We start from the raw sequence: 56,445 nt of genomic DNA on the forward strand, positions 1-56,445 counted from the left end.
CGCCGCAGAGCGGGTGTTTTTGTCGCAGTCCACCGTCAGCCAGCAGGTGCGCCGGCTGGAAGAGATGCTGGGCAAGCCGCTGTTTGAGCGCTCCTCGCATCAGGTGCTGCTGACCGAAGAAGGCGTGAAGCTGTTGAGCTACGCGCGCCGCATCATCGCGCTGAATGAAGAAGCCCACGACGCGCTGACCGGCATCTGGCGCGACGGCGTGCTGCGGATCGGCATGCCGGAGGATTTCGCCGTACCCACCACCGAGCTGCTGGCCGACTTCAGCCGTGAGCACCCGCACCTGCGGCTGGACGTCGCCAGCGGCCTGAGCGCCGATCTGCACAGCGCCTACGCGCGTGAAGAGCTGGATCTGATCCTGGTGAAGCAGCGCCGCCGGCAACCGCCGCGCGCCGCGCGGCCGGAACCGCTGCTGTGGCTGGACAGCCTGGCCTTCCCGGCCATTGAGCAATCGCCGGTGCCGCTGGCGGTATTTCCGCTCAGCGGCCTGTACCGCGACGAGCTGTGCCAGGCGCTGGACACCCTCGGCAAACGCTGGCGCATCGGTTACAGCAGCGCCAGCCTGGCGGCGCTGACCGCCGCTTCCGCCGCCGGGCTGGGCGTCACCCTGCTGCCGGCCGGCTGCCGCCTGCCCACGCATCGGGTGCTGGGCGAAGCCGAAGGATTACCGCCGATAGACAGCTTCGAACTGGCGCTCTATTACCGCGATGGCGCCCCCGCCGCCACGCTGGCGCTGGCCCAGCGGCTGGCGGTGTTTTGCGGGTTGAAGTGAGGCCACTTATGCCACTATCTGCGGATATTCGCGCTGCAGCCAGTCGATAAGCCGCCCCCACAGCGCCTCTGTCTGCTCAAGGCAAGCCTGTACCGCCGCGTCCGTCACCAAATCGCCGGAGTAATCCGCCACGTTGCGCTGCTTTCGCAATGCGTCCAGGCAGATCATTGCCTCGCGCGGCAGCCCTACGGTGAGCGGCAACGATTGGATCATGATCTGGTGATGGCCGGGTTTGCTGGTCAGCGTGCGGTATCCCTTGGCTTGTAAAGCGGCATTAGCCATTTGCATGACCGCCTTATATGCCGTGTCGAAACGGCTCTCATTGCTGAGCTGAGTGATACCCGCATCGCGTCGGTTGCGAGCGGCGGCGGCCAGCAATTTTTTAATCGCCCCCGCGTCAGGCGTTATCACCTCCAGTCCCAGCCCAACCAGATTGTCCAGCGTCATCCTTGTCTCCCACAATCCAGAGTTGGGGTTTATCCATAATGTCCTGAATAAACGCGGAGTTCTCGGCCAAAGCCGCTCGCCACTCTTCCGGCGAGTACAGTTTGGGGTTAATTTCCCGACCCAGCGTTGCCTGCAGCGGATAAACCGCCTGAATCACATCCGCAAAAGACAGTTTACCGACGATCAGAACATCGATATCACTGGCCGCCGTCGCTTTGCCACTGGCGACGGAACCAAAGATGAAAGCCCGTTCGATGTCTTCCCCAAATCCTGTCAAGACCTGCCGTAAGCGTGCAGCCGGCCCGCAGGCCTTGCGGAAAATCGCCGCCAGCTCGGGAAAAATCAGGCAATCGGCGTTGGCCTGATAGCAAATTTGGTTGCCCTGCCGCTGCCTGAGCAAAATGCCGGCTTCAGCCAGCCTGCTCAACTCTTTGTGTAAAGTCCCGGCCTGAGTTGCGGTGCGCCGCGCAATTTCTCGCACATGAAACGCCTGCCCGGCCTCAATAAACAGCAGGCTTAGCACTTTTCTACGGTATTCGCTGAACAGCAATTCGAGCATCGGATCGTGCATCACGCTGACCTCAATGTAGCTTTAATGACTACAAATGTAGCCATTAAAGCTGCGAAAGAGCAAGCCAAGAGCCCCCTTCCGCCAGCAGACGCCGATCATTACCAAATCGAATAGTCACCAGTGGCAAATGTCGCTGCCAACCGGCCGGTTCCTCTCCTAAATTGGGGGATGTTTCACCCCTCACCTCTGGATTAAGGAACCGAACGTGGAAAACCCTCAACAACCGGGCCGCAGAGCCTTCCTCAGCCAAACCGGCAAACTCACCACCGCCTGCGCGGTGATCGGCCTGACGGGCGGCATGGCGCAGGCCGCGTCACCGGGCGGCGGGCAGTGCGCACCGGCACCGATGACCCTGACCGATCGCCACTACTACCTAAGTGAGGTGCGGCTGGAAGACGGCTTTGAATACGACGGCGAAACGGTGATCGGCACCCGCACCGCGCTGTACACACTGGAGATCAAAGACGGCAAGATCGCCGCCATTCACGCCGCCAACGCCTCCCTGCCCGCCGGCGTGCCCCGCTATCAGGCGCAGGGCCAGCTGCTGCTGCCAGCGTTCCGCGACATGCACATCCACCTGGACAAAACCTTCTACAGCGGCCCGTGGCAGGCGCCGCGCCCGCGCCAGGGCAAGACCATCATGGACATGATCGCGCTGGAGCAGACGCTGATACCGAAACTGCTGCCCACCTCGCAGCAGCGGGCGGAAAACCTGATCGCCCTGCTGCAGTCCAAAGGCAGCACCGTGGCGCGCAGCCACTGCAATATCGATCCGGTCAGCGGCCTGAAAAGCCTGGAGCACCTGCAGCGCGCGCTGGAAAACCACCGGGCGGATTTCAGCTGTGAAATCGTCGCCTTCCCGCAGCACGGCCTGCTGCACTCCAGGGTCGATGCGCTGATGCGCGAAGCGATGCAGATGGGCGTGCAGTACGTCGGCGGGCTCGATCCGACCAACGTCGACGGCGCGATGGAGAAATCGCTGGACGCCATGTTCCAGATCGCCCTCGATACCGGCAAAGGCGTGGATATCCACCTGCATGAGACCAGCCCGGCCGGGGTCGCCGCCATTAACTACATGATCGCCACCGTGGAGAAAAACCCGGCGCTGCGCGGCAAGGTCACCATCAGCCACGCGTTCGCCCTGACTACGCTGACGCCGGGCGAACTGGCGGAAACCGCCACCCGGCTGGCGGCGCAGCAGATCACCATCGCCTCCACGGTGCCGATCGGCGGCCTGATGATGCCGTTGCCGCAGCTCAGCGAGAAAGGGGTGTTCGTGATGACCGGCACCGACAGCGTGATCGACCACTGGTCGCCGTTCGGCACCGGCGACATTCTGGAGAAGGCTAACCTGTATGCCCAGCTGTACCGCGGCTCCGACGAGTATCACCTGTCGCGCGCCATGGCCATCTCCACCGGCGGCGTGCTGCCGCTGGACGATAAGGGCCAGCGCGCCTGGCCGAAAGCCGGCGACGCCGCCGAGTTCGTGCTGGTCAACGCCAGCTGTTCCGCCGAGGCGGTCGCCCGCCTGCCGGCGCGCAGCGCCACCTTCCATCAGGGGCGTCTGGTGGCCGGCCAGGTGAGCAAAACCTAAGGTCGGTCCGCTGTTGTCATCATGATGGCCGTTTTTGGCCTTCTGCCAGAGTAAGGTGCAGCGCAAGATGGTCGCTACACACACTGGCGGAGGGCCGAAAATGTCACAGAGCGCGTTATTGATCATCGATGTCCAACAATCATTCCAGCACCGTCCATTCTGGCAGGAGGACGATCTGCCGGCATTTCAGCAGGCGCTGACCCGCCTGATCGCGGGCTGCCAACAACGCGGCGCGGCGCTGGTCGACGTGCTGCACGTTTCGCCACAGGGGCCGTTCTCGCTGGCATCAGGCCACGTGCAGCGCCTGCCGTTCCTCACCCACCAGGCGGATATCACCGTGCATAAGCATGTGCACAATGCGCTGACCGAATCCGGCCTCGACGCCTGGCTGCGCGAGCGGGATATCAACCACCTGATCGTCTCCGGCATCCGTACCGAGCAGTGCTGCGAAACCACCACCCGGGTGGCGTCCGATCTCGGTTATCGGGTGACCTTCGTCACCGAGGCGACGCTGACCTTCCCGATGCGCCATCCCGACGGTGAAGTCTTTACCCCCGCGCAGCTGAAGCGGCATACTGAAACCGTACTAGTCGATCGTTTCGCCCGCATCGCCAGCGTGGATGAGGCGCTGGCGCAACTCGCACAGGAGTAACCATGTCGCAGGCCGTCTATTTTCTGCTGTTGCCCAATGTGCTGTCGCTGGACGTCAGCGGCCCGGCGGAAACCCTGCGCCTCGCGGGGCAGTTCAGCCTGCGTTATCTCAGCCCGGCGCCACAGATCGTCTGCTCCATCGGCATGACGCTGAGCGGCCTGCGGCCGTTGCCCGAACGCCTGGAAGACGGCGCCATCCTGGTGCTGCCGGGAGTCGGCGATTCGCAGCGCTATTTCGCCGGGGAAGAGGCCGAGCAGGCGCGTCGCTGGCTGGCGACGCTGCGGCCCGATCTGCAGCGGCAGCGCATCACCCTGGTGTGCATCTGCTCCGGCGCGCTGCTGGCGGCGCAGGCCGGGCTGCTCGACGGCTATCAGTGCACCACCCACCACGACGTTATCGAGCGTATCCGCCGGCAGGCGCCGGCGGCGCAGGTGAAAGAGAACCGTATCTTCGTCGAAGATCGCGGCGTCTACACCAGCGCGGGCATCACCACCGGCATCGATTTGGCGCTGCACCTGGTGCACCGCCACTGCGGCTCCGGCCGGGCGCGCGACGTCGCCCGCGATATGGTGGTCTATTTCCGCCGCGCGGGGGACGATCCGCAGCTGTCGCCCTGGCTGCGCTACCGCAACCACCTGCACCCGGCGGTGCACCGCGCGCAGGACGTGATGGCCGCCGAGCCGGAGGCCGACTGGTCGGTACCGCAGGTAGCGGAAAAAGCGCACGTCAGCAGCCGCCACCTGGCGCGGCTGTTTCGCAGCCACGTCGGCATCAGCGTGCGGGAATATCATGAGCAGCTGCGGCTGGCGGTGGCGCAACAGCGCCTGCAGCAAGGATATGGGTTGGAGAAGGCCGCGCTGGCGGCCGGCTTTTCTTCCGGGCGGCAGCTGCGCCGCGCCCAGCAGCGCCAGCGTTCGCCGCTATGACACCAGCCGGCGGGTATCCAGCCGCTGCAGGCCGACAGACAGCAGCAGGCTGAGCCCCAGCGCCACGCCGAACACCCAGAAGATATCCAGCAGCGGGTGGCCGGTGAAGTCCAGGTGCCGGCTGCGCATCACGTTGACGATAAGGGCGTGAAAACCGTAGATCGCCAGCGAATGGCGGGAGAACGCGCTCAGCCAGCCGATCGGCTGCGGCAGACAGTGTTTCACCCACACCAGCAGCGCCACCGCCGCCATAAACACCAGCGGGCCGCTGTAGATGTAGTAGGTATCGGCGAAGTTGCCGTTGATGAACAGCTGGTGCTTGGTGCCGCGCGCGATCAGCGCCACGCACAGCGCAAATCCCAGCGCCGCCAGCCAGCCCACGGCGCGCCCGCGCGCCTCCATCATGCCAATCGCCCGCCCGGCCAGCGCATACAGCAGGTAGTAGAAAGTATCGCCGTAGATATACAGGTTAACCGGCAGCAGGTGCACGTTGCCGAAGGTCAGCTTGTCGGTATTCGGGTTGGCGATCGCCGCCAACACCACCAGCGCGGCGGCCAGGTAACGGCGCGACACCGGCTTGACGCTGATCAGCGGCGACAGCAGGTAAATCACCGCAATGGCATAGAAAAACCACAGATGATAGAACACCGGCTTTTGCAGGATGGCGCGCAGCGACGGCCAGAAGCCGATCTTGGTAAAGGCCGCGATATAGATCAGCGCGATGGCACTGTAGAACAGAATGCAGCAGGCGATACGGGTGAAATGCCGCCGGCCGGCGCTCTTGTCGCCGAAAAACAGGTAGCCGGAAATCATGAAAAACAGCGGCACCGACACGCGCGACAGCGAGTTCAGCACGTTGGCGATATCCCAGTTGTGCAGCCCTATCGCCGCGCCGTTGGTGACGTAATAGGTGGTGGCGTGGATCATCACCACCATCATGCACGCCATCGCCCGCAGGTTGTCTATCCAGCCGATTTTCTCGCTCAAACGCTCGCCCGATCTTGTGTCATATTGATATGTTAAGAAGAGGTTATCGGGCACGGCGTTCGGCGACAACCCAAAAGCGAAATATCAGAATGCACTTAAACAACACCTTATTATTGCGAAGGTGAACAATTGGCGGCAAAATAGCCGCCACAACTCGCTCAGTTTGCGCTTCCCGCCCTGGCAGTTCCTTTTTCTCTTTTACTATCAGTACAATAATATGAAAACGACATTACCACCTGCGGCACGTTTGGGCCGACAGGCGCTTTTATTCCCTCTTTGTCTGGTGCTGTTCGAGTTCGCCACCTATATCGGCAACGATATGATTCAGCCGGGCATGCTGGCCGTCGTGGCGGATTTCAACGCCGGCGAAGAGTGGGTACCCACCTCGATGACCGCCTATCTGGCCGGCGGCATCTTCCTGCAGTGGCTGCTCGGGCCGCTGTCGGATCGCCGCGGCCGTCGCCCGGTGATGCTGGCCGGGGTGGCGTTCTTTATCGTCGCCTGCCTGGCGATCCTGCTGGTCACCACCATCGAACAGTTCATCGCCATGCGTTTCCTGCAAGGCATCGGCCTGTGCTTTATCGGTGCCGTCGGCTACGCCACCATTCAGGAGTCGTTTGAAGAATCGGTGTGCATCAAAATCACCGCGCTGATGGCCAACGTGGCGCTGATCGCCCCGCTGCTCGGGCCGCTGGCCGGCGCGGCGCTGATCCACGTCGCGCCGTGGCAGAGCATGTTCGTGCTGTTCGCCGCGCTGGCGGCCATCGCCTTCTACGGCCTGTGGAAAGCGATGCCGGAAACCGCCACGCTGCAGGGCGAGGCGTTTTCCGCCGCCAACCTGTGGCGCGACTACCGCCAGGTGTTAGGCAACCGCCGCTTCCTGTGCGGCGCGCTGGCGATCGGTTTCGCCAGCCTGCCGCTGCTGGCCTGGATCGCCCAGTCGCCGGTGATCCTGATCAGCGGTGAGTCGCTGTCGACGCTGGACTACGGCCTGCTGCAAATCCCGGTGTTCGGCGCGCTGATCCTCGGCAACCTGACGCTGGCGCGCCTGACCGGCAAAAACAGCGTAGAGCGTTTGATTAAGCTGGGCGCAGGCCCAATGCTGTTGGGGCTGCTGATCGCCGCGCTGGCGACCCAGTTCTCCAGCCACGCCTACCTGTGGATGACCGCCGGCCTGAGCCTGTACGCCTTCGGCATTGGCCTCGCCAACGCCGGGCTGTACCGCCTGACGCTGTTCTCCAGCAACGTCAGCAAGGGCACGGTGTCAGCCACCATGGGCATGCTGAGCATGATGGTGTTCACCGTCGGCATCGAGCTGGCCAAGGTCGCCTACGTCTGGGGCGGCAGCGGGCTGTTCAACCTGTTCAACCTCATCAGCGGCCTGTGCTGGCTGACGCTGGTGGCGCTGTTCCTCGGCAAACGCCGCAACGGCGACCCCACGCCGCAGCCGACCGGCGCGGCTTAAATGCCACGATAAAACGCCGGTCCGGTTTCCCGACCGGCGTTTTTTATGCGGCTTCAGCCGAGCAGCCCCCACAACGCATACCCCGCTCCCACTACCGCCACCCCCAACAGCAGCGACGCCGACAGGACAGAGATCGCCCGCCGCGCGTGCTGCAGCGCCATTCCCGACAGCAGGGTGATATAGGTCAGCAAGATGGCGAAGTCCGCCAGCACCCACAGCGCGGTCAGCAGCGTCAGGCTGGTGCCGATCGAGGGGGTGACGGCGATGAACTGCGGGAAAAAGGCGACGAAGAAGACAATGTCTTTGGGGTTGGCGATGCCCACCAGAAAACCGTTCAGGATCGCCGAGCGTTTTTGCGGCGGCGCAACGGGCTGCGCATCGGGGGGGCGCGCGGATAAATCCTCATACAGCGAGACGATCGCCATGCGGCCGATAAACAGGCAACCCAGCAGGCCTACCCACTGCAGCATGCGCATATCCACGACGAACAGCCCGGTGATAATCAGCGCGGCGATGCCGATCAGCAACAAGGAGGCCCCGTTGCTGCCCAGCGCGGTCAACAGCGCACGCCGGGCGCCAAAGCGCGCGGCGGTGTTGGCCACCATCGCCACCACCGGCCCCGGCGTGGCGATCAGCAACAAAATGGCGGCGAAATACGCCGCCAGTAACGACAGGTTCATCTTTATTTCACTCACATTCAGTCAGTTGGCATCGCGCCATTATCATGCCGCCGCCACCGCCTTGAAAAAGGAGTAATCCTGTCGTTTACTGTGAATCAGACTCATTATTAGAGACGCCGCGATGGCCAGTTCCCTTCCGCCGCTTTACGCCCTGCGCGCCTTCGAAAGCGCCGCCCGCACCGGCTCGTTCACGCTGGCCGCCGAGGAGCTGCATCTCACCCCGAGCGCGGTCAGCAAGCACATCAAAACGCTGGAGCAGCACTTCGGCTGCCGGCTGTTCCAGCGCAACGGCCCGCGTATCGAGGTCACGCCGCAGGGGAAAATCTTCGCCGCCGAGTTGCAGCAAGGGTTTGGCCGCATCGAGCAAGCCTGCGAGCTGTTCAGAAGCCACCGCGATCTACTGCGGCTGAAGGCACCCTCCACCCTGACCATGCGCTGGCTGCTGGACTGCCTGAGCCGGTTCCGGCAAACGGCGCAGGCGTTCGACGTGCAGGCAGCCAGCGTCTGGATGGACATCGACAGCGTGGATTTTTTCAGCGAACCCTACGACTGCGCCATCCTGCTCGGCAACGGCCATTTCGGCGCCAACACCGCCGCCGCCAAGCTGTTCGACGAATGGCTGATCCCGATTTGCGCCCCCGCGCTGCTCGCCGACGGGCAGCGCGATCTCGCCGCCTGCCCGCTGATCCACCCTTCACCCGATCGGCGCGACTGGCGGCGCTGGCTGCAAAAAAGCGGCATAGCGGCCCCGTTCGATCTTGCACGCGGCCAGGTATTTGATTCGCTGGAACAGGGCAACGCTGCAGCCATCGCCGGGCACGGCATCTCGATCGGGGATCTGGCGCTGAGCCTGCGAACCATTGAGGAGGGGTTATTGGCGCTGCCTTGTGACGCCGCCGTGCGCACCGGCGACTGTTACTATCTGGTTTGGCCGGCGGAGTCGGCGAAACGGCCGCTGATCGAACGCTTACAGGCGTTTCTCACCGCCCAAACGCCCGACGTCAGCCAGGCCGCCGTCAGGTTTATCGGCTAGGGGACTCGCTGCCGAACAACCCGCCGTCGCGCAGCAAATGCTCGTTACCCTTGCGGCGGGTAAAACCGCTGCGATCGAAGAACTCCAGCACCTGGATCGCCAGCTTGCGCCCGACGCCGAGCCGATCGCGGAAGTCGGCGGCGTTGGCGCCGCTCCGCTCCGCATCCAGCTCGCGGATCAGCGCCGCGAACTGATCGATGCGTCGGCTGAGGTAGTAGCGATCCACCACCACCGCCGTCACATGGCCCAGCTGAGCTGCCTTACGCAGCAGCGCCCGTACCCGGCTCTCTTCCTCGCCCAACTCGCTCGCCAGATCGCGCACCCACCACGGCTCGTCGCCGAACAGCGGTTCGATGCGTGCCCACAGCGGCGCCTCTTCGGCGCTGAATGCCAGACCGTGTTCCGGCAGATGCAGCCAGCCGCGCGTGTTGCGCAGCGCACCGGCTTTCAGCAGCCGATCGATCATCATAAACACCAACGCTTCCGGCTGCTGAGGCAGCGCCATACGCCGCAGGCGGGCGCGCCCTAACCCCAGCTGGTCGGCGTGCTTTTGGTGGTACTCCGCCAGCACCTGCAGCAGCCGGCTCTCCGCCTGTTGCACCTGATCCTGCGCGAGCGCCCGGTCACCGACGATCAGCAGATCGCGGTCCGCCAGCAGTGCCGCCAGGCCGTCGTCGGTCAACTGACGCGCCCAGGCAAACGCCGCCAGCGACAGCGCGCCCTGCGGCAGCTCAAGCGCCAGCACCTGCGCATCGTCTTGCGCCTGCGCCAGAGCCTGCAGCCATGCCAGGTAGTCCGGCTGGCGCTTGCCGCGCTTGGGCGCGCTCAGCCTGAGCACCCGGGCCGCGCCCAGCGTTTGCCGTGCGCCGATGTCGCGCAGCACCAGACGATCGTTTTCCGCCAGCCACAGCGGGCGATCGAGGATCAGTTCCGCCAACCCGTCGTTCAGCAGCGAAATGCGCCCGGTGATGTGGCTGGCGGCATGGTGCAGATGCAGCGGCTGCCAATGGCGGATCGGCCGATCCGCTTCCAGCGCCACCAGAATGCGTTCCGCCGCCTCCGGCGGACGCTGCGCCAGCAGCCAGTCGCCGCGCGCGATCCGGTCTTTATCGACATCGCCGCTGATGTTCAACGCAATGCGTTGCCCGGCCTGCGCCTGCTCCACGGTCTGATTTTGGGCGTGCAGGCCACGCACCCGCACCGGCGCGTCGGCGCCGGTCAGCCACAGCGAATCCCCCACCTGCACCCGGCCACCGAGCGCGGTGCCGGTCACCACCAGCCCCGCCCCTTTGACGCTGAACGCACGGTCTACCGCCAGGCGAAAACGGCGCGTCAGCGCGTGCTCGCCGGAGGGCAGCGCCAGCAAATGCGCGCGCAGCGCCTCGATGCCTTCCCCCGCCGCCGCCGCGGTAACAAACAGCGGCGCATCGGGCCAGCCCTGGCGCACCAGTTCGTCGCGCACCTGACGGCGTACCTCGTCGACACGCGCCGCGTCCACCCGGTCGGCCTTGGTCAACGCCACCGTCAGCGCCGGGCGCCCGCTCAGGCGCAGGATCGCCAAATGCTCGCGGGTTTGCGCCATCACGCCGTCGTCGCAGGCCACCACCAGCAATGCATGGTCGATACCGCCGACGCCCGCCAGCATATTGGCGAGGAATTTCTCGTGGCCGGGCACGTCGATAAAGCCCAGCACCCGGCCGTCCGGCTGCGGCCAGTAGGCGTAACCCAGATCGATGGTCATGCCGCGGCGCTTTTCTTCCGGCAGGCGATCCGCGTTGATCCCCGAGATCGCCTGCAGCAGGGTGGTTTTGCCATGATCGACATGGCCGGCGGTGGCGATGATCATGAGGCGCTCAGCGCTTCGATCAGCGCCCCTTCCTGTTCCAGACAGCGCAGATCCAGCCACAGCCGGCCGTCGCCGAGGCGGCCGATCACCGGCTGCGGCAGGCGGCGCCAGCGTTCAGCCAGCGCCTCCAGCGTGGCGCCGCGGCCGTCGCGCGGCGTGAAGGTCAGCGCATAGCTGGGCAGGCGATCCACCGGCAGTGAACCGCTGCCAATCTGCGACCAGCACGGTTCGGCGCGCAGCTCGAAATCGGCGGTGAACCGTGGCGTCAGCGCCACCAGCAGCCGCTCGGCCGCCTGTTGCATCTCCAGCTGCGGGCGGGTCAGCAGCCGCAGCGTCGGCAGCTGCTCAGCCAGTTTTTCCGGCTGCAGATAGAGCCGCAGCGTGGCCTCCAGGGCCGCCAGCGTCAGCTTGCCGACGCGCAGCGCGCGTTTGAGCGGATGCTGCTGCAGGCGAGCGATCAGCGCCTTTTTGCCGACGATGATGCCGGCCTGCGGGCCGCCCAGCAGCTTATCGCCGGAGAACGTCACCAGATCGACGCCGGCGGCCAGCAGCCGCTGCGGCATCGGTTCGGCGGGCAGGCCGTACTGCGCCATGTCGATCAGCGAGCCGCTGCCCAGATCGGTGGCGGTCGGCACGCCCTGTTCGGCCCCGAGCTGCGCCAGTTCGGCCTCGTCGACCGCCGCAGTAAAGCCCTGAATGCTGTAGTTGCTGGTGTGCACCTTCATCAACAGGCCGGTCTGCTCGTTGATGGCCTGGCGGTAATCTTTCAGATGGGTACGGTTGGTGGTGCCGACCTCCACCAGTTGGCAGCCCGCCTGGCGCATCACGTCGGGTATGCGGAACGCGCCGCCGATCTCCACCAGCTCGCCGCGCGACACCACCACCTCTTTGCCGGGAGCGATCGCCGCCAGCATCAGCAGCACCGCCGCCGCGTTGTTATTGACGATGCAGGCGTCCTCCGCGCCGGTCAGCCGGCACAGCAGATCCGCCACCGCCCGATCGCGATGGCCGCGCCCGGCACCATCCAGATCGTACTCCAGCGTCACCGCCTCCCCCATCACCGCGCTTACCGCGTCCTTCACCGGCTGCGCCAGCAGGGCGCGCCCGAGGTTAGTGTGCAGCACGGTGCCGCTGAGGTTGAACACCGGCAGCAAAGCCGGGCGTTGCTGCCGGGCCAGCTCCGCCCGCAGCGCCTGCGGCCAGTCGTCGCACCAGGCGGGTAAACGTTGCTGTTGCCTGATCGCGGCGCGCGCCTCGGCCTGCAGCCGGCGCAGCAGTTCGCCGATCAGCGTCTGGCCATGCTGCGCCACCAGCGGTTCAATCGCGGGTTCTCGCAGCAGGCGGTCAATGGCGGGCAGTTGGCTGTAAAGAAGGTGGGATTCAGTGCTCATGGTCGCTCGGTTTTCAGTTTAGACGTATCGGCATAGCAAAACCCCGCCGCGGCGGGGGAGAAAAAAGCTCAGGGAGGCGAAGTGCGGGCGAAGCTTTCGCGGGCGAACAGGCGTTCGGCCAGCTTGACCAGCGCCGGGCGCTCGACGCACCAGTTGGGCAGGATGCGGCGGAAATTGAGGTAGCCCAGCGCGCAGCCGGTGGCGATATCCGCCAGCGTCAGCCGCTCGGCATTGAGCCACGTTTTTTCCCGCGCCAGCGCCTCCAGCGCATCCAACCCCTGCGTCAGTTTGTCACGCTGGCGCAGCATCCAGTTTTCGTCCTGTTTTTCCGGCGCGCGCCGGCTTTCGCGAAACAGGGTCGCTGCCGCTTCGGTCACGCCGTCCGCCAGCGCCGCCACCTGGCGGACGCGCAACGCGGCGGCGCGATCGGCCGGCAAGAACGCCGGTTCCACCGCCAGCAGCTCAAGGTATTCGGCCACCACCGGCGAGTCGTAAAATACCTCGCCGTCATCGGCGATCAGCACCGGCACCTTGGCGAGCGGGTTCAGCTCCTTCACCCGGCTGCCGGGCTCATACGGCGGATCGTTGACGAATTCGAACGCGATCCCCTTCTCCAGCAGCATCACGGAAATCTTGCGCACAAAGGGACTGGTGTAACTGCCGATAAGCTTCATCCGTTCTCCTCCGCTTCGTCCTGGCCGCGGCGCGGCGCCCTTACTTCACCGCCAGGGTATCGATAATCCGCTGCACCAGCGCCTGGTGCACTTCCGGCGTTTTGGCCGGCGACAGCATTTGCAGCGTCACCACCCGCTTGTTGAACACCGTCAGCACCAGCGTGGACACCACCTTCTGCCCGTTGACGGTCTGCTCGGTATCCACCCGGCGAAACTTCTGTTTGCCGACGGTGAAGTTCTCTTCTTTGGTGGTCTGGATATTCTGATAGCGCTCGGCCAGCACCGTGATGGCGCTCTGCGCCAGCTCTTTCAGCATTTTGTCGCTGGCGTTGAGCTTCATGTCGTCCGGCGGGATCACCTCGGACGAAACCGCGCTCTGGCGCGACTTGCCGTCGAGGAAGCGCTGAATGGTGGAGGTGCTGTCGTTGATGATGCCGCTGTTCAGCGTCTGATCGCTAAAGCCAGGCGGCAGCTCGAAGGTGATTTTGCCCTTCTGCAGCGACACGTTCAGCCCCGGTGGCGCGGACGGGGTTTCTGCCGGCGCAGGCGGCGGCGGTGGCGCGGGCTGCGCCACGGTCGGCTTGGTGTCCGGTGGCGGCACCGCCGGTTTGGTGTCGTCTTTGTTGTCGCAGGCCGCCAGTCCCATCGCCAGCACGGCGACCGCGGTCAGTTTTGCCAGGGTGTTTAACATCGTGGTTCCTTTCGCTTGGCGCGTTATGGCCTAAACGTAGCAACTCGCCCGGGCGAATGCCAGAAGCCCGTTCTGAAATTGCTGGTCCGGCCCCGCGCGAACGGGGCCGGGCGGTTACTCCGCCGGGAACAGGAACGGATTGATGCTGCTGCGGCCGAAGCCTTCTTCTTCCATGCGGGCGTCCAGCACCAACGAAGCCAGATCGTCGGCCACCGCTTCGACCTGCGGGTCTTTTTCCTGATAGAGGATCTTCAGGTAAGTGCCGCAGTCGCCGCAGCTCTCCGCCTTCACCGCCGCCTGCTCGCTGTCCAGCGACCAGTAGTTGAGATCGCGGGTCTGCTCGCAGTTGCTGCACTTCACCCGCACCACGTGCCATTCGCTTTCGCACAGGTTGCAGTGCAGGTAGCGCAGGCCGTTGACGGTGCCAATGTGCACCATGCTGGAGACCGGGATGCTGCCGCACACCGGGCAGAACTGGCGCTGCTCGCCGTATTCGGCGCGCGCCTTGCCGGGGATCAGGCTGGCCATCTGCGCCCAATAGAGCGACAGCGCGGCCCAGAGGAACGGCGCCTTCTCGCTGCCCACCTTGCCGAACTCGCGGTTGAGCAAGGCGTCGGCCATCAGCTCCAACTCGTGCGCCGAGGCTTTCTCCAGGTTGTCCAGCACCGCCAGGATATGCTCCGGCGCCTGCGGGCGCAGCTCGGCGATCAGCGACGTCAGCAGCTTGCGCCAGTGCTCGCTACGCGGGAACACGCTCAGATCGAGCGGCGGTTTGCCGCTGGCGGCGCCCTGCGCCAGCGCTTCGCTCAGATCGAGCGCCAGCGGGTTATCGTGCAGCGCATGCTGCTGCGCCTGCGCCAGCTCGGCGGCGAAGTTCAGGTAGTCGCCCAGCGGATTGTCGACCGCCAGCTGACGCAGACGATCGGCGCGACGGCTGTACAGGCTTTTCAGGTTGGCGAAAAGTAACGGCGGGATGTTCTCCGCCGTTGTGGACTTCTCACGCTGTGCCCCTAACTGCTCTTTAGGAACGATGCGGATACTCATCAGGGTTTATCTTCCTGTCGTTTCTCGCGGACCTCACGGTACCAGCGCGGATGATGTTTCTTGGCCCAGGCCGCCGGCACCCAGCCTTCCACCATCGCGGTAATGGTGCCTTTTACCCACAATGCGGCGTAAATGTGCACCATAATCACGATAATCAGGCCGACCGCGGCCAGCGAATGCACCAGCAGCGCGATGCGGATCAGCGGGATGGAGAACGACGGCGCAAAATACGGCCGCCAGATCACCACGCCGCTGGCCAGCAACAGCACCAGGCTGATAATCGCCGCCCAGAACACGCACTTCTGGCCGAAATTATAGCGCCCGGTGTCACCCACTTCCTCGTTCATGGCGATTTTGTGGATGTTCTTGGCCCAGACGATATCTTCCCGGTTGATCAGGTTATGCTTCCAGTAGCGCAGGAACATCAGCAGGAACGCGGCAAACATGATCACCCCGACAAACGGGTGCAGAATGCGCGCCAGCTGCGGCGTCCCGAAGATGTTCATCAGCCAGTTGAAGGAGGGGAAGAAGAACCCCAGCCCGCTGATGGCGGCGAACACGAAGCAGAACGCCACGATCCAGTGGTTGATGCGCTCCGGTGCGCTGTAACGCTGAATGGGCTTTTCCTTTCTCATTTGCGCGTCTCCTCGTCGTGCGACTCGTCGTGCTCGTCCTCATCGTCGACGCGGTTAGGCCCGACGCCGACATAGTGGAACACGCTGGCCGCGAAGGTGGCGGCAAAGCCGATGGCCGCCAGGGGTTTCCACACGCCCTTCCAGAAGGTCACCGCCGGGCTGATGCTCGGGTTGTCCGGCAAACCGTGGTACAGCTGCGGTTTGTCGGCGTGGTGCAGCACGTACATCACGTGCGTGCCGCCCACCCCCGCCGGATCGTACAGACCGGCGTTCTGGTAACCGCGGGTGTTCAGCTCGCTGACGCGATCTGCCGCCACCTGCTTCATCGCTTCCTTGGTGCCGAAGTGAATGGCGCCGGTCGGGCAGGTTTTCACGCAGGCCGGTTCCTGGCCCACGTCCACGCGGTCGACGCACAGGGTGCACTTGTACACCCGGTTGTCGTCCTTGTTCATGCGCGGTACGTCGAACGGGCAGCCGGCGATGCAGTAGCCGCAGCCGATGCAGTGCTCGGACTGGAAGTCGACGATGCCGTTGGCGTACTGAATGATCGCGCCTTCCGACGGGCAGGCCTTCAGGCAGCCCGGATCGGCGCAGTGCATGCAGCCATCCTTGCGGATCAGCCATTCCAGCTTGCCGTTTTCCTCCACCTCGGAGAAGCGCATCACCGTCCACGACTTGGCGGTCAGATCGGCGGGGTTATCGTACACCCCGACGTTGTGCCCCACCTCGTCGCGGATGTCGTTCCATTCGGAACAGGCCACCTGACAGGCCTTGCAGCCGATACAGGTGGTGACATCGATCAGTTTGGCCACTTCTTCCTGGTGGTCACGGGCGCGCGGCGCCGGCGTGAAACCATTGGTGGCGGATTTACGAATGATGTCTTGAGATTGCATGGCCATAATTCGTCTCCGTTACACCTTTTCCACGTTGACCAGGAACGCCTTGAACTCCGGCGTTTGCGTATTGGCGTCGCCGACGAACGGCGTCAGCGTGTTGGCGATAAAGCCTTTCTTCGCCACCCCTTCGTAACCCCAGTGGATCGGGATGCCGATGGTGTCGACTTCCTGGCCGTGCACCTGCAGCGTGCGAATACGCTTGGTCACCACCGCCTTGGCCTTGATGTAGCCGCGGTTGGAGCTGACCTTCACGGTGTCGCCCTGCTTGATGCCTTTCTTCTCTGCCAGCTTCTCACCGATCTCCACGAACTGCTCCGGCTGCGCGATGGCGTTCAGCCGCGCGTGCTTGGTCCAGTAGTGGAAGTGCTCGGTCAGACGATAGGTGGTACCGACGTAAGGGAACTTGTCGGATTTGCCCATCGCCGCCAGATCGTCCTTGAACACGCGCGCCGCCGGGTTGGACACCACGTTCGGGTGCAGCGGGTTGGTGCCGAGCGGCGTTTCGAACGGCTCGTAGTGTTCAGGGAACGGCCCTTCCGCCATCTTGTCGGTGGCGAACAGGCGGCCCATGCCCTCCGGCTGCATGATGAACGGCCCGACGTCGCTGCCCGGCGCGGCGGTGCTGTAGTCCGGGATATCGGCCCCGACCCACTTGGCGCCGTCCCACTCCAGCAGCTGGCGTTTCGGATCCCACGGTTTACCCTGCGGGTCCGCCGAGGCGCGGTTGTACAGGATGCGGCGGTTGAGCGGCCATGCCCAGGCCCAGCCCAGCGTATTGCCGAGGCCGGACGGATCGGCGTTGTCGCGCCGCGCCATCTGGTTGCCGGCCGGCGTCCAGCTGCCGGCGAAGATCCAGCAACCGCTGGCGGTGGTGCCGTCGTCGCGCAGCTGCGCGAACGAGCTGAGCAGCTCGCCTTTTTTCACCAGCACTTTGCCGTCGGCATCCAGCAGATCCGCCAGCGCCTTGCCGTTGTTTTCCTGCGCCACCTCTTCCGGCGACGGGTTATCCGGCGTCAGGTAGTCCCAGCGCATGTTCAGCACCTGTTCCGGCACCGCACCGCCGTCGCGCGCATACATCTCGCGCAGGCGGCTGAAGATGCCCGCCAGGATCTCGCCGTCGTTCAGCGCTTCGCCCGGGGCGTCTGCGCCTTTCCAGTGCCACTGCAGCCAGCGGCCGGAGTTGACGATCGAACCGTTTTCTTCGGCGAAGCAGGTAGACGGCAGGCGGAACACTTCGGTCTGGATCTGCGAAGGATCCACCTCGTTGAACTCGCCGTGGTTCTGCCAGAAGTTGGAGGTCTCGGTGTTCAACGGATCGATGGTCACCAGGAACTTCAGCTTGGACAGCGAAGCCACTACCTTGTTTTTATTCGGGAACGACGCCACCGGGTTAAAGCCCTGGCAGAAGTAGCCGTTGACCTTGCCCTGCGCCATCATTTCGAAGTACTGCAGCACGTCGTAGCCTTTGTCCCACTTCGGCAACCAGTCAAAGCCCCAGCTGTTGTCCTTCTGCGCCTTGTCGCCGTAGAAGGTCTTCATCATGCTGACGAAGAATTTCGGGTAGTTGCCCCAGTAGTTCACCTGGCCCGGCAGCAGCGCCTTCGGCGTGTTGGCCTTCAGGTAGGTCTCGAGATCGGTCTGTTTCTCCGACGGCAGCGTCATGTAACCCGGCAGGCTCTGCGACAGCAGGCCGAGATCGGTCAGCCCCTGGATGTTGGAGTGGCCGCGCAGCGCGTTGACGCCGCCGCCCGCCATGCCCATGTTGCCGAGCAGCAGCTGGATCATCGCCATGGTACGGATGTTCTGCGCGCCGACCGAGTGCTGAGTCCAGCCCAGGGCATACAGGAACGAAGCGGTTTTATCCGCGACGCAGGTTTCGGCGATGTATTCGCACACCTTGAGGAAATCGTCCTTCGGCGTGCCGCAGATGTTGGTCACCACGTCAGGCGTGTAGCGGCTCACGTGCTGTTTCAGCATGTTCCACACGCAGCGCGGATCCTGCAGCGTGACGTCGCGCTTGGCGAAGCCGTTCTCGTCGAACTGGTAGTTCCAGGTGGTTTTGTCGTACTTGCGGTTTTCCGCGTCGTAGCCGCTGAACAAGCCGTCTTCGAAGGCAAAGTCTTCCCGCACCAGCAGGCTGGCGTTGGTGTAGGCCTCGACGTATTCGCGGTTGAACTTGTTGTTGGTCATCAGATACAGCAACACGCCCGACAGGAAAGCGATGTCGGTCCCGGAGCGGATCGGCGTGTAAAAGTCCGCCACCGATGCGGTTCGGGTAAAGCGCGGATCGATCACGATCAGCTTGGCATTGTTGTGTATTTTGGCTTCCATCGCCCAGCGGAACCCCACCGGATGCGCTTCCGCCGCATTACCGCCCATGACGATAATCAAATTCGCGTTCTTGATATCAACCCAGTGGTTGGTCATCGCACCGCGACCAAATGTTGGAGCAAGACTTGCTACCGTTGGTCCGTGTCAGACACGCGCCTGGTTGTCTACGGCAAGCATGCCGAGAGCGCGACTAAATTTTTGCGACAGAAAACCGGTTTCGTTGCTGGCGGCCGAGGCGCACAGCATGCCGGTGGTCAGCCAACGGTTGACGGTAACGCCCTGGTCGTTGGTTTTGATGAAGTTGGCGTCACGGTCTTCTTTCACCAGCTTGGCGATGCGGGTAAAGGCGTCGTCCCAGCTGATGCGTTGCCATTTGTCCGACCCTGGCGCCCGGTATTCCGGGTACTTGAGGCGGCTTTCGCTGTGGATGAAGTCAACCAGGCCGGCGCCTTTCGGGCAAAGCGCGCCGCGGTTTACCGGATGATCCGGATCCCCTTCGATATGGAAAATGCTTTCTTTGGCGTTCTTGGCGCCATCACCAAGGCTGTACATCAACAGCCCACAGCCGACGGAACAATACGTACAGGTATTACGGGTCTCGCGGGCGCGCAGCAGTTTGTACTGCCGGGTTTCCGCCAACGCCACTTCGGGGGCAAAGCCCAGCGCGGCCACCGTCGTTCCTGCCATACCGCCAGCGCAGATCTTAAAGAACTGCCTTCTGCTGACCTGCATGGGGGTCTCCTTTCACTCTCGATTGTCACATTGTTCAAATGCGCCTGCCCCGCTAGCGCGGCAAACGCGAATGTCACTGTTGTTATGCTTGCTACGAACGCCGGCCATATTACCACAGCGTGCTTGTGGTTGTTACACACTCGTGCTCATTCAGTGAACGCATTGGCACATTTCGATACATTTCGGCGTGGGTGCTCCCTACAGTATAGAGAGTAACCCACGCGCCGGATCGACGGCTTGAGGCGGCCATCCGCCGCCCTCTTTTATCAGTATGTTAGCGCAGCGATTTGTTCATTAACCACACAATTCACAGGGCATTGATAATCATTTTCAATATCATTTAATTAACTATAATGATCCGACTGCTTACGCGGTGCTCGCCCTTTGCGCCGCCCATACACCACTGGAGATGATGATTATGAGTTATTCACTGCCATCCCTGCCGTACGCTTACGACGCACTGGAACCGCATTTCGACAAGCAGACGATGGAAATCCATCACACCAAACACCACCAGACCTACGTCAACAACGCCAACACCGTGCTGGAAGCCTACCCAGAGCTGGCCAAATACAGCGTTGAAGAGCTGATCCAGGATCTGGATAAGGTGCCTGCCGACAAACGCACCTTCATGCGCAACAACGCCGGCGGCCACGCCAACCACAGCTTCTTCTGGAAAAACCTGAAAACCGGCACCACGCTGGGCGGCGATCTGAAAGCGGCCATCGAGCGCGATTTCGGCAGCGTTGAGAAATTCCAGGAAGAGTTCGAGAAAGCCGCAGCCACCCGCTTCGGTTCCGGTTGGGCCTGGCTGGTGCTGAAAGACGGCAAACTGGCCGTGGTGTCTACCGCTAACCAGGACAGCCCACTGATGGGCGAAGCCGTCGCCGGCGCTTCCGGTTTCCCAATCATCGGTCTGGACGTGTGGGAACACGCTTACTACCTGAAATATCAGAACAAACGCCCTGACTACATCAAGGCGTTCTGGAACGTGGTCAACTGGGATGAAGCCGCCGCACGCTTCGCCGCGAAGAAGTAATTCGCCCCCGTTGATGAAGATGCCCGCCACCGGCGGGTATTTTTTTGCCTGAAATCCGCTAAAGTTTGACCACTTCTTGCCGATGGTTTGTTCAATTGACGTTCGCCCGGAGAAGGAAAAACGCTATGGCGGCATTGCAAGCATTGGCAGGAAAGTTCACTCATCTCACCGTAGGTAAAAAGCTCGGTCTCGGCTTCGCGCTGTTGCTGCTGTTGGCGGTCGTCATCGCCGGCACCGGGGCGCAATATCTGCACATCATCGAATCCCGCGCCGATCGCATCGACTTCAGCAACCGGCTGAACGAGGAGATCAACCAGGCCAAATACAACCGCGCCATGTACGGCCAGACCTACCGGCCGGAGTACATTCAGAACAACCGCGCCAATATTGAGAACGCCGTCAAACTGATAGACCAGGGGCAGGCACTGGACTGGGACGCCCAAAGCCGCAAGGATCTGCAGCGTCTGGTGACGCTGATCGGGGAATATCAACAGCAGCAAAAAGTCTTTGAGCAGGCGGTCACGGCGAAAGACGCGGTGCGCCAGAGCTGGAACATGTCGGAAGTGCAGGCCAGCCTGAGCCAGGTGGAACGCCAGCTGACCAACGGCGATCTGCAGCTGGCCTTCATCCAGCTGAACCAGAAGCTGACCCAGGTGCGCTACGGCGCGCGCGGCCTGCTGCTGAGCCTGAACAAGGAAACCGAAGCCCCGCTGATGGCGGCCATCGACGACGCGCGCGACGCGGCCAACGCCCTGAGCCGCAGGGTGAGCGACGCGCAGCGCCCGCAGCTGCAGCCGCTGCTGGCCGCCCTGGACGATTACAAAAACCGCATCGCGGCTTACCTGCCGGCCTATGAGCACGAGCAGCAGATCAGCCGGCAGCTCGGCGAACGCGCGCAAGCGATCGGCATGCTGGTGAACGCCTTTATGCAGGACGAGCTGGTGCAGACGCGCAACAACATCAATCTGGCGCAGCTGCAAATGGGCATCACCACCCTGATCGCCATCATCGCCGGGGTGCTTATCGCCTGGCGCATCACGCTGCAGATCACCCGTCCGCTGCACAGTACGCTGGCGATGGCGGAACGCATCGCCGGCGGTGACCTGCGCCAGGCGCAGACCAGCACCCGCCGCGACGAGCTGGGGCAGTTGCTGAACGCGGTGGCGGCCATGAGCCAAAACCTGCGCACCATGATTGAGAAGATCCAGATGGGGGTCAGCCAGGTTTCTACCGCCTCTGCGGAAATCGCCGCCGGCAACACCGATCTCTCTTCCCGCACCGAGCAGCAGGCGGCGGCGGTCGAGGAAACCGCCGCCAGCATGGAACAGCTGACCGCCACGGTGAAACAGAACGCCGACAACGCCCATCACGCCAATCAGCTGGCCACCGATGCCTCGCAGACCGCGCAGCAGGGCGGCAAGCTGGTGGAAAACGTGGTCAGCACCATGCGTGATATCTCCAGCAGTTCGCAGCGTATCGCCGAAATTACCACCCTGATCAACGGCATTGCCTTCCAGACCAACATCCTGGCGCTCAACGCCGCGGTCGAAGCGGCGCGCGCCGGCGAACAGGGCCGGGGCTTCTCGGTGGTTGCCAGCGAAGTGCGCAGCCTGGCGAGCCGCAGCGCCCAGGCGGCCAAGGAGATCGAAGGGCTGATCGCCGAATCGGTCAGCCGGGTGAAAACCGGCACCGAACTGGTGGAAAGCACCGGCAACACCATGGAACAGATCGTCCGCTCGGTCACCCACGTGCGCGACATCATGGCTGAAATCGCCGCCGCCTCCGATGAGCAGACGCGCGGCATCGCCCAGATTGGCCAGGCGATCGTCGAGATGGACCACACCACCCAGCAGAACGCCGCGCTGGTGGAAGAGTCCGCCGCCGCCGCCGATTCGCTGGAAGAACAGGCCGACATGCTGCTGCAAAGCGTCTCGGTGTTCCGTTTGGCGGAGCAGACCGAACCCGCCGCCGTGAAAGCCGCCGCGCCGAAAACGCCGGCCGTCAAACCCGCGGCCAGCAACGCCGCAGCGGAAGAGAACTGGACCACCTTCTGACGCCCTCAGGCGAGGAATATCCGTTCCTCGCCCTATCTTTGTGGCAACAGGTGGGTCGCGACTCCCCAATTCAACAAATTAAAACCAGAGGCGGTCACATCAAGCATTGCGTAGCCGCAATTGCGATGACCGTATCTGCGAAGGTCCTCCTGCGGGTCAGCCCCTTTAAGCCACCAAATCAGTGCCTGCAGGGCATGGCCGTGCGTAACAACACCGAGCGTTTGATTTTGTCCATCGACAGCCAGATCGGACAGACAAGCCATCAGGCGCCAGGCAACCTCATAAGCATTCTCCCCTCCCGGCGCCGACGCCTCTGCCTTACCGGCAAAGAGGCACTGCGTCGCTTCAGGATAATCGCGCATGGCCTGCGCATAAGATAACCCTTCCAGTCGGCCAAAATCTTGCTCCTGCAAACGCTCATCCATTTGCACAGTGCAGCCATATCTCTCAGCCAACGTCTCCGCCGTCGTAAAAGCCCGACCAGCCGGTGAACTGATCAACGAAGTGACCGATAACATTTGCAAGCGAGCACCAAGCCCAGCAATTTGACGTCGCCCCTCTTCTGTCAACGGACTGTCACTTCGCCCCTGAATAATCCCCGAGCGGTTCCATTCTGACTCCGCATGCCTCAATACAATGAAACGCATGGTTTTTTCTCGACGATAAAAGCCTAAATATAGACAGGAAAAACACATCCTTCCGTACAGGTAAACGCCGGGTAGTGTACGGGAACAACTCAGGCTATGCTGAGCCCTCGACGCGAGACACGGAGGCGCACATGCATCACCCAGACGTTTACATCGGCAGCATCCAACCCTATGAAGGCGGGCGCCCCAGCGCCATCGCCAAACGCCAGGTGGATGGCGCCATCCGGCTCACGCCGCTCGGGCTGGAAGGCGACGAACAGGCCGAAAAAAGCTACCACGGCGGGCCGGACCGCGCGCTGTGCCACTACCCGCGCGAGCATTACGTCCACTGGCGCGAGCAGTTTCCGGCGCAGGCAGAGCAGTTTTGCGCCCCGGCCTTCGGCGAGAATATCTCCACCGAAGGGCTGACCGAACACAATGTGTTTATGGGCGACATCTTCCGCTGGGGCGAAGCGCTGATCCAGGTCACCCAGCCGCGCTCACCGTGCTTCAAGCTCAATTATCACTTCGCCATCGAGGACATTTCGGTGCTGATGCAGCAAAGCGGCCGCTGCGGCTGGCTGTATCGGGTGGTGTCGCCCGGCGCGGTCAGCGGCGATCGTCCGCTGGAGCTGGCGGCGCGCAACAGCGACGTGTCGGTCGCCGAAGCCATCGCCATCGCCTGGCATATGCCATTCGACGCGGAACAGTATCGTCGCCTGTTGGCGGTGGCCGGCCTCTCCGCCAGCTGGAGCAAGACCATGCTCACGCGGCTTGCCGAAGGGCGCCTCGAGGACTTCAACCGCCGCCTGCTCGGCCGTTGAAATCGCGGGCGGAAAAGATGAAAAACGTGCGCCGAATGCCGCGTTAACCCTATTCTTCCGCCTATACTGTAGCCGCACGTTTTTTCAGCCAGGAGCCAGGTAATGACCACCCCGATCCATTCGATTCATCACGCCGCCGCCGAAGGCTATCAGGCCAACGCCGATCGCTATGTGAAAGGCCGGCCGGATTACCCGCCGGAAATCGCCGTCTGGCTGCGTGAAACTATCGGCCTGCACGCCGGCATGACGGTCATCGATCTCGGCGCCGGTACCGGCAAGTTTACCCCGCGCCTGCTGGAAACCGGCGCGCAGGTGATCGCCGTCGAACCGGTGCCGCAAATGCTGGAAAAACTGTCGGCGGCGCTGCCGCAGGTGAAAACGCTGGCGGGCACCGCCGAGGCGATCCCGTTGCCGGACGAGTCGGTCGATGCGGTGGTGTGCGCCCAGTCCTTCCATTGGTTCGCCACGCCGCAGGCGCTGGCGGAAATCCAGCGCATCCTCAAGCCCGGCGGCAAACTCGGTCTGGTGTGGAACATGCGCGATGCGCGCGTCGGTTGGGTGCGTAAATTGAATCAGATCGTCGATAGCCACGAAGGCGATGCGCCGCGTTTCTATACCGGCGAATGGCGCAAGTTCTTCCCGTTCAAAGGCTTTGAACCGCTGCAGGAGCAGGTGTTTATGCTGGGCCACCGGGGCGCAGTGGAGGACGTGATCTACAACCGCGTGCGTTCAACCAGCTTTATCGCCGCGCTGCCGCAGCCGCAACAGGAGCAGGTTATCGATCAATTGCGCCAACTGGTGGCGGAAGAAGAGGAGCTGCAGGGCCAGGACACGGTCACCGTGCCCTATCAGACCAAGGCGTATTTCACCACCAAGGTCTGACGCCCGGGGTTCAGAACGCTTTCTTGGCGTAGCCGGTGACCGCTTTCAGGCCCATCTCGCGGCCCAGCGCGGTCATCGGGTGCACCACGATCAGCCCGCGCGCGCTTTTCTTCAGCGCGCCCATATCGGCCTGCTCTTTCTTGGTGATCTCGCGGCTGAACGGCAGCTTGCTCAGCTTCTGCGCTTCGGCGCTCAGCTTCTCGCCGCGCACGTTTTTCAGGCGCTCGATCTCCGTCGCCAGCTTCTCTTTCTCTTTGGTGTGCTGCGCGATCAACTCAGGATTGCCCTGTTGGATCACGGTGGCGTCTTTGTGGTTCAAGGCGTCCAGCAGGTCGCTCAGGCGCTTGATCTCTGCCTTTTCTTTCTCTTTCATGGTCTCTGGCCCGTTGTGCCCAAAATGGCACGCTAATCAATGATACCGGCATTGTAGCAAAAGGCGCGCGCCGTTACCCGTCTTGCGCAATGCCGGGCGGCAGGCCGCTCATCTCGCAGGCTTTGGCGCCCAGCCGGGCCAGCGCCTGGGTGTAGCGCGCGTTGAACGGGTAGCAGCAGGAGAGCCGCAGCGCGTTGCGGTAACGCCCGCTGGGCGAATACAGGGTGCCCGGCGTCAAACAAATCTGCTCCTCCAGCAGCTGATGGAACAGCGCCACGCTGTCCACGCCGGGAGGGAATTCGACCCAGAACACGAAGCCGCCCGCCGGCTGCGTGGCCAGCGTGCCGCGCGGGAAATGCCGGGCGATCAGCGCCCGTGCCTCGTCCACCTGCGCCGCATAACGCTTGCGCAGGTTGCGCAAATGGTGATCGTAGCCGCCGCTCTCCAGGAAGGTCGCCAGCGTTTCCGACAGCAGCTGCGACTCGGACATCGATGACACCGCCTTCAGCTTGCGCAACGCCTCGTGGAAACGGCCGCCGCAGATCCAGCCGACGCGAAAGTCCGGCGCCAGCGTTTTGGTAAAGCTGGAGCAAAACAGCACCCAGCCGTCGCGATCGAACGCCTTCACCGCCGGCGACAACGCGCCGCCGAACTGGATCTCGGCATACAGCCCGTCTTCAATCAACGGCACCTGATGATCGTTCATCAGCCGCGCCAGCCGCTTTTTCGCCGCCAGCGGCATAGTGCAGCCCAGCGGGTTTTGCACCGTCGGCATGGCGATCACCGCGTTCAGCCGTTTCTCGTTCAATAGCAGTTCCAGCGCGTCCAGCGACAGCCCCAGCTGCGGATCGGTGGGGATTTCCAGCGCTTTCAGCCCCAGGCTGGCCAGCAGCGGCAGCAGATAGAAATAGGTTGGCGACTCCAGCCCGACGCAGTCACCCGGTTTGGTGGTGACGCGCAGCGCCAGCTGCAGCGCTTCCATGCAGCCGTGGGTCAGCACCACGTCGCCCGGCTCCAGCAGCATGCCCAGCGTCATCGAGCGGCGGGCGATCTGCTGACGCAGCCGCAGGCTGCCGGGCGGCAACGGGTACTGCCCGATCAGATCCGGCTGACGGCGCAGCTGTGAGGACAGCATGCGCCCCAGCTTGCCGCCGGGATAAAAATCGCTGGTCTGCGGGCAGGCCAGCGCAATGTTGGTGAAAGCCGGGTTTTGCTGGGCGGCAAACACGGTGTCGATCAGCGCCAGCACGTCGTCCGCCGGCGGTTCGATGCGCCCGCTGGGCGCCGAGGCCATCTTCAGCGCCGGCAGCGTGCTGCGAACATAAAACCCCGACTGCGGCCGCGCTTCGATCAGCCCGCGATCCTCCAGCGTGCGGTAAGCCGATACTACCGTATTGATGCTGACGCGATGAGTTTGCGCACAGCGCCGTACCGACGGCAGGCGGTCGCCGGGCCGTAGCGTGCCGCGGCGAATGGCCTCGGCCAGCGTATCCGCCAGCTGCAGGTAACGGGTATCCGGGGTTTCATCGAGCAGGGTCACAGTTTCTCTCCAGGCAATGGGTACAGTTTACATTTTGCACAACTGTAACCATGACAATATCCGATTTGTGGTTCTGTCACCATCCCATCGCAGCGATTATGCTGATCCTCTCGTGATTACCGCCATTTTCAAGGAACCTGTCATGCTGGACTCCGCCTTTGTCAGCTACGTCACCGTCATGTCGATTACCCCCGGCCCCAACAACCTGCTGCTGGCCTCGTCGGGCGTCAACTTCGGCCTGCGCCGCACCCTGCCGATGCTGTTCGGCATCTGCGTCGGCTGTGCGGTGCAGCTGGCGATCATTATTCCACTGCTGGCGCTGGCGCTGAGCTGGGCCGGCGTCATCCGCCTCCCGCTGGCGGTGATCGGCTGCGCCTACCTGCTGTGGCTGTCATGGAAACTGTTCCAGGCGGCCTCGCCGGACGCCAAAGAGCAGGCGCAGCCGATGAGCCTGCTCAATGGCGCGCTGTTTCAGGCGGTCAACCCCAAGGCCTGGCTGATGGTGATCAACGTGGCGATCCTGTTCACCCCGCGCGAAGGCGCCACCTTTGTCCATACGCTGTCGGTCATCGCCGGCTTCGCGCTGCTGAACCTGCCGTGCGTGCTGCTGTGGGCGGTGCTGGGCGACCGGTTGCGCAACGCGCTGCGGGTCACCTGGAAACTGCGCGCCTTCAACGGCGTGATGTCCGGCCTGATGGCCGCCACCGCGCTGTGGTTGTTGTTCGACGAGTGGCGCGCGGCCTTTGCTTAGCCGCGGCCGAGAGGAGAGAGTCGGGAAGGTTGTTTGGCGCCGATACCGGCGATCAGATCGGTAATGGACAGCACCATGGTGGAGCGCACCATCTGCTGATAGCGCTGGCGCTGCATGGCGATCAGCGCTTCATCCGCTTCGCCCGGCTGCAGGAAGGTCGGCACCGGCGGCAGCGCGGCCACGCAGTGCAGCTCGCCGAAGGGCCCGAGGATTTCGTCGTCGACGAAGCGGTATTCCGAGCCGTCGTGGTTCAGCTCTTCGCGCATCGCCATCAGCAGCTCGGCGTCTTCATATTCGTGGCGGGAGATCACCCCCAGCCCGTACATCAGCTTCAGGCGCACCGACAGCTCCCCGAGCGGGCCGCTGCCGGACAATAGCGGTTCGACGGCATATTTCACCGCGTAGTCATCCTTGCGGAATACCTGCACCACCAGCACGTTGAGCGCTTCCGCCAGCAGCTCTACCGCCGCGATCAGGAAGCTGCGCACCGTTTTGCCCGCGTTCAGCTTTTCCAGAACCTGGTTTTCAAATGCCTGTGCTTCTTCCATCGTCGCTTTTCGAAAGGCGTGGGGAGGGCCGTCGATGCCGAACTCGGGTTGCAGGAGCGCAGCAAGCTGCGCTCGGGTGTTCATCATCACGATTCTACTTGTGCATGGCGTTATACACAGCAACGGCCTCTTCTACAACCTCGCTTTCCGCCGGCAGGCCGGAAATTTGCGCCAGCGCGGCTTTCGGCCCGAGCGTGTTCAGCAATTCCGCCAATTCCAGCGCCTGCGGATCCTGTTCGCTGCGGTAGCTCATGGCGGCGGCGATGCCCTGGATCAGGTTGGCGTGCGGCAGGCCGTATTCCAGCGTGCCCAGCAGCGGTTTGATCAGGCGATCGCCGGCGCTCAGTTTGCGCAGCGGCTGGCGGCCCACGCGCTCGACGTCGTCGTGCAGATAAGGGTTTTCGAAGCGGCCGAGGATTTTGTTGATGTAGGCGGAGTGCTTGTCGGCGTCGAAGCCGTAGCGCTTGATCAGCACCGCGCCGCTCTCTTCCATCGCCCCTTTCACCACGCGGCGGATCGCCGGGTCGAGAATGGCGTCACGAATGGTTTGCAGCCCGGCCTGTTGGCCGAGGTAGGCGGTGATGGCGTGACCGGTATTGAGGGTGAACAGCTTGCGCTCGACGAACGCCATCAGGTTGTCGGTCAGCTCCATGCCGGCGATCGCCGGAGGCTGGCCTTTGAACTGGGTCTGATCGACGATCCATTCGCTGAAGGTTTCCACCGTCACTTCCAGCGGATCGCTGCTGTCCGCCGGCGGCACGATGCGGTCGACCGCCGAATCGACGAAGCCGACGTGCTGCTCAACCCATGCCTGCTCGTCCTGCGGCAGCGCGGCGAACACATGCTGTTTCAGCTGGCTGGTGCCGCGCACCATGTTCTCGCAGGCGATGATGTTCAGCGGCTGCACATTGCCCTGCTGATGACGCAGCACCAGCCCTTTGGCGATCGTGCCGGCGATTTTGCCGAGAATTTGCGGGCCAACGGCGGTGGTCACCAGATCCGCCTCAGCGATCAGCGCCACCGCCGCCTCGCTGCCGCTGTTGACGGCGCTGACGTTGTTGACGTTCTCCACGCGTTCTTGCTCGCCCACCACGTGCACCGCGTAGCTTTTACGGCTGTTCAGCAAATCCAGCACCGTTTGATTGACGTCGGCGAAGGTCAGCTCAACCCCTGCGTCCGCCAGCAGCTTGCCGATAAAACCGCGGCCGATGTTCCCTGCGCCAAAATGTAATGCTTTCATAACTCTACCTTCTTAATGTCGAAGGGTGCAGCAAGCTGCACCCTTTAAAATGATTCTGTTATCCGGCTTTTTTGCCGCCGAGCAGGTCCAGCACTTCCTGCACGCTGGTGGTATTCGCCAACCGCTCGATCACGCTCTCGTCATCCAGCGCGTTGGTCAGGCTGGTGATCACCTGAATATGCTCGTTGTTGCGCGCGGCGATGCCGATCACCAGGCGGGCCACTTCATCCTCTTCCTCACCGAAGCGCACGCCCTGCGGGTACTGGCAGAACACCACGCCGGTGCGCAGCACCCGGTCTTTGGCCTCGATGGTGCCGTGCGGCACGGCGATCGACTCGCCCAGGTAGGTGGAGGTGAGTTTCTCGCGCTCCAGCATCGCCGGCACGTACTCTGCCTCGACGTAGCCGCCTTTCACCAGCTGCTCGCCGGCGAAGCGGATCGCCTGCTCTTTGTCGCTGGCCTGCAGGTTGAGGAACACGTTGCTCTCGCTCAGCTTGAACAGGTTCGGCTCACCGGCTTCGAAGCTGTCGTCCAGCGCGCCCAGCACCTTCTGCTGGTTGTCGCTGGTTTTGTTGACCGCCACCAAGCGATCGACCAGATCGCTGTACAGCTTGCTGTCGAGGAAGTTGGTCAGCGAGATGTGCTGGGCCTGCGGCGCGTGGCGCATCGCGCGCTCGGTCAGATCGCGGTGGGTGATCACCAGATCCACGTCGTCCGGCAGGCTGTTGATGGCGCTGTTGGTCACCGAGATGTTCTTCAGCCCGGCGTCGGCCACTTTCTTGCGCAGCACCCCGGCGCCCATGGCGCTGGAGCCCATGCCCGCATCGCAGGCAACGATGATTTTGCGCACGGTGCTCAGATCGCCGTCGACCGATGCCGACGCCGCTGCGCCGCCTTTGGACTGCGATTTCATCTCTTGCATGCGACGGGTTGCGGCTTCCAGATCGTCATCCTCTTTCACCTTGGAGGTTTTCAGCAGGAAAGCGGACACCACGAAGGAGACGGCAAAGGCTGCGCACACCGCCGCAATGTTGGCGAAGTAGGCGCCTTTCGGCGTCATCGCCAGCACCGCCAGGATCGAACCCGGAGAAGCCGGAGAAACCAGGCCGCCGTTCAGCATCGTCAGGGTGAAGACGCCGGTCATGCCGCCCAGGATCACCGCCAGCAGCAGGCGTGGGTTCATCAGCACGTAAGGGAAGTAGATTTCGTGGATGCCGCCCAGGAAGTGAATGATTGCCGCACCGCCGGCGGATTGCTTGGCGCTGCCGCGGCCGAAGAACATGTAGGCCATCAGTACGCCCATGCCCGGGCCTGGGTTGGCTTCAATCAGGAAGAACACCGACTTACCGGCTTCCGTAGCCTGCTGGATACCCAGCGGCGAGAAGATGCCGTGGTTGATGGCGTTATTCAGGAACAGGATTTTCGCCGGTTCAACGAAGATGGACGCCAATGGCAGCAGGTTGTTCGTCACCATGACGTGTACGCCCGCCGCCAGCAGCTTGGAGAGCACCTCCACCAGCGGCCCGATGCCGAGGAAGGCCAGGATCGCCAGCAGCATGCCGATGATGCCGGCGGAGAAGTTATTCACCAGCATTTCAAAGCCGCTTTTGATCTTGCCGTCCACCCAGCGGTCAAAGTGCTTGATAGCCCAGCCGCCCAGCGGGCCGGCGATCATCGCGCCGAGGAACATCGGCATGTCGGCGCCAACGATGACGCCCATGGTGGTGATGGCGCCGACGACGCCGCCGCGATCGCCGCCCACCAGCCGCCCGCCGGTATAACCGATCAGCAGCGGCAGCAGGTAGGTGATCATCGGGCCGACCAGCTTGGCTAAGGTTTCATTCGGCAGCCAGCCGGTTGGAATGAATAGCGCGGTGATAATCCCCCAGGCGATAAAGGCGCCGATGTTGGGCATCACCATGTTGCTCAGGAAGCGGCCAAAGTTTTGTACTTTGACCTTGATGTCTGGTGAAAACATAAAACACACCCCTATTGTTACGCGCTGACAATAGAGCGCGTGATTATTGTTGTGACGATCCAGCCGTGTTGCCGCTGTATGCGAAACGGACTCTATCACGCTGTTTTTGTCACGCGAACTTCACGGATTTTTTGTGATACAAATCACATACAACACCCCAACAAACCACCCTTTATAGTGACAAAGATCACATTTATGGCGTGTAAAAAAAGCACAGTGAGAAAAAAACCGCCTTGAAACCCATAATAATGTGATATTTGTCACATTTTTAAATTGGTGGTTTGTTTTTAAATTGTGACAAACATCACAATTTATTTTTGGCTGCAGCGCCCGATCGCGACGCTCTGTTTGATCTTCCCTGTGAGCACTCATCCCGCCGGGAACTAGCGAAGTGATGAATGAAAGAAAACTACATTGCCGAATGAATGGATTAATTGAAGTGTAGTACAGAAGCCTGCGCAATAAACCAGCAAGCTATTGGAAACGCTGAGGGGAAATAAAACAGGCCGGCAATGCCGGCCTGCTGCGTGCGTGGAGGCGTTATTGCGTCACGCTTTGAATGGCTTTCTGCGCGTTTACCAGGTTCTGCTGTTTGGCCACCAGATTCGACATCATGGTGTTGTACTGCGCCACCTGCTGCGCGGTACGGAACTGCACGCCGTTGTTGTTGAAGCTGACCTGATTGCCCTGGCTCTGCAGGAAATCGCCAACCTGCACCAGATCCTGCACGAAGCTGGCGGTGGTCGGGATCGCCGGCATCAGGGCGTTGGCCGGTGCGGTGACAATCTTGTCATAGGCCTGGTTGTACACTGCCTTCAGATCGTCGGGCTGCTTCAGCGCCGCGCGGGCGGTATCCGCCTGTGATTTGGCGGACTGGATCTGCTGGCCCAGCAGGTTCAACGCCCCGACCGATTGCTGCAGCGCATCGCGTTTGTTCAGATAGTCCTGCGCGGTGCGGATCTGGTTAATCTGATCCAGCGCCGGGGTCAGGCTGGCGCCGACCGACTTGGACAACTGCTGCGAGAAGCCGACCAAAATCGCGTAATCGCCGGCATAGTTGCCGAACTTCTGCTTCTGATCTTCGCTCAGCGTGGGGATGTTCGCCCCGCTGCGCATCACGGTATTCTGTAAGTAATCGATAAATGCTTTGCGCTGTTCCGGCTCTTTATCGCCGCAGGCGGTCAATTGCATGACCACCAACAATGCCAATACCGGTGCCAACCAACGCGCGAAACCTCTGCTCTGGATCCCTACCGCCATGTGACATAACTCCTGTTATAAACCTGCTTTTTCATTGGACTCCGCCCCTTTTTCCGCACTCCGTGCGCCTATAAGAATAGATCAACTGGCGGCGTTCCGATACGCGATTCCGCTTGCGATGAGCATTGCCCCGGCCGGATGCGGTTGAAAATTGTGCGCAAAACGCACTGAGGTTCATTGCCGTCGGCGACCGGACGCTTCAATTTCCCCAAGTCGCCCCCCAAGTCGCCCCCCAAGTCGCCCCCCAAGTCGCCCCCCAAGTCGCCCCCCAAGTCGCCAGGCGACCTTGCCTTCGCGCCCAGGAAACTGAAATAAAAAAAGGCGCCCGCAGGCGCCTTTTCACGGCAGAGAATCGCTTACTGCAGCACGGAGATGTCCGCCACCTGCAGGAACAGTTCACGCAGCTTGCTCAGCAGCGTCAGGCGGTTCACGCGCACTTCCGCATCGTCCGCCATCACCATCACGTTATCGAAGAACGCATCCACCGGCTCGCGCAGCGCAGCCAGCTCCACCAGCGCTTCCTGGTAGTTGCCCGCCGCGAAGTACGGCTGCAGCTTGTCGCGCAGCACCACCAGGTGAGTCGCCAGCTGGATCTCCGCCGCGTCCTTCAGCACCGAGGCACGCACGCTGTCGTTCAGCGTTTCGGTGGACTTGGCCAGAATGTTGGAGACGCGTTTGTTGGCCGCTGCCAGCGCCGCCGCCGCTTCCAGCGTGCGGAAGTGAGACACCGCCTTGACGCGTGCGTCGAAGTCGGCCGGCTTGGTCGGACGGCGCGCCAGCACCGCCTGAATGGTATCGACCGCGTGGCCTTCTTCCTGATACCAGGCGCGGAAGCGGCCCAGCATGAATTCCACCACCTCGTCGACCACCTTGGCGTTGGTCAGCTTGCTGCCGTACAGGCGCACGGCCTCTTCGGTCAGGGTCTGCAGATCCAGCGGCAGGTTTTTCTCGACGATGATGCGCAACACGCCCAGTGCGGCGCGGCGCAGCGCGAACGGGTCTTTATCGCCTTTCGGATGCTGCCCGATGCCGAAGATGCCGGCCAGGGTGTCCATCTTGTCGGCGATCGCCAGGGAACAGGCCACCAGCGACTGCGGCAGCGCATCGCCGGCGTAGCGCGGCTGATACTGCTCGTTCAGCGCAACGGCGACGTCTTCCGCCTCACCGTCGTGGCGCGCGTAGTGCATGCCCATCACGCCCTGGGTATCGGTGAATTCGAACACCATGTTGGTCATCAGGTCGCACTTCGACAGCAGGCCCGCGCGGGTGGCGTGGTTGACGTCGGCGCCAATCTGGCCGGCAACCCAGCCCGCCAGCGCCTGAATGCGGTCGGTTTTGTCGCGCAGGGTGCCCAGCTGCTGTTGGAACAGCACGGTTTCCAGGCGCGGCAGGTTATCTTCCAGGCGTTTCTTGCGGTCGGTGTTGAAGAAGAACTCGGCGTCGGCCAGGCGCGGACGCACCACCTTCTCGTTACCGGAGATGATCTGTTGCGGGTCTTTCGACTCGATGTTGGCCACGAAGATAAAGTTCGGCAGCAGTTTGCCCGCGGCGTCATACACCGGGAAATACTTCTGGTCGCCCTTCATGGTGTACACCAGCGCTTCCGCCGGCACCGCCAGGAATTTCTCTTCGAATTTAGCGGTCAGCACCACCGGCCATTCCACCAGCGAGGCCACTTCTTCCAGCAGGCTGTCGCTCAGATCGGCCTTGCCGCCAATCTTCTGCGCCGCCAGCTCGGCATCGCGCTTGATGAGGGCTTTACGCGCTTCATAGTCGGCGACCACTTTGCCGCGCTCCAGCAGGATCTGCGGGTATTGGTCGGCGTTGTCGAGGGTGAACTCGGCTTCGCCCATGAAGCGGTGGCCGCGCACGGTGCGCGCAGAGTCGATGCCCAGCACGGTGCCTGGGATCAGATCGGCGCCCAGCAGCATCGTGACGGTATGTACCGGACGCACGAACTGCACGTCGGAGTCGCCCCAACGCATCAGTTTCGGGATCGGCAGTTTAGCCAGCGCGGTGCTGACCATGCCGGCCAGCAGTTGCTGCGCCGACTGGCCTTTGACGTGGGCGCGGTACATCAACCACTCGCCCTTGTCGGTCACCAGGCGTTCAGCCTGATCGACGGTGATGCCGCAGCCGCGCGCCCAACCTTCGGCCGCTTTGCTCGGTTTGCCTTCGGCATCGAACGCCTGGGCGATCGCCGGGCCGCGTTTTTCAATTTCGCGATCGGCCTGCGCCGCGCTCAGGTTGGCCACTTTCAGCGCCAGGCGGCGCGGTGCGGCGAACCAGCTCACGTCACCGTGTTCCAGGCCGGCGTTGTCCAGCTCGGCGGTGAAGTTGGCGGCGAAAGATTCCGCCAGGGAACGAAGCGCCTTCGGCGGCAGCTCTTCCGTGCCGATTTCCACCAGGAAAGTCTGTTGAGTCATGGCTGCCTCTTAGTTCTCGTTCTTCTTGTTGCACATCGGGAAGCCCAGCGCTTCGCGGGAAGCATAGTAGGCTTCGGCAACGGCTTTGGTCAGCGTGCGGATGCGCAGAATGTAGCGTTGACGCTCGGTCACCGAAATCGCCTTGCGCGCGTCCAGCAGGTTGAAGGTATGGCCCGCCTTCAGGATGCGTTCGTAGGCCGGCAGCGGCAGCGGTTTTTCCAGCGCCAGCAGCGATTGGGCTTCTTTCTCGTACTGCTCGAAGCAGGAGAACAGGAAGTCGACGTCGGCATATTCGAAGTTGTAGGTGGACTGCTCCACTTCGTTCTGGTGGAACACGTCGCCGTAGGTGGTAACACCCAGCGGGCCGTTGCTCCACACCAGATCGTACACGCTGTCCACGCCCTGGATGTACATCGCCAGGCGCTCCAGGCCGTAGGTGATCTCGCCGGTCACCGGCTTGCACTCCAGGCCGCCGACCTGCTGGAAGTAGGTGAACTGCGTCACTTCCATGCCGTTCAGCCACACTTCCCAACCCAGGCCCCAGGCGCCGAGCGTCGGGTTTTCCCAGTTGTCTTCCACGAAGCGAATGTCGTGGATGGTCGGATCCAGACCCAGCTCTTTCAGCGAGCCCAGGTAGAGTTCCTGAATGTTGTCCGGCGACGGCTTAATCACCACCTGGAACTGGTAGTAGTGCTGGAGACGGTTCGGGTTTTCGCCGTAGCGGCCGTCGGTCGGGCGGCGGGATGGCTGCACATAGGCGGCGGCCATCGGCTCCGGCCCCAGTGCGCGCAGGCACGTCATCGGGTGTGAGGTTCCCGCGCCGACTTCCATGTCCAATGGTTGAACGATGGTGCAGCCCTGGCGCGCCCAATAATCCTGCAGTGTCAGGATCAGGCCCTGGAAGGTCTTGGTATCAAACTTTTGCATGTTGAATTCGCACGCGATACAAGTGGATTTAGATGGAATGCGCCAGTATACCCTTTGACCGTAAGATATACAGCCAGAATCCGGCAACAAGTGCGAATCGGGGCGAGAGGCGCTGGATTTTCACACGTCGGCCACAGCGTGAAGACACGGCGATCCGGCCGGCCCCTCGCCATCCACGAGCCTGGCTAAACAGCGTGACGCCGCCACACCCATTAGACTTACTTAACAAAAAAATCACTCACCGCCGTTTAAATAAGCAATTAACTGACCGCTATTTCTCCCCTCGCCGATCAAATTCAGGCTGATTTCCGTGCGTGTATCTTTATATTTGCCACGAGATAAAGTTGCGGTAATGTTATTTTTGTTAATTTTATCAACTAAAAAACTCCCCTTACCGAGAGATAATGTGATCAAGTGCCAGATTATTTCTTATGAACGTCAAAAAATAAGGCGATAACGTGCGGCGGACCGGGGCGCCGGGCATGGAGGGAAGGTCAGGGATGAAATACGGCGCAAACGGGCTACAGAAACAAATTGACAGTTAATCTTTGGTTATACAATAATAAATAAAATTTTCCCTGGTGTTGGCCAAGTGGCTACCTGATCCTTTCATAGGATCAGTTTTTTTTTGTATTTCCGCCAACGTCATTGCGGCCCGTATAATTCACCCCCAGGCCGCCCTCCGCTTAAATCCCTTATCAGACCTTATGGCTTATCCTGCGCCGTTGAGTGCGCCGATGGCCAATTCAAAAACGCGCACTGACGCCGACGTTATACATAAACTGCTCGCCGCTGCTCAGCCCGCCGGTTTGCGAAACGGTGGCGAAGGCCGATACCCTGTCCGTCAACGGCATGTTGGCCCCCAGCGTGACATCCACCCAGTTTTTGTCCTGGCCCGCACTGTCGCGGGTGAACGAGGTTTGCGTCGATTTCAGGCCACCGCCGGCGCGGTAGACGTCGTCGCCGAACTGATGCTGATAACTCACTTCCGCATAAGGGTTAAACACGCCGAATTGCGTATCCAGCCGCCAACCCAGCGCGCCGATCTGCGAGTGATAGGTTTGATCGTTGAAGCGCATGGCGGTGCTGTCATCGCCGTCTTCACCGTAGCCGGAAACGCGGCTGTAATCCCAGGCGAACTGCGCGACCGGCCCGGTGGTCAGGTAAGAGGCGATCGGGAAGTCATAGCCGGCGGTCACGCGCGCGCCCCACTGCTTGCCGGTGGTCGAACCGGTTTCGGTACGCGTCAGCGGCCCCAGCCGCATGCTGCGGCGGATGTCGTCATAATCCATCGTCGCATAGTGCAGATCGGCGTTGACCCAACCGTGCTCGAACAGCGCCAGCGAACTGAAGGCCGACAGCAGCAGCCCGCGCGCCTTGTAATCAAAGCGGCTGGAAGGATGCTGATCGTCGTTGGAACCGGCGATCAACGCACCGATCAACCAGCTGTCGGTCAGCTGATAGTCCACCCCGACGGTCAGGTTGTGGGTGGTGGCGTTGCCGTCCCCCGCCGCCCGATTATCAGCATAGTCGTAGTGCTGGCCGGCGTAACCGCCGAACACGCCCAGCGATCCCTGCGGGTTGTCGCCGTTGCGCAGCTGCTGGAAGCGGCTGTCGAGCGTAGCGCGGCTGTCGCGCGCCATCGCCGCCGTCGCCTGATTCAGCGCCACCACCTGCGCAGGGCCATCCAACACCGCCTGGATATAATCCGCAATCAGCAGGTGCGCCTGCGGGCTGGGGTGGAAGTGATCGGAGAACAGATAGGATTGGCTGGCATCGAAGCCGGGCATATCGGAACGGCAAACCGCCGAGGAAACGCCCGGCGGGCAGGCCATCCCGGCGGTGTTGGCGAAGCCGAACTGTGCCGGATTGGCGATCGCTTCGGCGAACAGCTTGTTGACGTCCACCCGCACGATATTGCCGCTGCCCTGCGCCAGCAGACGGTCTTCACTTTGATTATAGAAATCGGTCAGCTGGGCGGCCTGCGCGCTCAGGCTGTCATACGCCGCGATAAGCTGCGCGGCGATCGCCTGCTGTACCTGAGGAATGGCGCTGCCCTGCTTCGCCGCGGCGGCCAACGCCGCGTGGATCGCCTGCGTGCGTAACGCGTTGTCCGGCGTCGCCACCGAATTGAGCGTGGCATAGGCCGCCTGGATCGCCGCCCCCTGCACCGGCGACAGCGCCTGTTGAATGATCAATTCCATCAGCTGCGGCGTGGAGCCGATGTTCGGCACCGTTGGCACGATCACCGTGCCGGCGCCGGCGTTCAGCAGCGAATGCACCTGCGCAGCGGCGGCCGCGGCGCTGTTATAGGCCACGCCGGGCGCGGTAGCGGCATTCAGCGCCGCCGCCGCCAGATCGTTGCCGCCGATCCAATGAATATACAGCCCGTCGCCGTCGGCCTGGCCGTTGACCCGGTTCAGGTAGCGCTGCACCTGATCCTGGGTGTTGTCGACCGGGTTCAAGCCCGGCACCGCCACGGCACCGCCGGCGGCGTAGTTTTCACCGCCGTTGTCCGAAGCCACCAGCGCCGCCCCGATGCGTTGCGCCAACGCTTCGTCGTACAGCAAGTGCTGGTTGCCATCATAGGTGAACCGGCCGTTGTTGCCGGTATCGCTCAGGCTGTCGCCAAAGACGTACAGTTGATCGTACGCCTGAGCCGGTAGGGTCACACTGCAAAGTAGCGCCACTGCAAGCGCCGCCGGGCGGGGCATGCACGTTATTTTTAGAGGCATGAATCGACTCCTGAGAGCCTGCAAATGAAGGCAATGTCGTTTTTATCGTTGACCGGTTTTCCACCGGCCATGTAGTAACTATTGTCGGCTTTTTCGTCACGTCAAGCGGGCTGATGACAAAACAATCAGAGGCTTGCCAAGTTCGGCGCTACGAGCGATGATTACTGTTCATAAACACAGCATAAGGACAGTCAGGATGGCAGACGAACGTTGCGGTTGGGTGACGGCCGATCCGTTGTATCTCGAGTATCACGACAAGGAATGGGGCGCGCCCACCACCGACGCGCGCGAGCTGTTTGAAATGCTGTGCCTGGAGGGGCAGCAGGCCGGCCTTTCCTGGATCACCGTCCTGAAAAAGCGCGAGAACTACCGTCGCGCTTTCCATGGTTTCGATCCGCAGCGGGTCGCCGCCATGACCGAGCAGGACGTGGAAACCCTGCTGCAGGACAGCGGCATCATCCGCCACCGCGGCAAAATAGAAGCCATCATCACCAACGCCAAAGCCTACCTGGCGATGGAGGCGGCCGGCGAGAATTTCGTTACCTTCATTTGGGACTTCGTCGGCGGCCGGCCACAGCTCAACCGCTGGCAGGCGCTGAGCCAGGTGCCAGCCAAAACCGAGCAGTCCGACGCCATGTCCAAAGCGTTGAAAAAGCGCGGCTTCAAGTTTATCGGCTCCACTATCTGTTACGCCTTCATGCAGGCCAGCGGGCTGGTGAACGATCATCTGACGGGGTGCATGTGCTACCCAAAGCCACGGTGATCCGCCCCTGTGGACCGGAGGATATCGAACGGCTGATGGCGCTGTGGCTGCCCAGCACCATCGCCGCCCATCCGTTCGTGGCGGAAAAATACTGGCGTGAGAGCGCCGCGCTGGTGCGGGAGAACTACCTGCCGCGCGCGCAAAGCTGGGCCTGCTGGCATAACGACGAGATCGTCGGCTTTATCAGCGTGCTGGACGAGCAGTTCATCGGCGCGCTGTTTGTCGATCGGGCGTTTCACGGCCGCGGCGTCGCCCAGGCGCTGATGACGCACGTGCAGCAGCGCTACCGCCGGCTCAGCCTGGAGGTGTACCAGCAGAACCTGCGTGCCTGCGCGTTCTACCACAAGCACGGCTTTCAGGTGACGCAGCGCCTGTTCAATGAAGAAACCCAGGCCTATACGCTGATCATGAACTGGTCGGCAGTCGAAAATTCAACCCATTAGGCTTAAAAAAGGCGCATCCGCACCCCGGATGCGCGCAATTAGGAATCCGCTGCATGGCGCCGCCCGGCGTTTTGTCGCATAACTCCCCCCAGCACTTCCCCGCGCTCATCATTTGTCACGTTTTTCTCCGGAACTGCCGGCGAGTCAACGCGTCATAGTAGCGCGGTGACGCGGGCCCCACCTGCGTCGCCTATTTTTTGCGCCCCCGTTTTGGGCAGGCGCGTACAGATTTTGATGCCATTAAGGACAAGAACATGAAAAAACGCATTGCAATTATTGCCGGCGCAGTGAGCGTAGCGCTCACGCTGTCGGCCTGTACCACTAACCCATACACCGGCGAATCCGAAGTCGGCAAATCCGGCATCGGCGCAGGCCTCGGGGCCGCACTGGGCGCCGGTGTCGGCGTGCTGTCCTCATCCAAGAAAGATCGCGGCAAGGGCGCGCTGATCGGCGCGGCGGCCGGTGCGGCACTGGGCGGCGGCGCAGGTTATTACATGGACGTGCAGGAAGCCAAACTGCGCGACAAGATGAAAGGCACCGGCGTCAGCGTCACCCGCCAGGGCGACAACATCGTGCTGAACATGCCGAACAACGTGACCTTCGACAGCAGCAGCGCCACGCTGAAACCGGCGGGCGCCAACACCCTGACCGGCGTCGCCATGGTGCTGAAAGAGTACCCGAAAACCGCGGTCAACGTTGTCGGCTACACCGACAGCACCGGCTCCCGCTCGCTCAACATGAACCTGTCGCAGCAGCGCGCCGACGGCGTAGCCAGCGCGCTGATCACCCAGGGCGTGGCGGCAAACCGTATCCGCACCACCGGTGCCGGCCCGGACAACCCGATCGCCTCCAACAGCACCGCGGAAGGCAAGGCGCAAAACCGCCGCGTCGAGATCACCCTCAGCCCGCTGCAGTAATCCCGTGCGGGGCGCGCAACCGGCGCCCCGCCGCCTCCCTGCGATTTTCTCCTTACCCTTCAATACTCCCGCCCGCACATCGGGTATGGTAGTCTCCTTGGCAATTAACCGCAGGAGGGATCGGCTGTGAGCACTGTCAAGGCAACGCGCGCCTCAGGGCGCGCCACCATCAGCGATGTGGCCAACATCGCCAAAACCGGCAAGACCAGCGTGTCGCGCTATCTGAATGGTGAACAACACCTGCTTTCCGACGATCTCAAACAGCGCATCGAACAGGCGATCCGGCAGCTCGACTACCGGCCAAGCCAGATGGCGCGCAGCCTGAAAGGCGGCCAGACCCGCCTGATCGGCCTGATCCTCGCCGATATCACCAACCCCTATTCGGTGGACGTGATGCGCGGCATCGAGGCCGCCTGCCGCCAGCACGGCTTTACCCTGCTGGTGTGTAACACCAACAACGAAGTCAATCAGGAACAGCACTACCTGCAGCTGCTCAGCAGTTACCGGGTGGAAGGCATCGTGGTCAACGCGGTCGGCATGCGCGAGGAAGCGTTATCCACGCTGCAACAGTCGATGCTGCCGATGGTACTGATCGACCGCAAAATCCCCGACTTCGCCTGCGACGTGGTGGGCCTGAACAACCGCGAAGCCGCCACCGTCGCCACCGAACATCTGCTGCAACAAGGTTTCGAAGCGATCCTGTTCCTCAGCGAGCCGCTCGGTACGGTCAATACCCGTCTCGAACGCCTGCACGCTTTCAGACACACCATGGCGCAGCACCCCACGCTGTTGGCGGAGCAGGCCGAAACGCCGCTCAACGATCGGCAGAAGCTGGAGCAGGTGCTGAGCGATTTCAGCGGCCGCCATCGCGGCATGCGCAAGGCGGTGATCTCCGCTAACGGCGCCCTGACGCTGCAGGTGGCGCGCGCCATGCGCCGGCTCGGCATTCAGTGGGGCAACGACATCGGCCTGCTGGGCTTCGACGAGCTGGAGTGGGCGGAGCTGGCGGGCGTCGGCATCACCACGCTGAAACAGCCCACCTACCAAATGGGGCACGCGGCGCTGGAGCGGCTGGTGCAGCGCATTCAGGGCCTGGCCGCCCCCAGCGGCGAGCAGATGTTCTCCGGCGAGCTGATCGTCCGCGGCTCCACCACCCGCTAACCCGCCTTCTCCGGGGCCGTTGCCCGCCCCGCCCTCATCGGCTGTTTTTTGCTCAGCTTCGTGATTGCGATCATATTTTTACACTCTGTCGCTTTCCGCTGGAACCGGTTCCATTTAACGTACCGGTAACAGCAGCGGCGGCGACAATGCCGCCTCAGGAGTCAAAATGAAAACAGAAATCATCGTGGTCACCGGCGCCTACGGCACCGATACCGTCAAACAACACGGCGGCCAGCGCGCGCTGTTGCCCATCATCGCCGGCGCAGGCGCCGACGGGGTCGAGATCCGCCGCGAACTGTTCGCCGCCGGCGAACTGGACAGCCTGCCGGCCCTGGCGCAAGAGATCGATCGCCAGCAGCTGTTCGCCGTCTACTCCGCCCCTGAGGCGCTGTTCACCCCGCAACATACGCTGAACCCTAACCTGCCGGCACTGCTGGCGGAAGCGCAGGCGCTGAACGCGCGCCGGCTGAAGCTTTCCCTCGGCCATTTCCGCCCCGGCTTCGATTTTACCGAGCTGAAAGTGGCGCTGGAGCAGCACCCGGTCAAACTGGTGGTCGAAAACGATCAGACGCCGGACTGCGGCATTTTGTCGATGCTGAACGCCTTTTTCCACGCCGCGGAAGATAGCCACCTGCCGGTCAGCATGACCTTCGATATGGCCAACTGGCTGTGGGTGGGGCAAGACGCCTTTGCCGCCGCCGAACGCCTGGCCCGCCACGTCGGTTACGTGCACGTCAAAGCCGCCACCCAAGGCCCGCGCGGCTGGCGCGCCGTCGCGCTGGACGATACCGACGGCAGCTGGCGCGATCTGCTGGCCCGCCTGCCGCACGATGCGCCGCGCGGCATCGAATTCCCGTTGCAGGGCGATGATCTGGAAGCCGTCACCCGCCATTACGTCAATATCTTGCGTGCGGAGTAACCCCATGATGACAACGTTAACGGCAACGACGGCGCAGCAGGCGCCCCTGGATGTGGTCACGCTGGGCGAAGCCATGGCGATGTTCGTGGCGGCGCAAACCGGCGATTTGGCGGAGGTGGAAACCTTCACCAAACGCATCGCCGGCGCCGAATTGAACGTGGCGATCGGCCTGGCGCGTCTGGGCATGAACGTCGGCTGGGTCAGCCGCGTCGGCAACGATTCGTTCGGCCGCTTCACCCTGCAGCAGCTGAAAAAAGAAGGCATCAACTACCGGCAGGTGACGGTCGACGGCCACTATCCCACCGGTTTTCAGGTAAAATCCAAAACCACCGATGGTACCGATCCCAGCGTGGAATACTTTCGCAAAGGCTCGGCGGCCAGCCACCTGTCGGTCGCCGATTTCAACCCTGAGTATTTCGGTTCCGCACGCCACCTGCACCTGAGCGGCGTAGCAGCGGCGCTGTCCAGCGAGTCGCTGGCCCTGTGCCACCATGCGGCGCGCAAAATGCGCGCCCTGGGCAAAACCATTTCGTTCGACCCCAACCTGCGTCCGGTGCTGTGGCCCAGCCGCGAGGTGATGATCGAGCAGCTGAACCAGCTGGCATTCGCCGCCGACTGGGTGCTGCCGGGGCTGAAAGAGGGGCAGATCCTCACCGGCCAATCGACGCCGGAAGGCATCGCCGATTTCTATCTGGAACGCGGCGTGCAGGCGGTGATCATCAAAACCGGCCCGGACGGCGCCTGGTTTAAAACCGCCGCCGGTGACAAGGCGGCAGTGGCCGCAGTGAAGGTCGACAACGTGGTGGATACCGTCGGTGCCGGTGATGGCTTTGCCGTCGGCACCCTCAGCGCCCTGCTGGAAGGAAAAACGCTGATACAGGCGGTGCAGCGCGGCAACAAAATCGGTTCGCTGGCGATCCAGGCCATCGGCGACAGCGAAGGCCTGCCAACCCGCGCGGCGCTGGCCGAATAACAATAAAAAAAAACGACTTCTCCGCATGACGTCAGCCTCTGGCCCTACAACCGGGACGCGTCGGGAGAGCATCTGCCCCTTTGTCTTGCATGCCCAGCGTGCCGGGCGAAGGGGATGCAACACCACTGAAGGATACTGAACATGAACAAAGCGACTGTCGCGGCCAAACGCTGGTGGTACATCATGCCCATCGTGTTTATCACCTACAGCCTGGCCTATCTCGATCGCGCCAACTTCAGCTTCGCCTCTGCCGCCGGCATCAATGAAGATCTCGGCATCACCAAAGGCATGGCCTCGCTGCTGGGCGCGCTGTTTTTCCTCGGTTATTTCTTCTTCCAAATTCCCGGCGCCATCTACGCCGAACGCCGCAGCGTCAAAAAATTGATCTTCTGGTGCCTGATCCTGTGGGGCGGCTGCGCCTCGCTGACCGGCGTGGTCAGCAATATCCCGATGTTGGCCGCCATCCGCTTTATCCTCGGCGTGGTGGAAGCGGCAGTGATGCCGGCGATGCTGATCTACATCAGCAACTGGTTCACTAAATCGGAACGGTCACGCGCCAATACTTTCCTGATCCTCGGCAATCCGGTGACGGTGCTGTGGATGTCGGTGGTGTCCGGTTATCTCATTCACGCTTTCGGCTGGCGCGAAATGTTCATCATCGAGGGCATTCCGGCGGTTATCTGGGCGTTCTGCTGGTGGGTGCTGGCGAAAGACAAACCGGCGCAGGCCGGCTGGCTGACCGCCGAGGAGAAACTGGCGCTGCAACAGCAGCTGGACGAAGAGCAGAAAGGCATCAAGGCCGTGCGCAACTACGGCGAAGCCTTCCGTTCGCGCAACGTGATCCTGCTGTGCGTGCAGTACTTCGCCTGGAGCATCGGCGTGTACGGCTTCGTGCTGTGGCTGCCTTCCATCCTGCGCAGCGGCATGCAGATGGGCATGGTGGAAGCCGGCTGGCTGTCGGCGGTGCCTTACCTGGCGGCGACCATCGCCATGATCGTGGTCTCCTGGGCGTCGGACAAAATGCAAAACCGCAAGCTGTTCGTCTGGCCGCTGCTACTGATCGGCGCGCTGGCGTTCTTCGGCTCTTACGCCGTGGGCACCAACCACTTCTGGATCTCCTACGGCCTGCTGGTGGTCGCCGGCGCCGCGATGTACGCCCCCTACGGGCCATTCTTCGCCATCATTCCGGAAATGCTGCCGAAAAACGTCGCCGGGGGCGCCATGGCGCTGATCAACAGCATGGGCGCGCTGGGGTCGTTCTTCGGTTCGTGGTTCGTCGGCTATCTGAATGGCGCCACCGGCAGCCCGGCGGCCTCTTACATGTTTATGGCCATCGCACTGGTGGTGGCGGTGGTGCTGACGCTGATCGTCAAACCCGCCCGCAACGAGATCCAGCCGCAATTGGCTTGATCCGGTTATACTTTTTATCTGTTAACCCAACCGGGGGGGCGCCATGCCCCCTTTGGCCCAGCTGGAGTTCGTGATGAAGCCTTCTATCGTATTGTACAAAAGCCTGCCTGCCGATCTGCGTGAACGTCTGGAACAGCACTTCACCGTGCACGCCTTCAACGGCCTGCAGCCGGAGAACCGCGACGAACTGCGCCAGGCGCTGCAGCAGGCCGAAGGGATCATCGGTTCCGGCGGTAAAATTGACGAAGCCTTCCTGCAGCAGGCACCCAAACTGCGCGCGGCCTCGACCGTTTCCGTCGGCTACGACAACTTCGACGTCGAGGCGCTCAACGCCCATAACGTGCTGCTGATGCACACCCCGACGGTGCTGACCGAAACCGTCGCCGACACCATCATGAGCCTGGTGCTGGCGACCGCGCGCCGGGTGGTGGAAGTGGCCGAGCGGGTGAAGGCCGGCGAATGGCGCGGCAGCATCGGGCCGGACTGGTTCGGCGTCGACGTGCACCATAAAACCATCGGCATCCTCGGCATGGGGCGTATCGGCCTGGCGCTGGCGCAGCGCGCGCATTTCGGCTTCGGCATGCCGGTGCTGTACAACGCCCGCCGCACACACGAAGAAGCGGAACAGCGCTTTAACGCACGCCGCTGCGATCTGGATACCCTGCTGGCCGAGTCGGATTTCGTTTGCATCACGCTGCCGCTGACCGAACAAACCTTCCACATGATCGGCCGCGATCAGCTGGCGAAAATGAAGAAAAGCGGCATTCTGATCAACGCCGGCCGCGGGCCGGTGGTGGATGAGCAGGCGCTGATCGAAGCGCTGCAAAACGGCGTGATCCACGCCGCCGGGTTGGACGTGTTCGAGAAAGAGCCGCTGCCGGCCAACTCGCCGCTGCTCAGCATGCCGAACGTGGTGGCGTTGCCGCACATCGGCTCCGCCACCCATGAAACGCGCTACGGCATGGCCGCCTGCGCGGTGGATAATTTGATCGCCGCGTTGACCGGCACGGTGAAAGAAAACTGCGTCAACCCGCAGCTGTTGCGGAAATAACTCAGCGCGGCCGGTGCTCTGCAGATAACCGGCCGTGTTGATCTTCCTGCTGCGGTGCGAACAGCGCCTGCAGCTGATGTTCTTCGGCGAAGTGCTGCAATTCGGCATCCTGAATTGCCTGAACGATCTCTTCTCGCCAGTTTTTGTCCGTCATCGCTAACCTCCTTTGATGTTCATCGTTTAATCTGCCGCAGCGCGCGCGCAAAGCCAAGCCGAATCAATCCGAAAACGCTCCGCCCTTCCTCTCCTCCCCGAAAAACCCCCGCAGGGAGGAGGCCATTTTTCCACCGTTTGCCACACTGGGCGCTACCCTGCGAAAAAACGCTTCCTGCCGCGCGTAAGGAGAGCCATGAAACTGTTACCCCTGCCCTTGTTGATGCTGCTGTCGCCTTCGGCGCTGGCCGGCTGGACGCTGCCGGGCTTCCCGGCCTTCGACGAAACGGCCGCCGGGCTGTTCGCCAGCCAGGCCGCGCTGCCCAAAGGCCAGCTACCGCTGCGGCTGTATCAGGATAACCACTGCTGGCAGCCGGCCGAGGCGGTGAAGCTTAACCAGACGCTGTCGCTGCAGCCCTGCGGCACTCATCCGCCGGTCAGCTGGCGGCAGTTCCGCGCCGGCGACTATCAGGTGCGCATCGACACCCGCAGCGGCACGCCGACGCTGCAGCTCAGCCTGAGCAGCGCGCCGGAAAGCACCGCCGTTGCCGTCCGCAGCTGCCCGCGCTGGGACGGCAAGCCGGTCACGGTCGAGGTCGCCTCCACCTTCGCCGAAGGCGAAACGCTGCGCGATTTCTATTCCGGTCAAACGGCGCAGGTGAGCCAGGGGAAAATCACGCTGCAGCCCGCCGCCGCCAGCGGCGGCCTGTTGCTGCTGGAATCCGCCGCCACGGCGAAACCGGCGGCGTTCAGCTGGCATAACGCCACGGTTTACTTCGTGCTGACCGATCGCTTTGAGAACGGCAACCCGGCCAATGACCACAGCTACGGGCGCCGCAGCGACGGCCTGCAGGAAATAGGCACCTTTCACGGCGGCGATCTGGCCGGCCTGACGCAGAAGCTGGATTATCTGCAGCAGCTGGGCGTCAACGCCTTGTGGATCAGCTCGCCGCTGGAGCAGATCCACGGCTGGGTTGGCGGCGGCACCAAAGGCGATTTCCCGCATTACGCCTATCACGGCTATTACGCGCTGGACTGGACTCGCCTCGACGCCAACATGGGCACCGAACAGGAGCTGCGCACGCTGGTCGAGCAGGCGCATCGGCGCGGCATTCGCATTCTGTTCGACGTGGTGGTGAACCATGTCGGTTACGCCACGCTGGCGGATATGCAGACGTTCCACTTCGGCTCGCTGTATCTGCAAGGTACAGAGGTGGAGAAAACCCTGGGGAAAAACTGGAGCGACTGGCGCCCCGGACCGGGGCAAAACTGGCACAGCTTCAACGACTACATCAACTTCAGCGACAAAGCGGGCTGGCGCCAATGGTGGGGAAAAAACTGGATCCGCACCGACATCGGCGACTATGACTCACCGGGCTATGACGACCTGACGATGTCGCTGGCCTTCCTGCCGGACATCAAAACCGAAGCGCCCGGCGCCAGCGGCCTGCCGCTGTTCTATCGCCACAAACCCGACACCGCCGCGCGCGACATGCCCGGCGCCACCACCCGCGATTACCTGACCGTCTGGCTCAGCCAGTGGGTGCGCGATTACGGCATCGACGGTTTTCGCGTCGATACTGCCAAGCACGTGGAAAAACCGACGCTGGCGCTGTTGAAGCAGCGCGCCACGGCGGCATTGGCGGCGTGGAAAGCGGAGCATCCGCAGCAGGCGCTGGATGACGCGCCGTTTTGGATGACCGGCGAGGCCTGGGGCCACGGGGTGATGAAAAGCGACTATTACCAAAACGGCTTCGACGCGATGATCAACTTCGACTTCCAGGACCAGGCGGCGCAGGCATTGGGCTGCTTTGCCGACATCGATGCCACCTACCGGCAGATGGCCGAGCGGCTGCAGGATTTCAACGTGCTGAGCTACCTCTCTTCACACGACACCCGGCTGTTCTTCGCCAGCGACGCCAAAGGCTCGCTGCCGCTGCAACAGCGGGCGGCGAACCTGCTGTTGCTGGCGCCGGGCGCGGTGCAGATTTACTACGGCGATGAAAGCGGCCGCCCGCTCGGCCCAACCGGTTCCGATCCGCTGCAGGGCACCCGCTCCGACATGAACTGGCGTGAGCTGCTGGGGGAAAAAGCCCCGCTGCTGGCCCACTGGCAACGGTTGGGGCAGTTCCGCGCTCGCCATCCGGCGATCGGCGGCGGCGTGCAAACCCCGCAGCCGCACGCCGCCTACTACGCCTTCAGCCGCCGGCTCGGCGACGATAAGGTGATGGTGGTGTGGGCCGGCGAACGGTCACAATAATCCAGCGTAATATGCTGCTAATCGGCCAATGGGCGAAGTTTGTGCCCATTGGTCGATTTGTCGGCCGCGTTGCAGCGGGATTTGTCTGGCGGTATGGTGGGGGATTACCTGCTAAGAAACAGTACTGCTGCACCTATGACTTTCTCACTTTTCGGCGAAAAATTTACCCGTTATGCGGGCATTACCCGTTTGATGGACGACCTGAACGAAGGCCTGCGCACCCCCGGTGCCATCATGCTCGGCGGCGGCAACCCGGCGCAGATCCCAGAGATGGAAGCCTACTTCAAACAGCTGTGCCAGGAGATGCTCGATCAGGGCAAACTGACCGAAGCGCTGTGCAACTACGACGGCCCGCAAGGCAAGGACGCGCTGCTGAAAGCGCTGGCCAATCTGCTGCGCGACGAGCTCGGCTGGGAGATTTCGCCACAGAATATTGCACTGACGAACGGCAGCCAAAGCGCGTTTTTCTACTTATTCAACCTGTTCGCCGGCCGCTATGCCGACGGTTCGCGCCGCCGCGTGCTGTTCCCATTGGCGCCGGAATATATCGGCTATGCCGACGCCGGGCTGGACGAAGGGCTGTTCGTCTCCGCCAAGCCGAACATCGAGCTGCTGCCGGACGGCCAGTTCAAGTATCACGTTGATTTCGAACACCTCACCATCGGCGACGACATCGGCATGATCTGCGTTTCACGGCCGACCAACCCAACCGGCAACGTGATCACCGACGAAGAGCTGATGAAGCTCGACCTGCTGGCGCAGCAGCGCGATATTCCGCTGGTGATCGACAACGCCTACGGCGTGCCGTTCCCCGGCATCATCTTCAGCGACGCCACGCCGCTGTGGAACCCGAACACCATCCTGTGCATGAGCCTGTCCAAGCTCGGCCTGCCGGGCTCGCGCTGCGGCATCGTGATCGCCGACGAGAAGGTGATCACCGCGCTGACCAACATGAACGGCATCATCAGCCTGTCGCCGGGCAGCATGGGGCCGGCGATGGCGACAGAAATGATCGCACGCGGCGATCTGCTGCGCCTGTCGAACGAGGTGATTCGCCCGTTCTACAAACAGCGCGTCGAGCACACCATCGAGATTATCCGCCGCTACCTGTCGCCGGAGCGCTGCCTGATCCACAAACCGGAAGGGGCTATCTTCCTCTGGCTGTGGTTCAAAGATCTGCCGATCACCACCGAAGTGCTGTATCAGCGCCTGAAAAAACGCGGCGTGCTGATGGTGCCAGGCCACTACTTCTTCCCGGGGCTGGAGCACGACTGGCCGCACACCCACCAGTGCATGCGCATGAACTACGTGCCCGACCCGGAGAAAATCGAGCGAGGCGTGGCGATCCTGGCGGAAGAGATCGAACGCGCGCATCAGGAAGGCTAACGCCAGCTGATTGAAAATCGACCGATAAAGATATACGATGCATATATCGTATATCTTTTTTTTGGAGGGCTAGCGATGACCCGCATCGTGATCGATTTACCTGAAGAAGACCTGCGGCAGCTCGACAATCTGAAAAATATCCGCCACGTTCCCCGGGCCGAAATCATCCGTCAGGCCGTCTCCCGTTATCTGACGGAGAACCACGTTGAAGATCCCAGCAATGCTTTCGGGCTCTGGTCCGAGGCGATGGGCGATGGCGTAGACTACGAAAATCGTCAGCGCGAGGAGTGGGAATAATGGTGGTTCAACGGGCGCTATTCGACACCAATATCCTGATCGATTATCTCAACGGCATTCCTCAAGCCAAAGACGTTCTGACCGAATACCACATCAACCCGGCTATTAGCGCCATCACCTGGATGGAAGTGATGGTGGGTGCCAAAAAACAGGGGCCGGCGCTGGAGCTGAAAACGCGCCAGTTTTTAGGGCAATTCCTGCTGTTGCCTATTACCGATGAAGTTGCCGAACGCGCCGTAGAATTGCGCCACTCACAGCATGTGAAGCTGCCGGACGCCATTATCTGGGCCACCGCGCAGGTGGGGTTCCGGACGCTCATCTCCCGCAACCCCAAAGATTTCGGCACTGACAACGGCGTGTTAATGCCTTACCGGCTGTAGTCGGGCAGCGTTACAGCGTCCAGAACAGCACCGCCAGCAGCTGCGGCGACATGATGCGCAGGAACATCGCCAGCGGATACACGGTGGCGTAAGACAGCGCGGCGGCGCCGCTGGTGGGATGCAGACCGTTGGCGAAGGCCAGCGCCGGCGGATCGGTCATCGATCCCGCCAGCATGCCGGACAGCGTCAGGTAGTTCATCTTGCCCACCGTGCGCGCCAGAATACCGACGCTCAGCAGCGGAATGGCGGTGATCAGCGCGCCGTACCCGACCCACGTCAGCCCCTCGCCGTGCAACAACGTATCGATGAAGTTGCCGCCCGACTTCAATCCAACCACCGCCAGAAACAGCACGATGCCCAGTTCGCGCAGCGCCAGGTTGGCGCTCGGCGGCATAAACCAATACAGCTTGCCGATGCTGCCGATGCGCCCCAGGATCAGCGCCGCCACCAGCGGCCCGCCGGCCAACCCCAGCCGCAATGCCGCCGGGAAGCCGGGCACGAACAGTGGAATGGAGCCGAGCAGCACCCCGAGCCCGATGCCGATAAAGACCGGCAGCATCTGCACCTGCTGCAGTTTTTGTTGGGCGTTGCCGACGATTGCCGTCACCACGTCGATGGCCTCCGGTCGACCGACCAGGTTGAGAATGTCACCGAACTGCAGCGTCACGTTGCTGCCGGCCACCAGCTCCACGCCGGCGCGGTTGAGGCGTGAAATCACCACGTCATACTTCTGCTTCAGGTTCAGATCGCGGATTTTCTTGCCCAGCACCTGCTCGTTGGTCACCACCGCCCTCACCACCTGCAGCGCGGTGCCGCGCGTCGACAGCGAGGCATCCACCTCTTCGCCGATCACCAGCCGGGCATTTTCCAGATCTTCGCGTTTGCCCACCAGATGCAGGTAGTCGCCAAGCTCCAGCCGCTCGTGCGGCGCCGGCACCATCAGCAGCTCCCCGCGTTTGAGGCGCGAACAGACGATCGCTTCACCGTTGAGCAGCGGCACCTGCTTGATCGCCATGCCCTGTAGATTGGGATTGCGCACCGCCACGTTCATGGCGTGCAGCAGCTCACGCTGATTGCCCAGGCGGCTTTCAAACGCCTGCGCCTCGCGCTCGATGTTGATGCGGAAAAACAGCCGGATCAGCCACATCACCAGCAGAATGCCGCATATGCCGAACGGATAGGCCATGGCGTAACCCATGCCCATCCCGTCCACCAACGCCGGATCGGAACCGAGATCGGTCAGGATTTGTTGACCGGCACCCAGCGCCGGAGTGTTGGTGACCGCGCCGGAGAACACGCCGAGGATGATCGGCAGCGGCACGTCGAACAGCTTGTGCACCGCCGCCGCCACGACGCCGCCGGTCAGCACCAGCAGCACCGCGAAGGCGTTGAGGCGCAGACCAGAGACGCGCAGCGAAGAGAAGAAACCGGGGCCGACCTGAATACCGATGGTGTAGACGAACAGGATCAGGCCGAACTCCTGGATAAAGTGCAGCATGTCCCCGTTCAGGCTGATTTGTCCGCTCTGGGCGAAGTGACCGACCAGGATGCCGCCGAACAGCACGCCGCCGATGCCCAGCCCGACGCCGTACAGCTTCCAGTTCCCCATCCACAGCCCAATGACGGCCGCCAGCGCCAACATGCTGACGGTCAGGGCGATATCGCTCATAGGTCACATCCTTGCCAAAGTTGAATCGGGAATTCACGGTTAAAAGCACACAATTAACAAGGATTATGACATCGGACAGACGGGGGGACTGTGGCGTGCGCCACATAACGCAGCGGGGGAGATCCGTCTGGATCTCCCCCGCATGATGATGACCGTTTTTCAGTCGGTTATTTGGCTTCCAGCTCCGGCGTCGCACCGATGGCGATGCGCTGCGGCTGCAAGGCTTCCGGCACCTGACGCACCAGATCGATGTGCAGCAGGCCATTTTCAAATTTGGCCTCGGACACCTGCAGATGCTCCGCCAGGGTGAAGGTCAGCTGGAACTCTTTGCACACCAACCCCTGATGCAAGTATTCGACCTGTTTTTCCGGCGGCGTAGGTTTACCGCTGACGGTCAACCGCGGCCCTTCCACTTCGATATTCAGTTCGCTCTGCCGGAAACCGGCCAGCGCCAGAGAAATGCGGTAGTGATTGTCATCGCTTTTCTCGATGTTGTACGGTGGGAACCCTTGGGGTTCCTGGCCACCCATTGAACTGGCCAATTTATCAAAACCAATCCACTGACGCAGAAGCGGGGATAAATCGTAATTACGCATAGGAACAACTCCTTTCATTAAGCGAGATGTGTTTATTCAGCCCCCTGACGGCAGGCTAGGTATTATTTGCCGGCAGCGTACCTGCCGGCGAAACGGAAATTTATTTAATTTCGATGCGGCGCGGTTTTAATGTTTCCGGCACGATGCGTTGCATGTCGATATACAACAGGCCATTCTCCAGTTTGGCGCCTTTAATTTGAATATGTTCGGCCAGCTGGAATTTACGCTCGAAATTACGCTCGGCGATGCCCTGGTATAAATAGGTTTTTTCTGCCGGTTCGTTATTGTGCGCCCCGCGCACGATCAGCAGATTATCTTGCGTGGTGATCTCCAGCTCCTGCTCGGCAAACCCGGCTACCGCGATGGCGATGCGATAATGATTTTCGTCCACCAGCTCGACATTATAAGGCGGATAACCGCCGTTGCCCTGACTCTGACCGGCTTCCAGCGCGTTGAACAGGCGATCGAAACCAATGGCGGAACGGTATAGCGGGGAAAGATCAAAATTACGCATAAAACAGCCTCCTAAGGCACTTCAGCGAGGTTGAAATAAATACGCCTTCCACTCTGGACAGGCTAATTAAGCCAGAATTCCCTTACGGCGAATTCTCAATTCGGCTCTGATGATAAAATGGGGGTTGATTTCATGAATTCAACAGGCGAGGATCAAAAAAACTTCGCACCGATTAGGCGAAAGTTTTTTTACCACTTACACTAAAGTGAGAGAGCCGCCACAGAGCGGGATTTTGCTTCTTTAAAAGCAGCAACAGGATGTTATAAATCAGCTTAATTTAGGGGAACAGCAACCCTGCAGGATGGATTAATGACGACGATGAAAGCGATAGCGACGGGCTGCATGTTGTTGGCGACCAGCGGTTGCTCCAGCGTGATGAGCCATACTGGCCCGAATCAGGGTTACTACCCCGGCACCCGCGCCAGCGTGGACATGCTGAAGGACGACAACACCAGCTGGGCGATGATGCCGCTGGTGGCGCTGGATCTGCCGTTTTCCGCAGTGATGGACACCGTACTGCTGCCTTACGACTATCTGCGTTCCGGCAACGACGCCACCGCAGACTCGCCAAAAGCGCGCATCCTGCGCAGCGAGCAGCAGAATCTGGCGGCAACCGGCAATCCCGGCGAAGGCAACGACAGCACCGCCACCCACTAATCGCGCACGCAGCGGGCCGCCAGGCCCGCCTTACACCTCAACCACAAAGATCTGGTTGAACCCCGCTATCTCGCGCATAAACGCCACTTTCTTGCCATCCGGTGAAAACACCACGGCATCCGCCGACGGCGGCTGCGCGCTGCGCTGCGTTAAACGCTGCAGGCGGCCGCCGGCGACCTCGCACAGCATCACGCTGTTGTCGCACACCAAGGCAATCGCCCCGCCCTGCGGGTGCCAGCTGAACGCTGACTGGATGTCATGCTCGCTGCGGCTCACCTGCCGCGGCTCCCCGCCGTTCGGCGACACCGTCCACAGCTGCACCACGCCGCCGTCGTCCTTCATCAAAAATGCGATTTGGCTGCCGTCCGGCGAGCTGCGCAGCCAATGGCGCGGCGCACCGGCAACGCCCGGATAACGACGATCGCCGGTAAAGGTTACCCGCCGCTGCCTGACGCCCTGCGGCGGCGCCGGCAACTCGCTTTCCGTCCCCTGCAACGGCAAAGCGCCCGCCCTGGCGTAATCGGCATCGTTCTCCGGCAGATCGACAATAAACACCTCCGGCAGCTTCTCGCCGGCGGCGGACAGCGTATCGCCGATGAACGCCAACGCCCAGCGCTGCCGGCTGCCGTCGGCCTTACGGTAACCCTCGCGGCCGATCCAGCCTTCTTCGTAAGCACGATTGATCTGATCGCTGCCCGACTGCGGCTGCGGCACCGTCTCGCTGACCAGCACGCAATAGTGGCTACCGTCATACTCGCGCGGGTGCTGTTTCGGCGGATTGACCCCGTGCAGCGGCACGGCCACCCCGACGTTGCGCAGGTCGCGCGCCGGATCGCGTTCGTGCATGACGTGGTCGTTGTAGGTAAAGCTGAGGCGGCTGCCGTCCGGACTGAAAACGTGCACATGGCTGCCGCCGCGCAGCGCGCCGGGCGTGTAGGGGGCGGTGATATCCAGCGCGTCGAGGGTGATGGCCAACTCGCGATCCGGTTCGCTGACGATCACCCCGCGGCGGTGGTGAAAATCATACTGCCAGGCGCTGTCGGGGTGCTCCGGACCGTGGATAAAGGCATAGCGCGCCGGCGCATCGGGGCTGACCGTGACCACGCCGACGTGGGCACCGTGCTGGGCGCGATAAACCACCTCCACCGCGCCGCTGGCGACGTTGACCCGCTCGATGCTCAGACCGGTGAAAGAGGCGCCGCGCGGGCGCACGTCATAAGCCAGCCATTGGCTGTCCGGCGTCCAGACGTTGATATTGGTTAACTGATGCCCGCGAGGGTCGAAAGTCAGTTGTTTTTCCCGATGGCTCATGGCGGTTCTCCTGCGCATGCCGGCACTGAGTCGCCATCTTACCGGATCGGCGACAGCGTTTCACATGGCCTGCGCGGGTAAGGCGGGAGGATTTTTCGGTTCGAAATGACGCAATTATTTTTCAGCGTCTTATCATTTAAGCCAAACGACGGCGTCGGCAGGAAATAAGCGGCCGATTAGGCGTTCGCATTCCTGGCGGCGAAACTCAACGGCGCCCATGCCGTATAGGCGGATGCCGCGAGCGCTATTTTTTTCATTCTCATTTCCTTCATCAAAATAAGTCAGCGGCAGCACCTTCCTTAACGCAAATAAATAAAAAATCGTGTCGCTAAACGACAGGTTAATGATTATTTTCAACGCCAACGCGATGCTCTTCCCCGGCCGTTGCCGCTGGCGGGCCGGGTTGCCCGGCGGTCGGGCGACGGGGTTTACAATCAATACAAAAAGTACAAACTGGATTTTTAAGTCCAAAACATTACGGAGCCGGTATGAATCCCCTCTTCGATGCCATTGTTTCTGCCCATCAGCAACTGCGCCCTCAGGTACGGGTCACGCCCCTGGAGCGCAGCGTGCTGCTTTCGCAGCAGTTCGGCTGCGAGCTGTATCTGAAATGCGACCATCTGCAGCACACCGGCTCCTTTAAATTTCGCGGCGCCAGCAACAAGCTGCGGTTGCTGGATAGCGAGCAACGCCGGCGCGGCGTGATTGCCGCCTCAACCGGCAACCACGGCCAGGCGGTCGCCCTGGCGGGGCAGCTGATGGGCGTTGGCGTCACGGTTTATGCGCCAGAGACGGCCGCGAGCATCAAGCTAGACACCATCCGCGCGCTGGGCGGCACCGTGGAATTGGTGCCGGGCGATGCGCTGAACGCCGAACTGGCCGGGGAACAGGCCGCCCGCGAACAGGGAAAAACCTATATTTCGCCGTATAACGACGAGCAGGTGATCGCCGGCCAGGGCACCTGCGGCATGGAGCTGGTTGAACAGCTCACCGGTCTGGACGCCGTGTT

General features: G+C 62.1%; 54 protein-coding genes (2 of these 54 running past the window's edge). 25 read left to right on the top strand and 29 right to left on the bottom strand.

Annotated features, from left to right (window positions below; translation table 11 throughout):
- Window positions 1–778, top strand: the 3' portion of a protein-coding gene (locus ACJ8QI_RS19725) for a LysR family transcriptional regulator (protein ID WP_070914487.1). Its footprint begins 77 nt before the window's first position; only the last 778 of its 855 coding nucleotides appear in the window; the start codon falls outside the window, past its left edge; it ends in the stop codon at window positions 776–778.
- 6 nt (window positions 779–784) lie between these two features.
- Here the strand turns inward: ACJ8QI_RS19725 and ACJ8QI_RS19730 are convergent, their stop codons facing one another.
- Window positions 785–1,225 carry a hypothetical protein gene (locus ACJ8QI_RS19730; protein ID WP_039568213.1) on the bottom strand — a complete coding sequence of 147 codons (441 nt, stop codon included), beginning with the start codon at window positions 1,223–1,225 and terminating at the stop codon, window positions 785–787.
- Complete coding sequence (locus ACJ8QI_RS19735) at window positions 1,176–1,796, bottom strand: nucleotidyltransferase domain-containing protein (protein WP_336844160.1); 621 nt, start codon at window positions 1,794–1,796, stop codon at window positions 1,176–1,178. The genes ACJ8QI_RS19730 and ACJ8QI_RS19735 overlap by 50 nt, the downstream gene beginning before the upstream one ends.
- A gap of 205 nt (window positions 1,797–2,001) precedes the next feature.
- Between ACJ8QI_RS19735 and ACJ8QI_RS19740 the strand changes: the two genes are divergently transcribed.
- The 3 genes from ACJ8QI_RS19740 (at window position 2,002) to ACJ8QI_RS19750 (ending at window position 4,968) form a co-directional block, all read left to right on the top strand.
- Complete coding sequence (locus tag ACJ8QI_RS19740; RefSeq protein WP_442532965.1) at window positions 2,002–3,390, top strand: amidohydrolase family protein; 1,389 nt, start codon at window positions 2,002–2,004, stop codon at window positions 3,388–3,390.
- Between the two features lie 100 nt (window positions 3,391–3,490).
- A complete protein-coding gene (locus ACJ8QI_RS19745; RefSeq protein WP_060441240.1) occupies window positions 3,491–4,042 on the top strand; it encodes an isochorismatase family protein in 552 nt (183 codons plus the stop codon).
- Between the two features lie 2 nt (window positions 4,043–4,044).
- Window positions 4,045–4,968, top strand: a complete 924-nt coding sequence (locus ACJ8QI_RS19750) for a GlxA family transcriptional regulator (protein ID WP_089186637.1) — start codon at window positions 4,045–4,047, stop codon at window positions 4,966–4,968.
- On the opposite strand, the gene ACJ8QI_RS19755 is transcribed toward ACJ8QI_RS19750, so the two are convergent.
- Complete coding sequence (locus tag ACJ8QI_RS19755; protein ID WP_070914484.1) at window positions 4,963–5,955, bottom strand: acyltransferase; 993 nt, start codon at window positions 5,953–5,955, stop codon at window positions 4,963–4,965. The genes ACJ8QI_RS19750 and ACJ8QI_RS19755 overlap by 6 nt on opposite strands.
- A 217-nt stretch (window positions 5,956–6,172) precedes the next feature.
- Between ACJ8QI_RS19755 and ACJ8QI_RS19760 the strand changes: the two genes are divergently transcribed.
- On the top strand, window positions 6,173–7,420 hold the full coding sequence (locus tag ACJ8QI_RS19760; protein ID WP_038875940.1) for an MFS transporter: 1,248 nt from the start codon (window positions 6,173–6,175) through the stop codon (window positions 7,418–7,420).
- Between the two features lie 53 nt (window positions 7,421–7,473).
- On the opposite strand, the gene ACJ8QI_RS19765 is transcribed toward ACJ8QI_RS19760, so the two are convergent.
- Window positions 7,474–8,100 carry a LysE family translocator gene (locus tag ACJ8QI_RS19765; protein WP_442532966.1) on the bottom strand — a complete coding sequence of 209 codons (627 nt, stop codon included), beginning with the start codon at window positions 8,098–8,100 and terminating at the stop codon, window positions 7,474–7,476.
- 121 nt (window positions 8,101–8,221) lie between these two features.
- Between ACJ8QI_RS19765 and ACJ8QI_RS19770 the strand changes: the two genes are divergently transcribed.
- Window positions 8,222–9,133, top strand: coding sequence for a LysR family transcriptional regulator (locus tag ACJ8QI_RS19770; protein WP_442532967.1), 912 nt, complete (start codon window positions 8,222–8,224; stop codon window positions 9,131–9,133).
- Here ACJ8QI_RS19770 and selB read toward each other — a convergent pair.
- The 8 genes from selB to fdnG all read right to left on the bottom strand — a co-directional run bounded on the left by selB (window position 9,123) and on the right by fdnG (window position 19,373).
- A complete protein-coding gene (selB, locus tag ACJ8QI_RS19775; protein WP_442532968.1) occupies window positions 9,123–10,979 on the bottom strand; it encodes a selenocysteine-specific translation elongation factor in 1,857 nt (618 codons plus the stop codon). The genes ACJ8QI_RS19770 and selB overlap by 11 nt on opposite strands.
- Entirely contained in the window at window positions 10,976–12,370 is a 1,395-nt protein-coding gene (gene selA, locus ACJ8QI_RS19780) for an L-seryl-tRNA(Sec) selenium transferase (RefSeq protein WP_336844079.1), read from the bottom strand. The genes selB and selA overlap by 4 nt, the downstream gene beginning before the upstream one ends.
- Window positions 12,371–12,438: 68 nt before the next feature.
- Window positions 12,439–13,044: a glutathione S-transferase gene (locus tag ACJ8QI_RS19785; RefSeq protein ID WP_038875954.1), complete on the bottom strand. Its 606-nt coding sequence runs from the start codon at window positions 13,042–13,044 to the stop codon at window positions 12,439–12,441.
- Between the two features lie 40 nt (window positions 13,045–13,084).
- Window positions 13,085–13,735 carry a DcrB-related protein gene (locus ACJ8QI_RS19790; RefSeq protein WP_336844082.1) on the bottom strand — a complete coding sequence of 217 codons (651 nt, stop codon included), beginning with the start codon at window positions 13,733–13,735 and terminating at the stop codon, window positions 13,085–13,087.
- 114 nt (window positions 13,736–13,849) lie between these two features.
- Window positions 13,850–14,779 carry a formate dehydrogenase accessory protein FdhE gene (gene fdhE / locus ACJ8QI_RS19795; protein WP_025304790.1) on the bottom strand — a complete coding sequence of 310 codons (930 nt, stop codon included), beginning with the start codon at window positions 14,777–14,779 and terminating at the stop codon, window positions 13,850–13,852.
- Window positions 14,779–15,414, bottom strand: a complete 636-nt coding sequence (gene fdoI, locus ACJ8QI_RS19800) for a formate dehydrogenase cytochrome b556 subunit (RefSeq protein ID WP_004934017.1) — start codon at window positions 15,412–15,414, stop codon at window positions 14,779–14,781. The genes fdhE and fdoI overlap by 1 nt, the downstream gene beginning before the upstream one ends.
- Window positions 15,411–16,313, bottom strand: coding sequence for a formate dehydrogenase subunit beta (fdxH, locus tag ACJ8QI_RS19805; RefSeq protein ID WP_033649532.1), 903 nt, complete (start codon window positions 16,311–16,313; stop codon window positions 15,411–15,413). Before fdxH ends, fdoI begins: the two co-directional genes overlap by 4 nt.
- 12 nt (window positions 16,314–16,325) lie before the next feature.
- Entirely contained in the window at window positions 16,326–19,373 is a 3,048-nt protein-coding gene (gene fdnG, locus ACJ8QI_RS19810) for a formate dehydrogenase-N subunit alpha (protein ID WP_100396610.1), read from the bottom strand.
- 418 nt (window positions 19,374–19,791) lie between these two features.
- Between fdnG and sodA the strand changes: the two genes are divergently transcribed.
- Both sodA and ACJ8QI_RS19820 read left to right on the top strand, forming a co-directional pair.
- On the top strand, window positions 19,792–20,412 hold the full coding sequence (gene sodA, locus ACJ8QI_RS19815; protein WP_004934003.1) for a superoxide dismutase [Mn]: 621 nt from the start codon (window positions 19,792–19,794) through the stop codon (window positions 20,410–20,412).
- A 125-nt stretch (window positions 20,413–20,537) separates the two neighbouring features.
- Window positions 20,538–22,466 (top strand): methyl-accepting chemotaxis protein, encoded by a 1,929-nt coding sequence (locus ACJ8QI_RS19820; RefSeq protein WP_442532969.1) that lies wholly within the window; start codon window positions 20,538–20,540, stop codon window positions 22,464–22,466.
- A gap of 32 nt (window positions 22,467–22,498) precedes the next feature.
- On the opposite strand, the gene ACJ8QI_RS19825 is transcribed toward ACJ8QI_RS19820, so the two are convergent.
- Window positions 22,499–23,113 carry a histidine phosphatase family protein gene (locus ACJ8QI_RS19825; protein WP_442532970.1) on the bottom strand — a complete coding sequence of 205 codons (615 nt, stop codon included), beginning with the start codon at window positions 23,111–23,113 and terminating at the stop codon, window positions 22,499–22,501.
- A 131-nt stretch (window positions 23,114–23,244) separates the two neighbouring features.
- Here ACJ8QI_RS19825 and yiiM point away from each other — a divergent pair, with 131 nt between their 5' ends.
- Both yiiM and ACJ8QI_RS19835 read left to right on the top strand, forming a co-directional pair.
- Window positions 23,245–23,916: a 6-hydroxyaminopurine reductase gene (gene yiiM / locus ACJ8QI_RS19830; protein WP_148876984.1), complete on the top strand. Its 672-nt coding sequence runs from the start codon at window positions 23,245–23,247 to the stop codon at window positions 23,914–23,916.
- Between the two features lie 102 nt (window positions 23,917–24,018).
- Window positions 24,019–24,798, top strand: a complete 780-nt coding sequence (locus ACJ8QI_RS19835) for a class I SAM-dependent methyltransferase (RefSeq protein WP_442532971.1) — start codon at window positions 24,019–24,021, stop codon at window positions 24,796–24,798.
- Window positions 24,799–24,808: 10 nt separating this feature from the next.
- Here the strand turns inward: ACJ8QI_RS19835 and ACJ8QI_RS19840 are convergent, their stop codons facing one another.
- On the bottom strand, window positions 24,809–25,171 hold the full coding sequence (locus tag ACJ8QI_RS19840; protein WP_004933989.1) for a YibL family ribosome-associated protein: 363 nt from the start codon (window positions 25,169–25,171) through the stop codon (window positions 24,809–24,811).
- Between the two features lie 73 nt (window positions 25,172–25,244).
- On the bottom strand, window positions 25,245–26,711 hold the full coding sequence (locus ACJ8QI_RS19845; protein WP_337149099.1) for an aminotransferase-like domain-containing protein: 1,467 nt from the start codon (window positions 26,709–26,711) through the stop codon (window positions 25,245–25,247).
- 142 nt (window positions 26,712–26,853) lie between these two features.
- On the opposite strand from ACJ8QI_RS19845, the gene ACJ8QI_RS19850 reads away from it, so the two are divergent.
- The gene (locus tag ACJ8QI_RS19850) at window positions 26,854–27,462 is read left to right on the top strand and encodes a LysE family translocator (protein WP_025304783.1); all 609 of its coding nucleotides are present in this window, start codon (window positions 26,854–26,856) and stop codon (window positions 27,460–27,462) included.
- Here ACJ8QI_RS19850 and ACJ8QI_RS19855 read toward each other — a convergent pair.
- From ACJ8QI_RS19855 to ACJ8QI_RS19890, 8 genes are all read right to left on the bottom strand, one after another.
- Window positions 27,459–28,010: an MltR family transcriptional regulator gene (locus ACJ8QI_RS19855; protein WP_016929575.1), complete on the bottom strand. Its 552-nt coding sequence runs from the start codon at window positions 28,008–28,010 to the stop codon at window positions 27,459–27,461. The genes ACJ8QI_RS19850 and ACJ8QI_RS19855 overlap by 4 nt on opposite strands.
- 94 nt (window positions 28,011–28,104) lie before the next feature.
- Complete coding sequence (locus tag ACJ8QI_RS19860; RefSeq protein WP_442532972.1) at window positions 28,105–29,250, bottom strand: mannitol-1-phosphate 5-dehydrogenase; 1,146 nt, start codon at window positions 29,248–29,250, stop codon at window positions 28,105–28,107.
- A gap of 58 nt (window positions 29,251–29,308) precedes the next feature.
- Entirely contained in the window at window positions 29,309–31,228 is a 1,920-nt protein-coding gene (locus ACJ8QI_RS19865) for a PTS mannitol transporter subunit IICBA (RefSeq protein WP_102985076.1), read from the bottom strand.
- Between the two features lie 540 nt (window positions 31,229–31,768).
- Window positions 31,769–32,488 carry a DUF3053 domain-containing protein gene (locus ACJ8QI_RS19870; RefSeq protein WP_016929578.1) on the bottom strand — a complete coding sequence of 240 codons (720 nt, stop codon included), beginning with the start codon at window positions 32,486–32,488 and terminating at the stop codon, window positions 31,769–31,771.
- Window positions 32,489–32,844: 356 nt separating this feature from the next.
- Entirely contained in the window at window positions 32,845–34,914 is a 2,070-nt protein-coding gene (gene glyS / locus ACJ8QI_RS19875) for a glycine--tRNA ligase subunit beta (protein WP_038875981.1), read from the bottom strand.
- A gap of 9 nt (window positions 34,915–34,923) precedes the next feature.
- The gene (glyQ, locus tag ACJ8QI_RS19880) at window positions 34,924–35,841 is read right to left on the bottom strand and encodes a glycine--tRNA ligase subunit alpha (RefSeq protein WP_004933966.1); all 918 of its coding nucleotides are present in this window, start codon (window positions 35,839–35,841) and stop codon (window positions 34,924–34,926) included.
- Window positions 35,842–36,075: 234 nt separating this feature from the next.
- On the bottom strand, window positions 36,076–36,255 hold the full coding sequence (locus tag ACJ8QI_RS19885) for a hypothetical protein (RefSeq protein ID WP_442532973.1): 180 nt from the start codon (window positions 36,253–36,255) through the stop codon (window positions 36,076–36,078).
- 332 nt (window positions 36,256–36,587) lie between these two features.
- Window positions 36,588–38,576, bottom strand: a complete 1,989-nt coding sequence (locus ACJ8QI_RS19890; RefSeq protein WP_442532974.1) for an autotransporter outer membrane beta-barrel domain-containing protein — start codon at window positions 38,574–38,576, stop codon at window positions 36,588–36,590.
- A 196-nt stretch (window positions 38,577–38,772) separates the two neighbouring features.
- Between ACJ8QI_RS19890 and ACJ8QI_RS19895 the strand changes: the two genes are divergently transcribed.
- The 8 genes from ACJ8QI_RS19895 to ghrB all read left to right on the top strand — a co-directional run bounded on the left by ACJ8QI_RS19895 (window position 38,773) and on the right by ghrB (window position 46,213).
- The gene (locus ACJ8QI_RS19895) at window positions 38,773–39,339 is read left to right on the top strand and encodes a DNA-3-methyladenine glycosylase I (protein WP_141971821.1); all 567 of its coding nucleotides are present in this window, start codon (window positions 38,773–38,775) and stop codon (window positions 39,337–39,339) included.
- Window positions 39,336–39,782: an N-acetyltransferase gene (locus ACJ8QI_RS19900; RefSeq protein WP_442532987.1), complete on the top strand. Its 447-nt coding sequence runs from the start codon at window positions 39,336–39,338 to the stop codon at window positions 39,780–39,782. Before ACJ8QI_RS19895 ends, ACJ8QI_RS19900 begins: the two co-directional genes overlap by 4 nt.
- A gap of 254 nt (window positions 39,783–40,036) precedes the next feature.
- The gene (locus ACJ8QI_RS19905) at window positions 40,037–40,699 is read left to right on the top strand and encodes an OmpA family lipoprotein (RefSeq protein ID WP_016929583.1); all 663 of its coding nucleotides are present in this window, start codon (window positions 40,037–40,039) and stop codon (window positions 40,697–40,699) included.
- A 126-nt stretch (window positions 40,700–40,825) separates the two neighbouring features.
- Window positions 40,826–41,860, top strand: a complete 1,035-nt coding sequence (locus tag ACJ8QI_RS19910; RefSeq protein WP_060424330.1) for a LacI family DNA-binding transcriptional regulator — start codon at window positions 40,826–40,828, stop codon at window positions 41,858–41,860.
- Between the two features lie 166 nt (window positions 41,861–42,026).
- A complete protein-coding gene (locus ACJ8QI_RS19915) occupies window positions 42,027–42,779 on the top strand; it encodes a sugar phosphate isomerase/epimerase family protein (RefSeq protein ID WP_060424332.1) in 753 nt (250 codons plus the stop codon).
- A gap of 7 nt (window positions 42,780–42,786) precedes the next feature.
- Entirely contained in the window at window positions 42,787–43,752 is a 966-nt protein-coding gene (locus ACJ8QI_RS19920; RefSeq protein WP_442532988.1) for a sugar kinase, read from the top strand.
- 141 nt (window positions 43,753–43,893) lie between these two features.
- Window positions 43,894–45,162, top strand: a complete 1,269-nt coding sequence (locus ACJ8QI_RS19925; RefSeq protein ID WP_442532975.1) for an MFS transporter — start codon at window positions 43,894–43,896, stop codon at window positions 45,160–45,162.
- 73 nt (window positions 45,163–45,235) lie between these two features.
- Complete coding sequence (gene ghrB, locus ACJ8QI_RS19930; protein WP_016929588.1) at window positions 45,236–46,213, top strand: glyoxylate/hydroxypyruvate reductase GhrB; 978 nt, start codon at window positions 45,236–45,238, stop codon at window positions 46,211–46,213.
- Window position 46,214: 1 nt separating this feature from the next.
- Here the strand turns inward: ghrB and ACJ8QI_RS19935 are convergent, their stop codons facing one another.
- Window positions 46,215–46,367 (bottom strand): hypothetical protein, encoded by a 153-nt coding sequence (locus tag ACJ8QI_RS19935; RefSeq protein WP_169317907.1) that lies wholly within the window; start codon window positions 46,365–46,367, stop codon window positions 46,215–46,217.
- A gap of 195 nt (window positions 46,368–46,562) precedes the next feature.
- On the opposite strand from ACJ8QI_RS19935, the gene ACJ8QI_RS19940 reads away from it, so the two are divergent.
- The 4 genes from ACJ8QI_RS19940 (at window position 46,563) to ACJ8QI_RS19955 (ending at window position 50,689) form a co-directional block, all read left to right on the top strand.
- Window positions 46,563–48,626, top strand: coding sequence for an alpha-amylase (locus ACJ8QI_RS19940; RefSeq protein WP_197808746.1), 2,064 nt, complete (start codon window positions 46,563–46,565; stop codon window positions 48,624–48,626).
- 135 nt (window positions 48,627–48,761) lie between these two features.
- A complete protein-coding gene (locus tag ACJ8QI_RS19945) occupies window positions 48,762–50,012 on the top strand; it encodes a valine--pyruvate transaminase (RefSeq protein ID WP_004933935.1) in 1,251 nt (416 codons plus the stop codon).
- Window positions 50,013–50,087: 75 nt separating this feature from the next.
- Entirely contained in the window at window positions 50,088–50,309 is a 222-nt protein-coding gene (locus ACJ8QI_RS19950; protein ID WP_230489523.1) for a ribbon-helix-helix domain-containing protein, read from the top strand.
- The gene (locus ACJ8QI_RS19955; RefSeq protein WP_060424343.1) at window positions 50,309–50,689 is read left to right on the top strand and encodes a type II toxin-antitoxin system VapC family toxin; all 381 of its coding nucleotides are present in this window, start codon (window positions 50,309–50,311) and stop codon (window positions 50,687–50,689) included. The genes ACJ8QI_RS19950 and ACJ8QI_RS19955 overlap by 1 nt, the downstream gene beginning before the upstream one ends.
- A gap of 10 nt (window positions 50,690–50,699) precedes the next feature.
- Here ACJ8QI_RS19955 and ACJ8QI_RS19960 read toward each other — a convergent pair whose 3' ends face one another.
- From ACJ8QI_RS19960 to ibpA, 3 genes are all read right to left on the bottom strand, one after another.
- Window positions 50,700–52,358: a putative transporter gene (locus ACJ8QI_RS19960; RefSeq protein WP_442532976.1), complete on the bottom strand. Its 1,659-nt coding sequence runs from the start codon at window positions 52,356–52,358 to the stop codon at window positions 50,700–50,702.
- Between the two features lie 167 nt (window positions 52,359–52,525).
- Window positions 52,526–52,954: a small heat shock chaperone IbpB gene (ibpB, locus tag ACJ8QI_RS19965; protein WP_004933922.1), complete on the bottom strand. Its 429-nt coding sequence runs from the start codon at window positions 52,952–52,954 to the stop codon at window positions 52,526–52,528.
- 100 nt (window positions 52,955–53,054) lie between these two features.
- Window positions 53,055–53,468 (bottom strand): small heat shock chaperone IbpA, encoded by a 414-nt coding sequence (gene ibpA / locus ACJ8QI_RS19970; RefSeq protein ID WP_004933919.1) that lies wholly within the window; start codon window positions 53,466–53,468, stop codon window positions 53,055–53,057.
- Window positions 53,469–53,777: 309 nt separating this feature from the next.
- Between ibpA and ACJ8QI_RS19975 the strand changes: the two genes are divergently transcribed.
- Window positions 53,778–54,125: a YceK/YidQ family lipoprotein gene (locus ACJ8QI_RS19975; RefSeq protein WP_016929593.1), complete on the top strand. Its 348-nt coding sequence runs from the start codon at window positions 53,778–53,780 to the stop codon at window positions 54,123–54,125.
- A gap of 30 nt (window positions 54,126–54,155) precedes the next feature.
- Here the strand turns inward: ACJ8QI_RS19975 and ACJ8QI_RS19980 are convergent, their stop codons facing one another.
- Window positions 54,156–55,436, bottom strand: coding sequence for a DUF3748 domain-containing protein (locus ACJ8QI_RS19980; protein ID WP_336844105.1), 1,281 nt, complete (start codon window positions 55,434–55,436; stop codon window positions 54,156–54,158).
- Between the two features lie 132 nt (window positions 55,437–55,568).
- Window positions 55,569–55,907 carry a hypothetical protein gene (locus tag ACJ8QI_RS19985; protein WP_442532977.1) on the bottom strand — a complete coding sequence of 113 codons (339 nt, stop codon included), beginning with the start codon at window positions 55,905–55,907 and terminating at the stop codon, window positions 55,569–55,571.
- 17 nt (window positions 55,908–55,924) lie between these two features.
- Here ACJ8QI_RS19985 and ACJ8QI_RS19990 point away from each other — a divergent pair, with 17 nt between their 5' ends.
- On the top strand, window positions 55,925–56,445 hold the 5' portion of the coding sequence (locus ACJ8QI_RS19990) for a threonine/serine dehydratase (RefSeq protein ID WP_442532978.1). Its footprint extends 448 nt past the window's final position; 521 of the gene's 969 nt are visible here — the first part of the coding sequence; it begins with the start codon at window positions 55,925–55,927; its stop codon lies beyond the right edge, outside the window.

The organism is Serratia sp. CY84636 (assembly GCF_052166245.1).
GTDB lineage: Bacteria > Pseudomonadota > Gammaproteobacteria > Enterobacterales > Enterobacteriaceae > Serratia > Serratia nevei.

Bases quoted from the DNA above. Each gene is read 5' to 3' on its own strand.
- ACJ8QI_RS19840 (WP_004933989.1), bottom strand. From the start codon at position 25,171: ATGAAAGAGAAAGAAAAGGCAGAGATCAAGCGCCTGAGCGACCTGCTG.
- ACJ8QI_RS19890 (WP_442532974.1), bottom strand. From the start codon at position 38,576: ATGCCTCTAAAAATAACGTGCATGCCCCGCCCGGCGGCGCTTGCAGTG.
- ACJ8QI_RS19940 (WP_197808746.1), top strand. From the start codon at position 46,563: ATGAAACTGTTACCCCTGCCCTTGTTGATGCTGCTGTCGCCTTCGGCG.
- ACJ8QI_RS19835 (WP_442532971.1), top strand. From the start codon at position 24,019: ATGACCACCCCGATCCATTCGATTCATCACGCCGCCGCCGAAGGCTAT.
- ACJ8QI_RS19980 (WP_336844105.1), bottom strand. From the start codon at position 55,436: ATGAGCCATCGGGAAAAACAACTGACTTTCGACCCTCGCGGGCATCAG.
- ACJ8QI_RS19730 (WP_039568213.1), bottom strand. From the start codon at position 1,225: ATGACGCTGGACAATCTGGTTGGGCTGGGACTGGAGGTGATAACGCCT.
- ACJ8QI_RS19735 (WP_336844160.1), bottom strand. From the start codon at position 1,796: ATGCACGATCCGATGCTCGAATTGCTGTTCAGCGAATACCGTAGAAAA.
- ACJ8QI_RS19760 (WP_038875940.1), top strand. From the start codon at position 6,173: ATGAAAACGACATTACCACCTGCGGCACGTTTGGGCCGACAGGCGCTT.
- ACJ8QI_RS19785 (WP_038875954.1), bottom strand. From the start codon at position 13,044: ATGAAGCTTATCGGCAGTTACACCAGTCCCTTTGTGCGCAAGATTTCC.
- ibpA (WP_004933919.1), bottom strand. From the start codon at position 53,468: ATGCGTAATTTTGATCTTTCCCCGCTATACCGTTCCGCCATTGGTTTC.
- ACJ8QI_RS19860 (WP_442532972.1), bottom strand. From the start codon at position 29,250: ATGAAAGCATTACATTTTGGCGCAGGGAACATCGGCCGCGGTTTTATC.
- ACJ8QI_RS19855 (WP_016929575.1), bottom strand. From the start codon at position 28,010: ATGGAAGAAGCACAGGCATTTGAAAACCAGGTTCTGGAAAAGCTGAAC.
- ACJ8QI_RS19950 (WP_230489523.1), top strand. From the start codon at position 50,088: ATGACCCGCATCGTGATCGATTTACCTGAAGAAGACCTGCGGCAGCTC.
- ACJ8QI_RS19865 (WP_102985076.1), bottom strand. From the start codon at position 31,228: ATGTTTTCACCAGACATCAAGGTCAAAGTACAAAACTTTGGCCGCTTC.
- fdoI (WP_004934017.1), bottom strand. From the start codon at position 15,414: ATGAGAAAGGAAAAGCCCATTCAGCGTTACAGCGCACCGGAGCGCATC.
- ACJ8QI_RS19820 (WP_442532969.1), top strand. From the start codon at position 20,538: ATGGCGGCATTGCAAGCATTGGCAGGAAAGTTCACTCATCTCACCGTA.
- ACJ8QI_RS19975 (WP_016929593.1), top strand. From the start codon at position 53,778: ATGACGACGATGAAAGCGATAGCGACGGGCTGCATGTTGTTGGCGACC.
- ACJ8QI_RS19925 (WP_442532975.1), top strand. From the start codon at position 43,894: ATGAACAAAGCGACTGTCGCGGCCAAACGCTGGTGGTACATCATGCCC.
- selB (WP_442532968.1), bottom strand. From the start codon at position 10,979: ATGATCATCGCCACCGCCGGCCATGTCGATCATGGCAAAACCACCCTG.
- fdhE (WP_025304790.1), bottom strand. From the start codon at position 14,779: ATGAGTATCCGCATCGTTCCTAAAGAGCAGTTAGGGGCACAGCGTGAG.
- ACJ8QI_RS19870 (WP_016929578.1), bottom strand. From the start codon at position 32,488: ATGGCGGTAGGGATCCAGAGCAGAGGTTTCGCGCGTTGGTTGGCACCG.
- ACJ8QI_RS19850 (WP_025304783.1), top strand. From the start codon at position 26,854: ATGCTGGACTCCGCCTTTGTCAGCTACGTCACCGTCATGTCGATTACC.
- ACJ8QI_RS19745 (WP_060441240.1), top strand. From the start codon at position 3,491: ATGTCACAGAGCGCGTTATTGATCATCGATGTCCAACAATCATTCCAG.
- ACJ8QI_RS19955 (WP_060424343.1), top strand. From the start codon at position 50,309: ATGGTGGTTCAACGGGCGCTATTCGACACCAATATCCTGATCGATTAT.
- ACJ8QI_RS19825 (WP_442532970.1), bottom strand. From the start codon at position 23,113: ATGCGTTTCATTGTATTGAGGCATGCGGAGTCAGAATGGAACCGCTCG.
- glyS (WP_038875981.1), bottom strand. From the start codon at position 34,914: ATGACTCAACAGACTTTCCTGGTGGAAATCGGCACGGAAGAGCTGCCG.
- ACJ8QI_RS19915 (WP_060424332.1), top strand. From the start codon at position 42,027: ATGAAAACAGAAATCATCGTGGTCACCGGCGCCTACGGCACCGATACC.
- ACJ8QI_RS19765 (WP_442532966.1), bottom strand. From the start codon at position 8,100: ATGAACCTGTCGTTACTGGCGGCGTATTTCGCCGCCATTTTGTTGCTG.
- sodA (WP_004934003.1), top strand. From the start codon at position 19,792: ATGAGTTATTCACTGCCATCCCTGCCGTACGCTTACGACGCACTGGAA.
- ACJ8QI_RS19960 (WP_442532976.1), bottom strand. From the start codon at position 52,358: ATGAGCGATATCGCCCTGACCGTCAGCATGTTGGCGCTGGCGGCCGTC.
- fdxH (WP_033649532.1), bottom strand. From the start codon at position 16,313: ATGGCCATGCAATCTCAAGACATCATTCGTAAATCCGCCACCAATGGT.
- ibpB (WP_004933922.1), bottom strand. From the start codon at position 52,954: ATGCGTAATTACGATTTATCCCCGCTTCTGCGTCAGTGGATTGGTTTT.
- ACJ8QI_RS19770 (WP_442532967.1), top strand. From the start codon at position 8,222: ATGGCCAGTTCCCTTCCGCCGCTTTACGCCCTGCGCGCCTTCGAAAGC.
- ACJ8QI_RS19905 (WP_016929583.1), top strand. From the start codon at position 40,037: ATGAAAAAACGCATTGCAATTATTGCCGGCGCAGTGAGCGTAGCGCTC.
- selA (WP_336844079.1), bottom strand. From the start codon at position 12,370: ATGAGCACTGAATCCCACCTTCTTTACAGCCAACTGCCCGCCATTGAC.
- ghrB (WP_016929588.1), top strand. From the start codon at position 45,236: ATGAAGCCTTCTATCGTATTGTACAAAAGCCTGCCTGCCGATCTGCGT.
- yiiM (WP_148876984.1), top strand. From the start codon at position 23,245: ATGCATCACCCAGACGTTTACATCGGCAGCATCCAACCCTATGAAGGC.
- glyQ (WP_004933966.1), bottom strand. From the start codon at position 35,841: ATGCAAAAGTTTGATACCAAGACCTTCCAGGGCCTGATCCTGACACTG.
- ACJ8QI_RS19935 (WP_169317907.1), bottom strand. From the start codon at position 46,367: ATGACGGACAAAAACTGGCGAGAAGAGATCGTTCAGGCAATTCAGGAT.
- ACJ8QI_RS19920 (WP_442532988.1), top strand. From the start codon at position 42,787: ATGACAACGTTAACGGCAACGACGGCGCAGCAGGCGCCCCTGGATGTG.
- ACJ8QI_RS19790 (WP_336844082.1), bottom strand. From the start codon at position 13,735: ATGTTAAACACCCTGGCAAAACTGACCGCGGTCGCCGTGCTGGCGATG.
- ACJ8QI_RS19895 (WP_141971821.1), top strand. From the start codon at position 38,773: ATGGCAGACGAACGTTGCGGTTGGGTGACGGCCGATCCGTTGTATCTC.
- ACJ8QI_RS19750 (WP_089186637.1), top strand. From the start codon at position 4,045: ATGTCGCAGGCCGTCTATTTTCTGCTGTTGCCCAATGTGCTGTCGCTG.
- ACJ8QI_RS19945 (WP_004933935.1), top strand. From the start codon at position 48,762: ATGACTTTCTCACTTTTCGGCGAAAAATTTACCCGTTATGCGGGCATT.